Annotated in this window: 50 protein-coding genes and 1 pseudogene (2 of these 51 only partly in view); 17 read left to right on the plus strand and 34 right to left on the minus strand. The window is 35.0% G+C overall.

Features of this window, described 5'->3' with window-relative positions:
- The 3 genes in view from LMD38_RS22985 to LMD38_RS22995 are tightly spaced (at most 12 nt apart) and all read right to left on the minus strand, a layout consistent with a single transcriptional unit that may run on beyond the window.
- Nucleotides 1-286: the start of an ABC transporter ATP-binding protein gene (locus LMD38_RS22985; RefSeq protein ID WP_001167956.1), read on the minus strand. It extends 536 nt beyond the left edge of the window; the window shows 286 of its 822 coding nt (coding positions 1-286); it begins with the start codon at nucleotides 284-286; the stop codon falls past the left edge of the window.
- 12 nt (nucleotides 287-298) lie between these two features.
- The gene (locus LMD38_RS22990) at nucleotides 299-1,357 is read right to left on the minus strand and encodes a FecCD family ABC transporter permease (RefSeq protein WP_062821476.1); all 1,059 of its coding nucleotides are present in this window, start codon (nucleotides 1,355-1,357) and stop codon (nucleotides 299-301) included.
- Nucleotides 1,354-2,358, minus strand: coding sequence for a FecCD family ABC transporter permease (locus LMD38_RS22995; RefSeq protein ID WP_062821475.1), 1,005 nt, complete (start codon nucleotides 2,356-2,358; stop codon nucleotides 1,354-1,356). Before LMD38_RS22995 ends, LMD38_RS22990 begins: the two co-directional genes overlap by 4 nt.
- A gap of 162 nt (nucleotides 2,359-2,520) precedes the next feature.
- On the opposite strand from LMD38_RS22995, the gene LMD38_RS23000 reads away from it, so the two are divergent.
- Nucleotides 2,521-3,486, plus strand: a complete 966-nt coding sequence (locus tag LMD38_RS23000) for an ABC transporter substrate-binding protein (protein WP_062821474.1) — start codon at nucleotides 2,521-2,523, stop codon at nucleotides 3,484-3,486.
- 381 nt (nucleotides 3,487-3,867) lie between these two features.
- The gene (locus tag LMD38_RS23005) at nucleotides 3,868-5,217 is read left to right on the plus strand and encodes a peptide MFS transporter (RefSeq protein ID WP_000338308.1); all 1,350 of its coding nucleotides are present in this window, start codon (nucleotides 3,868-3,870) and stop codon (nucleotides 5,215-5,217) included.
- 43 nt (nucleotides 5,218-5,260) lie between these two features.
- On the opposite strand, the gene LMD38_RS23010 is transcribed toward LMD38_RS23005, so the two are convergent.
- Nucleotides 5,261-5,440 carry an acid-soluble spore protein H gene (locus tag LMD38_RS23010; RefSeq protein WP_000382683.1) on the minus strand — a complete coding sequence of 60 codons (180 nt, stop codon included), beginning with the start codon at nucleotides 5,438-5,440 and terminating at the stop codon, nucleotides 5,261-5,263.
- A 189-nt stretch (nucleotides 5,441-5,629) separates the two neighbouring features.
- Nucleotides 5,630-5,917: an ArsR/SmtB family transcription factor gene (locus LMD38_RS23015; protein WP_000081429.1), complete on the minus strand. Its 288-nt coding sequence runs from the start codon at nucleotides 5,915-5,917 to the stop codon at nucleotides 5,630-5,632.
- 811 nt (nucleotides 5,918-6,728) lie between these two features.
- Here LMD38_RS23015 and LMD38_RS23020 point away from each other — a divergent pair.
- Nucleotides 6,729-8,348: an L-lactate permease gene (locus tag LMD38_RS23020; RefSeq protein ID WP_016716437.1), complete on the plus strand. Its 1,620-nt coding sequence runs from the start codon at nucleotides 6,729-6,731 to the stop codon at nucleotides 8,346-8,348.
- A gap of 115 nt (nucleotides 8,349-8,463) precedes the next feature.
- Nucleotides 8,464-8,829, plus strand: a complete 366-nt coding sequence (locus LMD38_RS23025) for a DUF3139 domain-containing protein (RefSeq protein ID WP_001035535.1) — start codon at nucleotides 8,464-8,466, stop codon at nucleotides 8,827-8,829.
- Nucleotides 8,830-9,001: 172 nt separating this feature from the next.
- Here LMD38_RS23025 and aspA read toward each other — a convergent pair whose 3' ends face one another.
- The 3 genes from aspA to gloA2 all read right to left on the minus strand — a co-directional run bounded on the left by aspA (nucleotide 9,002) and on the right by gloA2 (nucleotide 12,390).
- Nucleotides 9,002-10,435: an aspartate ammonia-lyase gene (gene aspA / locus LMD38_RS23030; RefSeq protein ID WP_000562153.1), complete on the minus strand. Its 1,434-nt coding sequence runs from the start codon at nucleotides 10,433-10,435 to the stop codon at nucleotides 9,002-9,004.
- A gap of 162 nt (nucleotides 10,436-10,597) precedes the next feature.
- Nucleotides 10,598-11,896: a hemolysin family protein gene (locus LMD38_RS23035; protein ID WP_000353306.1), complete on the minus strand. Its 1,299-nt coding sequence runs from the start codon at nucleotides 11,894-11,896 to the stop codon at nucleotides 10,598-10,600.
- Between the two features lie 107 nt (nucleotides 11,897-12,003).
- Nucleotides 12,004-12,390 (minus strand): SMU1112c/YaeR family gloxylase I-like metalloprotein, encoded by a 387-nt coding sequence (gene gloA2, locus LMD38_RS23040; protein ID WP_014893322.1) that lies wholly within the window; start codon nucleotides 12,388-12,390, stop codon nucleotides 12,004-12,006.
- A 91-nt stretch (nucleotides 12,391-12,481) separates the two neighbouring features.
- Between gloA2 and LMD38_RS23045 the strand changes: the two genes are divergently transcribed.
- From LMD38_RS23045 to LMD38_RS23055, 3 genes are all read left to right on the plus strand, one after another.
- Nucleotides 12,482-13,660 carry a NupC/NupG family nucleoside CNT transporter gene (locus LMD38_RS23045; RefSeq protein WP_000668861.1) on the plus strand — a complete coding sequence of 393 codons (1,179 nt, stop codon included), beginning with the start codon at nucleotides 12,482-12,484 and terminating at the stop codon, nucleotides 13,658-13,660.
- A gap of 187 nt (nucleotides 13,661-13,847) precedes the next feature.
- A complete protein-coding gene (locus LMD38_RS23050) occupies nucleotides 13,848-14,864 on the plus strand; it encodes an LCP family protein (RefSeq protein WP_014893323.1) in 1,017 nt (338 codons plus the stop codon).
- A gap of 234 nt (nucleotides 14,865-15,098) precedes the next feature.
- The gene (locus tag LMD38_RS23055) at nucleotides 15,099-16,361 is read left to right on the plus strand and encodes a VanW family protein (RefSeq protein ID WP_016716435.1); all 1,263 of its coding nucleotides are present in this window, start codon (nucleotides 15,099-15,101) and stop codon (nucleotides 16,359-16,361) included.
- Between the two features lie 46 nt (nucleotides 16,362-16,407).
- Here the strand turns inward: LMD38_RS23055 and LMD38_RS23060 are convergent, their stop codons facing one another.
- Both LMD38_RS23060 and LMD38_RS23065 read right to left on the minus strand, forming a co-directional pair.
- The gene (locus LMD38_RS23060; RefSeq protein ID WP_062821473.1) at nucleotides 16,408-16,680 is read right to left on the minus strand and encodes a hypothetical protein; all 273 of its coding nucleotides are present in this window, start codon (nucleotides 16,678-16,680) and stop codon (nucleotides 16,408-16,410) included.
- 15 nt (nucleotides 16,681-16,695) lie between these two features.
- Nucleotides 16,696-17,214, minus strand: coding sequence for an RNase A-like domain-containing lipoprotein (locus LMD38_RS23065; protein WP_000822717.1), 519 nt, complete (start codon nucleotides 17,212-17,214; stop codon nucleotides 16,696-16,698).
- A 377-nt stretch (nucleotides 17,215-17,591) separates the two neighbouring features.
- On the opposite strand from LMD38_RS23065, the gene LMD38_RS23070 reads away from it, so the two are divergent.
- Nucleotides 17,592-18,140, plus strand: a complete 549-nt coding sequence (locus LMD38_RS23070) for a TVP38/TMEM64 family protein (RefSeq protein ID WP_000852208.1) — start codon at nucleotides 17,592-17,594, stop codon at nucleotides 18,138-18,140.
- 63 nt (nucleotides 18,141-18,203) lie between these two features.
- Here the strand turns inward: LMD38_RS23070 and LMD38_RS23075 are convergent, their stop codons facing one another.
- The 3 genes from LMD38_RS23075 to LMD38_RS23085 all read right to left on the minus strand — a co-directional run bounded on the left by LMD38_RS23075 (nucleotide 18,204) and on the right by LMD38_RS23085 (nucleotide 21,476).
- A complete protein-coding gene (locus LMD38_RS23075; protein ID WP_016716433.1) occupies nucleotides 18,204-19,904 on the minus strand; it encodes a M4 family metallopeptidase in 1,701 nt (566 codons plus the stop codon).
- A gap of 169 nt (nucleotides 19,905-20,073) precedes the next feature.
- Nucleotides 20,074-20,202, minus strand: a complete 129-nt coding sequence (locus LMD38_RS23080) for an NprX family peptide pheromone (protein WP_000709401.1) — start codon at nucleotides 20,200-20,202, stop codon at nucleotides 20,074-20,076.
- Nucleotides 20,199-21,476, minus strand: coding sequence for a tetratricopeptide repeat protein (locus tag LMD38_RS23085; protein ID WP_001187924.1), 1,278 nt, complete (start codon nucleotides 21,474-21,476; stop codon nucleotides 20,199-20,201). The genes LMD38_RS23080 and LMD38_RS23085 overlap by 4 nt, the downstream gene beginning before the upstream one ends.
- Nucleotides 21,477-21,676: 200 nt before the next feature.
- Between LMD38_RS23085 and LMD38_RS23090 the strand changes: the two genes are divergently transcribed.
- Nucleotides 21,677-23,140: a nicotinate phosphoribosyltransferase gene (locus tag LMD38_RS23090; protein WP_016716431.1), complete on the plus strand. Its 1,464-nt coding sequence runs from the start codon at nucleotides 21,677-21,679 to the stop codon at nucleotides 23,138-23,140.
- Between the two features lie 353 nt (nucleotides 23,141-23,493).
- Here LMD38_RS23090 and LMD38_RS23095 read toward each other — a convergent pair whose 3' ends face one another.
- The 7 genes from LMD38_RS23095 to fdhF form a co-directional block, all read right to left on the minus strand.
- Nucleotides 23,494-25,860, minus strand: coding sequence for a heavy metal translocating P-type ATPase (locus tag LMD38_RS23095; protein ID WP_062821323.1), 2,367 nt, complete (start codon nucleotides 25,858-25,860; stop codon nucleotides 23,494-23,496).
- A 23-nt stretch (nucleotides 25,861-25,883) separates the two neighbouring features.
- Nucleotides 25,884-26,261 carry an ArsR/SmtB family transcription factor gene (locus LMD38_RS23100; protein WP_000918377.1) on the minus strand — a complete coding sequence of 126 codons (378 nt, stop codon included), beginning with the start codon at nucleotides 26,259-26,261 and terminating at the stop codon, nucleotides 25,884-25,886.
- Nucleotides 26,262-26,526: 265 nt separating this feature from the next.
- Nucleotides 26,527-27,942, minus strand: a complete 1,416-nt coding sequence (locus LMD38_RS23105; protein WP_001284877.1) for an amino acid permease — start codon at nucleotides 27,940-27,942, stop codon at nucleotides 26,527-26,529.
- A gap of 103 nt (nucleotides 27,943-28,045) precedes the next feature.
- Nucleotides 28,046-29,179, minus strand: coding sequence for an alanine dehydrogenase (gene ald, locus LMD38_RS23110; protein ID WP_062821324.1), 1,134 nt, complete (start codon nucleotides 29,177-29,179; stop codon nucleotides 28,046-28,048).
- A gap of 521 nt (nucleotides 29,180-29,700) precedes the next feature.
- Nucleotides 29,701-31,572: a glycerophosphoryl diester phosphodiesterase membrane domain-containing protein gene (locus LMD38_RS23115; protein ID WP_001164744.1), complete on the minus strand. Its 1,872-nt coding sequence runs from the start codon at nucleotides 31,570-31,572 to the stop codon at nucleotides 29,701-29,703.
- 155 nt (nucleotides 31,573-31,727) lie between these two features.
- A complete protein-coding gene (locus tag LMD38_RS23120) occupies nucleotides 31,728-32,210 on the minus strand; it encodes a helical membrane plugin domain-containing protein (RefSeq protein ID WP_001040528.1) in 483 nt (160 codons plus the stop codon).
- Between the two features lie 12 nt (nucleotides 32,211-32,222).
- Nucleotides 32,223-35,159 carry a formate dehydrogenase subunit alpha gene (gene fdhF, locus LMD38_RS23125; RefSeq protein WP_228919987.1) on the minus strand — a complete coding sequence of 979 codons (2,937 nt, stop codon included), beginning with the start codon at nucleotides 35,157-35,159 and terminating at the stop codon, nucleotides 32,223-32,225.
- A 307-nt stretch (nucleotides 35,160-35,466) separates the two neighbouring features.
- Between fdhF and LMD38_RS23130 the strand changes: the two genes are divergently transcribed.
- The 3 genes from LMD38_RS23130 to LMD38_RS23140 all read left to right on the plus strand — a co-directional run bounded on the left by LMD38_RS23130 (nucleotide 35,467) and on the right by LMD38_RS23140 (nucleotide 38,289).
- Nucleotides 35,467-36,623 (plus strand): IS3 family transposase gene (locus tag LMD38_RS23130; protein ID WP_153019356.1). Its coding sequence is split into 2 segments (ribosomal slippage): nucleotides 35,467-35,719 and nucleotides 35,719-36,623, totalling 1,158 coding nucleotides; the frame shifts between segments, so codons are not numbered across the junction.
- A gap of 121 nt (nucleotides 36,624-36,744) precedes the next feature.
- Nucleotides 36,745-37,551, plus strand: a complete 807-nt coding sequence (fdhD, locus tag LMD38_RS23135; RefSeq protein ID WP_062821327.1) for a formate dehydrogenase accessory sulfurtransferase FdhD — start codon at nucleotides 36,745-36,747, stop codon at nucleotides 37,549-37,551.
- 231 nt (nucleotides 37,552-37,782) lie between these two features.
- Complete coding sequence (locus LMD38_RS23140; protein WP_000405875.1) at nucleotides 37,783-38,289, plus strand: GNAT family N-acetyltransferase; 507 nt, start codon at nucleotides 37,783-37,785, stop codon at nucleotides 38,287-38,289.
- A 476-nt stretch (nucleotides 38,290-38,765) separates the two neighbouring features.
- Here LMD38_RS23140 and LMD38_RS28670 read toward each other — a convergent pair whose 3' ends face one another.
- The gene (locus tag LMD38_RS28670) at nucleotides 38,766-38,888 is read right to left on the minus strand and encodes a hypothetical protein (RefSeq protein WP_001068392.1); all 123 of its coding nucleotides are present in this window, start codon (nucleotides 38,886-38,888) and stop codon (nucleotides 38,766-38,768) included.
- A 329-nt stretch (nucleotides 38,889-39,217) separates the two neighbouring features.
- Here LMD38_RS28670 and LMD38_RS23145 point away from each other — a divergent pair, with 329 nt between their 5' ends.
- From LMD38_RS23145 to LMD38_RS23155, 3 genes are all read left to right on the plus strand, one after another.
- Nucleotides 39,218-39,889: a response regulator transcription factor gene (locus tag LMD38_RS23145; RefSeq protein ID WP_000238954.1), complete on the plus strand. Its 672-nt coding sequence runs from the start codon at nucleotides 39,218-39,220 to the stop codon at nucleotides 39,887-39,889.
- Nucleotides 39,890-39,954: 65 nt separating this feature from the next.
- Nucleotides 39,955-41,418: a sensor histidine kinase gene (locus LMD38_RS23150; protein ID WP_228919988.1), complete on the plus strand. Its 1,464-nt coding sequence runs from the start codon at nucleotides 39,955-39,957 to the stop codon at nucleotides 41,416-41,418.
- Nucleotides 41,419-41,710: 292 nt separating this feature from the next.
- Entirely contained in the window at nucleotides 41,711-42,223 is a 513-nt protein-coding gene (locus LMD38_RS23155) for a GNAT family N-acetyltransferase (protein ID WP_000351212.1), read from the plus strand.
- A 33-nt stretch (nucleotides 42,224-42,256) separates the two neighbouring features.
- Here LMD38_RS23155 and pdxR read toward each other — a convergent pair whose 3' ends face one another.
- Nucleotides 42,257-43,657, minus strand: coding sequence for a MocR-like pyridoxine biosynthesis transcription factor PdxR (gene pdxR, locus LMD38_RS23160; RefSeq protein WP_062821659.1), 1,401 nt, complete (start codon nucleotides 43,655-43,657; stop codon nucleotides 42,257-42,259).
- A gap of 120 nt (nucleotides 43,658-43,777) precedes the next feature.
- Between pdxR and LMD38_RS23165 the strand changes: the two genes are divergently transcribed.
- On the plus strand, nucleotides 43,778-44,704 hold the full coding sequence (locus LMD38_RS23165; protein WP_061183662.1) for a DMT family transporter: 927 nt from the start codon (nucleotides 43,778-43,780) through the stop codon (nucleotides 44,702-44,704).
- Nucleotides 44,705-44,819: 115 nt separating this feature from the next.
- Complete coding sequence (locus tag LMD38_RS23170) at nucleotides 44,820-45,353, plus strand: DUF4871 domain-containing protein (RefSeq protein WP_228919989.1); 534 nt, start codon at nucleotides 44,820-44,822, stop codon at nucleotides 45,351-45,353.
- A 40-nt stretch (nucleotides 45,354-45,393) separates the two neighbouring features.
- Here LMD38_RS23170 and LMD38_RS23175 read toward each other — a convergent pair whose 3' ends face one another.
- The 12 genes and pseudogenes from LMD38_RS23175 to LMD38_RS23230 all read right to left on the minus strand — a co-directional run.
- Entirely contained in the window at nucleotides 45,394-46,119 is a 726-nt protein-coding gene (locus LMD38_RS23175) for a C39 family peptidase (protein WP_061183660.1), read from the minus strand.
- A gap of 142 nt (nucleotides 46,120-46,261) precedes the next feature.
- Nucleotides 46,262-47,400: pseudogene (locus LMD38_RS23180) on the minus strand (RNA-guided endonuclease InsQ/TnpB family protein).
- Nucleotides 47,401-48,047: 647 nt separating this feature from the next.
- A complete protein-coding gene (locus tag LMD38_RS23185; RefSeq protein ID WP_062821063.1) occupies nucleotides 48,048-48,869 on the minus strand; it encodes a hypothetical protein in 822 nt (273 codons plus the stop codon).
- Between the two features lie 205 nt (nucleotides 48,870-49,074).
- Complete coding sequence (locus LMD38_RS23190; RefSeq protein WP_062821064.1) at nucleotides 49,075-50,325, minus strand: sensor histidine kinase; 1,251 nt, start codon at nucleotides 50,323-50,325, stop codon at nucleotides 49,075-49,077.
- Entirely contained in the window at nucleotides 50,322-50,993 is a 672-nt protein-coding gene (locus tag LMD38_RS23195; RefSeq protein WP_001238610.1) for a response regulator transcription factor, read from the minus strand. The genes LMD38_RS23190 and LMD38_RS23195 overlap by 4 nt, the downstream gene beginning before the upstream one ends.
- Nucleotides 50,994-51,205: 212 nt before the next feature.
- Nucleotides 51,206-51,910: a metallophosphoesterase family protein gene (locus LMD38_RS23200; RefSeq protein WP_016716419.1), complete on the minus strand. Its 705-nt coding sequence runs from the start codon at nucleotides 51,908-51,910 to the stop codon at nucleotides 51,206-51,208.
- A gap of 400 nt (nucleotides 51,911-52,310) precedes the next feature.
- Nucleotides 52,311-53,687, minus strand: coding sequence for an ABC transporter substrate-binding protein (locus LMD38_RS23205; RefSeq protein WP_062821065.1), 1,377 nt, complete (start codon nucleotides 53,685-53,687; stop codon nucleotides 52,311-52,313).
- A gap of 21 nt (nucleotides 53,688-53,708) precedes the next feature.
- On the minus strand, nucleotides 53,709-54,530 hold the full coding sequence (locus tag LMD38_RS23210) for a carbohydrate ABC transporter permease (RefSeq protein ID WP_000635951.1): 822 nt from the start codon (nucleotides 54,528-54,530) through the stop codon (nucleotides 53,709-53,711).
- A complete protein-coding gene (locus LMD38_RS23215) occupies nucleotides 54,527-55,459 on the minus strand; it encodes a carbohydrate ABC transporter permease (RefSeq protein ID WP_000573570.1) in 933 nt (310 codons plus the stop codon). The genes LMD38_RS23210 and LMD38_RS23215 overlap by 4 nt, the downstream gene beginning before the upstream one ends.
- The gene (locus LMD38_RS23220) at nucleotides 55,459-56,556 is read right to left on the minus strand and encodes an ABC transporter ATP-binding protein (RefSeq protein WP_228919990.1); all 1,098 of its coding nucleotides are present in this window, start codon (nucleotides 56,554-56,556) and stop codon (nucleotides 55,459-55,461) included. Before LMD38_RS23220 ends, LMD38_RS23215 begins: the two co-directional genes overlap by 1 nt.
- On the minus strand, nucleotides 56,553-57,119 hold the full coding sequence (locus LMD38_RS23225; RefSeq protein WP_000472010.1) for a glycerol-3-phosphate responsive antiterminator: 567 nt from the start codon (nucleotides 57,117-57,119) through the stop codon (nucleotides 56,553-56,555). The genes LMD38_RS23220 and LMD38_RS23225 overlap by 4 nt, the downstream gene beginning before the upstream one ends.
- A 308-nt stretch (nucleotides 57,120-57,427) precedes the next feature.
- Nucleotides 57,428-57,671, minus strand: the 3' end of a protein-coding gene (locus tag LMD38_RS23230; protein WP_016716415.1) for a GNAT family N-acetyltransferase. Its footprint extends 437 nt past the window's final position; 244 of the gene's 681 nt are visible here — the last part of the coding sequence; the start codon falls outside the window, past its right edge — the gene reads right to left on this strand; its stop codon occupies nucleotides 57,428-57,430.

Raw genomic sequence — 57,671 nt, forward strand, 5'->3', positions numbered from 1 at the left:
ATACTGTAAGACCTTCTGGCGCTTGCGGTCCTTGCGGTAAAATTGCCATTTGACGGGCAATTTGCTTCGTTTGCATACTTTGAATCGCTTGATTATCTAACAAAATGTCACCAGTTGTTGGTTTTAATAATCTAGCTAGTGAACGTAATAAAGTTGATTTTCCGCAACCGTTAGAACCAATGAAGATTGTAATTTCGCCTTTTGGAATTTCTAAATTCAACTCATCAATAATAATTGTTTCACCATAAGACAACGTCAAACGTTTCGTCTCCAATGCTTTTTGCATATTCATCTCCCTTTATGAATTCCGACTTTTATAAAGTAAATAAATAAAATAAGGTGCACCAATTGCTGATGTAAATACCCCTGCTGGAATTTCAAGTGGGGTGAAAACTGTACGCCCAATTAAATCTGCAGCAAGTACTAAAATTGCACCAACAATCGCCGCAACTGGGAGTAATGCACCATATAAAGAACCAACTAGTCTTCGTGAAATATGAGGTGCCATTAAACCAACAAATCCAATTCCTCCAGCAAAGGCAACTGCTCCACCAATTAAAGCTGTACTAAGTAATAACATGAATACGCGTGACTTCGTTAAAGGAACACCAAGTCCTACCGCAATATCATCCCCTAGCTCTTGCGCATTTAAATGTCTAGCAGCTATAAATGATATTACCGTTAAAATGAGAACCCACGGCGCAAGTACCATGACATTTTGCCATGAAGAACCATAAACAGTACCCGTAATCCATACATTCGCTTGACTTGCTTGATAAATTGGCGCTAATAACATAAACAAAGTCGTTGCCGCTTTCGTTAATGCCCAAAACCCAACACCAATTAAAACAAGACTAATCGGCGATAACCCGTCATTTCTCCATGCAAATAAATATACAAAAAGCGCTACAATTGTTGCCCCAACAAAGGCTGCTAGCGGCATATAATGAATGCTTACAGTTAGCGCATTATTTTTATCACTAAATATAGCTAAAAACAATACAACTGCAACACTTGCACCACCTGTAATCCCGATAATATCCGGAGAAGCAAGTGGATTTCGGACGAGGCCTTGTAAAATACATCCTGCGATCGCAAGTGCGATCCCTACAAGAATAGCAATTAAAATACGCGGCATACGAAACTTATTTACAACCATATTTGCCATCGCATCGCCATTTCCAGTGATCGCTTGCCATACATCATAAGGAGCAATTTTCATGTCTCCCATACCTGCACTCGCAAAAAATAATCCTATTAAAACAACTAGTAAACTGAATAAGACGAGACAAGCTCGTTTATACATTAAAAACGAGAGCCCGCCTTTTCCTATACGAAACGGAATATACTTCTTCATTTGCTAAGCCCTCTCTTACGTGCAATATAAATAAAGAACGGCGCACCAATAAATGCTGTCATAACTCCTACCGGTACTTCTTGTGGCATAATGACATATCTTGCTGCGATATCAGCTAAGATTAATAGTATTGCACCTAACAAGCCGCTATACGGCACTCTCCATCTATGATCTACTCCAACAAGAAATCTGGAAAAGTGCGGGGTAATGATTCCAATAAATCCAATTGGACCAGCAACGGCAACTGAACCACCAGACAACAGGACAATAATAAGTAACACGAATGATTTCATTAAAATCGTTCGTTGCCCAAGTCCCTTTGCAACGTCTTCCCCCATCATCAATGTATTTACTTTCCCTGCCATCATAATAGATGCAATCCAGCCTATTAATAAATACGGGCATACAGATTGTAAAATTTCTAACTTTCTTCCTTGCACAGATCCGGCAAGCCAAAATAATACTTCTTCAAGCGCCTTTTCATTTAAAACAAGTAATCCTTGTGTTAATGATGAAAATAACGCACTAATTGCGACCCCTGCTAATGTTAACTTAAGAGGTGTTGTCCCCTCTTTTCCTAAAGAACTAGAAGCAAATACAAGTACAGCTGCAACTGCTGCCCCTAAAAAGGAAATCCACGTGAAAGCTGATAGTGATGTCACGGAAAAAATAACAATTGCTACAACGATGAAGAAAGCAGCACCTGAATTTAATCCAATAAAATCTGGAGAAGCAAGTGGATTCTTCGTTAAAGTTTGCATAAGACAACCTGCAATGGCTAAACTAGCACCAACACTTGCTGCAATTAATGCCCTTGGTAGACGCACATTTTGAATAATAATATGTTCATTAGAACCATTAAAATGGAAAAAAGCATCTAACGCTAATTTCCAACTCGTATTTGTATATCCAAAAATAATACTTCCCCAAATACAAGTAATGACTGCAATGATCCCAACAAATAATCCAATCCATTTTGCTTGATTTGTTTTTAATAACATGCAGCGTTTCCCCTTCAATGTATAATGATACGTTGTAAGTGTATTTCAACTTAATTCTCATTGTCAACGGAAATGAGAATTATTTTCATTGACAACGAGGCCATGAAGTATTATTATCATGCTTGCTATTGAAAAAAATTCTCACTATGTAGGGGGTACATAATGAATTTCATGCGAAAGAAATCGTTTACAGTATTTGTATTTTTACTAGCCTTTTCACTACTTTTAAGTGCTTGTGGAAAATCAAATACGAAAGAAGATACAAAAGAAGATACAAAAAAAGAAATGATTACAGTTGAACATGCAATGGGGAAAACAGAAGTTCCTGCTAATCCAAAACGTGTAGTTATTTTAACAAACGAAGGAACTGAAGCTTTACTTGAGCTAGGTGTGAAACCAGTTGGGGCTGTAAAATCTTGGACTGGTGATCCATGGTATCCACATATTAAAGATAAAATGAAAGATGTAAAAGTTGTTGGTGATGAAGGACAAGTGAACGTAGAAACAATCGCTTCTTTACAACCAGACTTAATTATCGGTAACAAAATGCGTCACGAAAAAGTGTACGAGCAACTAAAAGCAATTGCACCTACTGTGTTCTCTGAAACATTACGTGGTGAATGGAAAGATAACTTCAAGTTTTATGCGAAAGCATTAAATAAAGAAAAAGAAGGCCAAAAGGTTTTAGCTGATTACGAGAAAAGTATGAAAGATTTAAAAGCCAAACTAGGTGATAAAGTAAATCAAGAAATCTCTATGGTTCGCTTCATGCCTGGTGATGTTCGTATTTATCATGGTGATACATTCTCTGGTGTTATTTTAAAAGAACTTGGATTTAAACGTCCTGGTGATCAAAATAAAGATGACTTCGCAGAGCGTAACGTATCTAAAGAACGTATTTCTGCAATGGATGGCGATGTATTATTCTACTTCACATTCGATAAAGGAAACGAGAAAAAAGGCTCTGAATTAGAAAAAGAATATATCAATGATCCGCTATTTAAAAACTTAAATGCAGTAAAAAATGGTAAAGCATACAAAGTTGATGATGTGATTTGGAATACAGCTGGTGGTGTAATGGCTGCTAACCTACTATTAGATGATATCGAAAAACGCTTTGTTAAATAATCTTTCCTTAGCCAGCTCTGCTTCTATGGAGCTGGTTATTTTTCAATTCACTTAAATGTCACATTATTTCATTTTGTATTTTTATTCCCAATATGTTATATTATAAAAGTAAATAGAATGTATTTTCTTTATATCAGAATAAATATTTTAATCTAAATTTTCTGATTAATCACTATTTTATTTTCTTTTAGAATTCAATTATTACATTTGAAAACGCTTATCATCTCGTTTTCAGGGCAAAATACAGTAACGGTTGAAGTAAAATAGAACTTTTTTAGAAATTTTCTTTCTATTTCCATATAATTCTATTGACTTCTAAATATTTTGTAAATTAAAATGATTACATAAATATCCGTTATACAGGATTAGGGGGAAACAAAAATGGATGCAGCTTTAAAATTAGACAAAGCTGGAGAGCAACAATCACCAAAAAAACATCCACCAGGGTTATACTTGTTGTTCTTTACAGAAGCATGGGAAAGATTCAGTTATTACGGAATGCGTGGCTTATTAGTTCTTTATTTAACAACGAGCTTAGTAAGCGGCGGTTTAGGATTTGATAAAGCAGTTGCAGTTCAAATTTACGGTATTTTCACAATGTTAGTATACTTCACACCGATTATCGGTGGTTGGTTAACTGACCATTTCATTACGAAGCGCCATGCTATTACTATTGGTGGTATCATCATGGCAATTGGTAACTTTGTACTATTCTCAATGAACACAAAAACTGGACTATTTTTAGGATTAGGATTATTAGTTATTGGTAACGGATTCTTCAAACCAAATATTTCGACTTTATTAGGTCAATTATATAGCGAAAACGATTCTCGTCGTGATAGTGCCTTCACTATCTTCTACATGGGAATTAACTTAGGTGCTCTTATCGCTCCATTCATTTGCGGTTACTTCGCAGACTATAGATACGGTTTCTTAACAGCTTGTATCGGTATGATTATTGGACAGCTTGCCTTTAATTTCTTAGCACCTCGTTACTTAGGGTCTATCGGAACAACTGTTGTAGGGAAAAAATCTAAAGAAAAAAATGCAAAAGCAATCGAGAAAAAACCTTTAACAACACAAGAGAAAAAACGTACTGCTGCAATTTTAATTTTAACTTGTTTCGTAGTATTCTTCTGGGCAGGATTTGAGCAAGCAGGTAGTTCTTTAACACTTTACACAGATAAGTTTGTGGATCGTACAATTGGTGGATTTACAATTCCAACACCTTGGTTCCAATCTGTAAACCCACTATTCATTATCTTACTAGCATTACCTGTTTCTGCATTATGGATTAAACTTTCGAAAACAAAAAATGGTGATTTAAAAATCCCAACAAAAATGGCATTTGGTATGATTTTACTAGGGATTGGATATTTAGTTCTAACTTTAGCTGTATTAAAAACTGGTAGCGACGAAGGTAACATTACAATGAAAGCAAACTTACTATTCATCGTATTCACTTACATGTTCCATACAATTGGTGAATTATTCTTATCACCAATCGGATTATCTATGGTAAGTGCAATCGCTCCTGTTAAATTAGCATCATTATTAATGGGTGTATGGTTAGCTGGTACTGGCTTCGCAAACTTATTAGCAGGACAATTAGCTGCTTTCACTCAATCTTTAGGATATTTAGAAGTATTCGCAAGTATCGGTATTATCGTAATCGTACTCGGATTAGTACTTCTTATGTTCTCTAAGAAAATTGCACATATGATGGAATAAGAAATAAAAAGACGCTTCTAAACATTTAGAAGCGTCTTTTCTATTACTTCTCCTCTAAAGCCGTCACGTTCACGTGGACGCTTTCTCCAGGATTAGATACATCATACACTTGAGCAACCCCACTCTGCTCGTCACAGCTCTCAATCCATACTGGTACACCTTCATATGTAACGTCGATTCTACTTGAAGAAGATAAAATTTGTTTCACACGTTTTACATCCATTCTACTATCCCTCCTTTTACTTATTACACTCCTTTCTATCTTTTCTTTTCCTTTTAGAATATATTCCATATAGCAACATTTTAATGGTTAGCCTTTTTTCCTTACATATTAACATTCTTTCTCATATCACCTTCTAACAAATAAAAAAAGACGTAGATCCCATACGTCTTTTTCCATAATATTCAAATTTTAAGAAAATAATGTTTTTACTACTTCACTTACTTTATCATTATGAATTTGATAATACACTTCCAGTCCTCGTCGTTCAAAGCGTACTACTTTATTTTGTTTTAATTTCGTTAAATGTTGCGAAACTGTTGATTGCGGAATTTCTAACACTTCCTGTAATTGTGTTACGTTACATGTTCCACGTTGCATTAGTTCCATTACTAGGCGTAGACGCAACGGATGCGCTAACGCTCTTAACATTTGTACATCTTCTTCTGAAATACGACATTCGAATTGATTTTGGCTCATAAAGTTCCCCTCATTTTCGTTTTTATTTTCTTTTTATTTATTTATATATCTGTTCTTATATTTCCTGTTACGACATAACTTTATCAACCTATAAAGCTGAAAAATTTTTCCACCTTAACCAGCAAAGGACTCAGGAAAAATTCCTTGCTGATTTTGAATATTATACTATACGATATAACGAAAAAGCAAAATAACGGGCTGCAAATACTTTGCTTGCAAACGTTGTTTTATCAGGCTTTTTGTTATATTTTTACCTCATTGCAATGTGCAGTAATGATATTGTAAAATACCGTCTATAATTGATAACCTATCGTAACGTATTTGGGTTATATTTAACCTCTTTGTTACGCTAAAAGGAATTTTCAGTAAAAAGAGCTGCCGTAACATTAAATATTAACTTATTACTTTTTAATTCATATTCACTAGCTTGAACTATGATGGAATACTTCCTATTAAATACATTTCCTGTCCCACTCCTAACTTGATCAAATAGGGCAAGCGGTACATTCTGCAGCTCTATATTTAATACAAAGACGGTCTCTATTATAGAGCTGTAGGATCAATAATGTATAAACAACTATAAGAAAAGAATATGTAAATCATTTATCTCACCCACTCAAATAGATTTGAGTGGGCTTTTTGTCTACTTTATGAACAAAGCATTTCTTTTAACACTATTATGGAATAATTATACTTTTTTACGTTGACAATAGTGTTGAAGGAGAATATACTAAGCATGTAAGTTGATTGTGAATAGTTTCACAAATAATGTGAATTTCTTCACATAAAATAGATAGGAGTTGTCATTATTATGAGTACTTGGACACAAATTTATGACCCATTAAACAATATTTGGTTATCTGCTCTAATCGCAGCACTTCCAATTTTTTGCTTCATCATTTGTTTAATGGGACTGAAAATGAAAAGTTATATCGCTGGGCTTTACAGTGTGATTGTCGCTATTATTCTTGCTATATTCGTTTATAAAATGCCAGCAACAGTAGCTGTAGCATCTGCCGGATTCGGTATTTTATCCGGATTTTACCCAATTTGTACTATCGTTATCGCAGCAATTTTCCTTTACAAATTAACTGTTAAAACAGAGCAATTCAACATCATTCGTGATAGTATTTCAAGCATTACAAATGATCAACGTTTACAAGTATTATTAATCGCTTATTCTTTCGGTGCTTTCTTAGAAGGCGCAGCTGGTCTAGGGGTTCCAGTTGCTATTACAGCTGCACTACTTGTAGGTATGGGCTTTAATCCATTAAAAGCAGCAGGTATTTGTTTAGTAGCAAACATCGCTGGTGGTGCTATGGGTGCTATGGGTATCCCAGTTACAGTACCAGCACAATTAACTGAATTAGATGCATTAACTATCGGTCGTCAAACTGTTCTTATTCTACCATTCATTAGTATTGTATTACCTTTCTTACTTGTTTCAATGGTCGATGGAATTAAAGGTATTAAAGAGACTTGGCAAGGTATTCTTGTAAGTGGTATTTCTTTCGCAATTACTCAGTTCGTTGTAACTTACTTCTTAGGTGCAGAACTTACTAATATTTTCGCAGCCGTTGTAAGTATGATCTCTCTTGCATTATTCTTACGTGTTTGGCAGCCAAAATCTTCTGCTAAAGAAGAAAAACAAGAAGAAAAAGAATCTCATACATTCAATCAAATTTTATATGCTTGGTCTCCATTCGTATTCTTAACTGCATTTGTAACAATCTTTAATTTAAAACCAATTAAAGCTTTATTTGCTCCGGATGGCGCACTAGCAAACCTAGTATTTAACATTCAATTCCCTGGTCTTCATAACGCTGTTATGAAAACTACACCAATTACAAAAGCTGATACACCTTTCGCAGCGGTTTTCAAATTTGATGTATTCTCATCTACAACTACTGCAATCGTATTAGCAATTATCGTTTCACTTATCGTGTACCGCGTAAAAGGTAAAATGGTTAAAGAATTAATGGTTGAAACAATAAAAGAACTAAAAGCTCCAGTGTATACAATCTGTAGTGTTATCGCTTTAGCTTACGTGGAAAACTACTCTGGTATGTCATCTACACTTGGACTTGCATTCTCTTCTACTGGTAATGCATTCCCAATTCTTTCTCCAATCTTAGGATGGATTGGCGTATTCATTACAGGTTCAGTAGTATCAAGTGGTTCATTATTCGCACCGCTTCAAGCAGTAACTGCAGATCAATTAAACATCGTTCCTTCTACTCTTGTTGCATTAAACGTAGTAGGTGGTACAATGGCAAAAATGGTTTCACCACAATCTGTAGCAGTTGCTTGTGCAGCAGTTGGACTAGTTGGTAAAGAATCTGCCCTATTTAAAACAGCAATGAAATACAGTTTAATCTTCTTAGCTATCATTAGCTTACTTCAATTAAACGCTGTATTTAATATCTTTTAAAAATTAAAATAAGTGATAATAAAGAAGGAAAAAGTCCCGTTACAAATCGGGACTTTTCCTTTTTTCAATTTCTTAATAAATCATTTTAATGGTTAAATTTAGGAGGGAAGGAAGATTGAACAAAAAATTGATTATATTAATCTCAATTCTAATTCCTATCGTTTTAGTTACTGTATACATTTTATTTACTAAAGAACAAGCGAAAAAAAGTATTTATAACTATATATCCAAACAAGGAATTACAGAAAAGCAATTAAAATACGTCGATTTTAAAAAAGATTATAAGCGCGGCGGATACAACTTGTTTACGTACGTAAATGATGAAAAAGAAAACATTCACTATGTATATCATTATCAAGATGGGAAAGTAACTTTCTCCGCTTACCTTAATGACCCAGATTATATTAAAGAGAAAGCTTGGGGTGGAAATAGGTTAACTGCTGAAGAATTAAGCATGCTAAAACATCCTCCATTAAAGTAGTTCTTTAATCCATTCAAAAACGTCTTTTTATAAGAAGTTTTGTATTGTTATATTGCTGTTCGTCTTATATAACTCCCCCCTCTCAACATAAAGTAAATTTGAATAGTGATATAAAAACACCTCCTGAATTTGCATACTACGTATGTAAATTCAATGGAGGTGTTTTTTCACATTACATCTTCTTATTCTTTAGTAAAGAAGCACCAGCAATTTCGGGATGCGTCATTTCGAATGGATCTAAAATAATATCCAATTCTTCTTCTGTCAGTACACCATGTTCTAAACATAACTCCCGAACAGATTTTCCTGTTTCAATTGCTTCACGTGCAATACGTGACGCTGCTTCATAACCAATATGAGGGTTAACTGCTGTAATAATTCCAACACTTTTCTCAACATATTGCTTCAGCAGTTCTTCATTTGCTGTAATTCCTTTAATACAATATTCACGGAATACACGGAATCCGTTATTCATAATACTGATAGATTGAATTAAATTAAATACAAGCACAGGCTCCATTACGTTGAGCTCCAGTTGTCCTGCTTCTGACGCTAAGCAAATTGTATGATCATTACCAATTACTTGGAAAGCGACTTGATTAATTACTTCTGCCATAACAGGATTTACTTTACCTGGCATAATAGATGAACCTGGTTGACGCGCTGGTAATTGAATTTCCGCCAATCCAACACGTGGACCAGATGCCATAATACGAAGGTCGTTCGCAATTTTAGACATATTCATCATACATACTTTTAATGCTGCAGATACTTCTGTGTATGCATCTGTATTTTGTGTTGCATCAACTAAATGCTCTGCACCAACAAGTGGGAATCCGCTAAATGTTCGTAAGTGTTTAACCACTTGTTCAATATAGGTAGGGTTTGCATTTAATCCCGTACCAACAGCTGTCGCCCCCATATTCACTTCATATAAATGTTGGCGAGATTGTTTAATTCTTTTTATATCACGCGCAAGCACTCTGCTATACGCTTCAAATTCTTGTCCAAGACGAATCGGAACAGCATCTTGTAAATGCGTACGTCCCATTTTAATGACGTGATCGAACTCTTTTGCTTTTGCAAGGAAAGCAGCATGAAGTTCTTCCATTGTAATAAGAAGTTCTTCTAACATCATAAGAGTTGCAATATGAATTCCCGTTGGAAACGCATCATTCGTTGACTGAGCCATGTTTACATGCGTATTTGGGCTAATTTTTGCATACTCGCCTTTTTCATATCCCATACGTTCTAACGCTCGATTAGCGATTACTTCATTTGTATTCATATTAATAGAAGTTCCAGCACCGCCCTGAATTGGATCTACAATAAATTGATCATGAAATTTCCCATCAACAATTTCTTGTGCTGCCTCTGCAATTTCGTGTCCAATGTCTTTCGCTAAGTAACCAGTATCCATATTTGCAAGTGCCGCCGCTTTTTTCACAATTGCCATTGCCGTAATGAGTGACGGATGAATGCGATACCCTGTAATCGGGAAGTTTTCTACCGCACGTAATGTTTGTACACCGTAATAAGCTCTACTTGGTACTTCCTTTTCACCTAAAAAATCTTTTTCTATACGTATATCCTTCGTTGCTATCATTTTCATCACCTATACTTTTCATTCTAAATCCCTATTTAAAAAATTCGCCCTCTAAAAATACGAGTATCATTCAGAAGAATTTTTCAGTGTCCACCTTCACTATATAGCACCTTTTTTGAAAGCGCAAACATTTAATTTTCTATATATATCTTTTATAGAAAATCATTCTTCTCCCTTCTTTATTTCCACTCGTTTAATTTGATGCATATCTTTTTCTAGAACTTTAAAAGAAAAGCCGTGTTTTTCAATAATATCTCCTTCAGCAACGACTTGCTTTTGTACCATAATCCAGCCACCAATTGTATCTACATCATCAGCGATTAAGTGGATGCCAAATAAATCATTTACTTCACTAATAAGCACTTTCCCCTCTACAATTTTACACCCTTCACTTATATGCTCTATAGGCGGATGTTCATCTTCATCGTATTCATCTCGAATTTCTCCAACAATTTCTTCTAAAATATCTTCTAATGTAACAATCCCAGCTGTACCACCATATTCATCATACAACACAGCTAATGGAATGTGTTTTCTTTGCATTTGTAATAGTAAATCATGAATTGGAATATTTTCTAACACTTCAATGACCGGCCTTGTATATGGCATAATCGAGCACTCCTCGTCCCGATTACCATCCATATAACGAATAAATAAATCCTTTACATTAACCATTCCAATGATTTCATCTTTATCTTCACCAAATACAGGATACCTTGTATATTTTTCTTGTGCGATTATTTTAATATGTGTTTCAAATGGTTCGTCCTCATATAAACCTACAACTTCCGTACGAGGCACCATAATTTCCTTTGCTACTCTATTATCAAATTCAAAAATATTATTTACATATTTAAATTCCCTTTGATTAATCTCCCCGCTCTCATAACTCTCAGATAAGATTAATCGTAATTCTTCTTCCGAATGAGCAACTTCATGCTCAGAAGCTGGATGTAACCCAAATAGTCCTGTTACAAGCCTTGCAGAACCATTTAAAGCCCAAATAAACGGATACATTACTCTGTAAAAGTAAATAAGTGGCTTCGATAATAATAAGCTAACTTGCTCTGCTCTTTGTATGGCGAACGTCTTAGGAGCAAGTTCACCAATAACAACATGTAAAAACGTAATAACTGCAAAAGCAATAATAAATGAAACGGTACTTGCAATTGCAGAAGATAGGTGTAGTTTTAAAAACAACGGCTCAAGTAAATGTTTTATAGTCGGCTCGCCTAACCACCCAAGCCCTAAAGCGGTAATTGTAATACCTAACTGACATGCTGATAAATATTCATCTAAATTTGAAGTTACTTTTTTTGCTGCCAATGCTCCTCGTCGTTTCTCACTAACGAGTTGGTCAATACGACTGCTACGCACCTTAATAATTGCAAACTCAACAGCTACAAAAAAACCTGTTAATGCAATAAGAATGACTACCATCAGTAATTTTAAAATATCCACATATATCCTTTAGCTTTCTTAGCTAAAGTGACACCTCCTTTAAAAAAGAAGTTTCACTTTAGTTTCTTCATTTACTCAAAAGCAACCCTATATAAAATTCACCAATTTCAAACCTCATACAATTCTAAAGGTAGACCATCCGGATCTTGGAAAAAAACAAATTTTTTTCCGGTTATTTCATCAATACGTATCGACTCAGTCTCAATACCACATTCGTTTAAATGGTTTACAGCCTCTTCTATATTTGTAACAGCAAATGCTAAATGTCTAAGTCCAGACGCTTCTGGAAAACTTGGGCGCTCAGGCGGACTTGGGAATGAAAATAATTCAATTTGATACTCTCCCCCTACACATAAATCTAACTTATAAGAATCTCGTTCCTTTCTATATACCTCATTTACCTCTTTAAAACCTAATATCCTCTTATAAAAATCTTTTGACACATCATAATTTGAACAAATAATTGCAACGTGGTGTATTCTACATATATTCATACTCTCTCTATTCCTTTCTTTACCAAAGATGCATATTCTCCCTTGAAATGAAAAACATATATAGCAGAATATCTCTATTAGGGGGCTTACTATGAAATTTATTACTTTTTTCGTAGGACTTATCGTTGTTTTCTTCCTTGCTTATATTGCTAGTAACAATAAGAAACATATTAAATTGAAACCTATTTTCATCATGCTTATTATACAGTTAATTTTAACCTATTTATTATTAAATACAGAATTTGGCCTCATACTTATTCGGGTCATTTCTAGTCTGTTTACAAAGCTACTCGAGTATGCTGCTGATGGTATAAACTTCGTATTTGGCGGCCTTGCCAATAAAGGTGAAATGCCATTTTTCCTTACTGTCTTATTACCAATTGTCTTCATTTCCGTCTTAATTGGTATATTGCAACATTTCAAAATACTACCATTTTTCATTCGTTGGATTGGTTACTTCCTTAGCAAAATAAATGGTCTTGGGAAATTAGAGTCTTACAATGCTATCGCATCTGCCATTGTCGGCCAATCAGAAGTTTTTATTACGGTCAAAAAACAATTAGCTCAAATTCCAAAACACCGTCTTTATACACTTTGTGCATCTGCCATGTCAACTGTATCTATGTCTATCGTAGGTGCCTATATGACTATGATCGAACCTAAATATGTAGTAACCGCACTCGTTCTCAATTTATTTAGCGGCTTTATTATCGTACTTATCATTAACCCTTACGACGTGAGGGATGACGAAGATATTTTAGAAATAAAAGGCGAAAAGCAAAGCTTTTTTGAAATGCTTGGAGAGTACATTCTAGATGGCTTTCGAGTAGCTATCGTTGTCGGTGCTATGCTTATCGGATTCGTCGCATTAATTAGCTGCATTAATGATCTATTCCTCATTATATTCGGCATTACTTTCCAGCAATTAATCGGCTACGTCTTTGCACCAATTGCGTTTCTTATCGGTGTACCAAGTACTGAAATTGTCACAGCTGGTAGCATTATGGCAACGAAGCTTGTAACGAATGAATTTGTAGCCATGATGGATCTTAGTAAAATTTCTAATAGCCTTTCTCCTCGTACAGTTGGTATTATTTCTGTCTTCCTCGTCTCTTTTGCCAACTTTTCTTCTATCGGCATTATTTCAGGTGCGGTAAAAGGATTAAACGAAGAACAAGGAAACGTCGTTGCCAGATTTGGCCTTAAATTACTATACGGAGCAACTCTCGTTAGCATTTTATCTGCAATTATCGTAAGCATTATGTTGTAATTAGGTAAAATTTTATCATTTTCTTCTCCCTATCTTTTGTATACAATAACGAATAGATGTCTTTATAAATAATCAAGACATCTATTTTTTATACATGTACAATCGCTTTTATTTAGCGTACAATATTTTTTATGTGTTTGAATGCGCTTCTAGATGTATATACTTTGATAGTTTTAAAGGAGAAAAAATGATGAAATCCGATATGAACAAAGATACTCGAGCCAAAAAAGGACGCTCAAAGAAAAAACGCCTACTTTGGTTCCTGCTTATTCCATTACTGGTTGTAGCACTTGGAGCCGGAGGCTATTCCTTCCATATATACAGTAAAGCAAAGTCTGTGTTAAGTAATGCCTATTCTGAACTGGGCCGTGGGGATAAATCCAGCAAACGTGAAAAAGCCGTTAAACCTATGACTGATAACATTTCTGTACTCATTATGGGGGTTGATGAAAGTGAAATCAGGGACAAAAATTACGGAAAAGCAACTCGTACAGATGCACTATTACTTGCCACAATTAATAAAAACGATAAATCTGTTAAGCTTGTCAGTATTCCACGTGATTCACGTGTATACATTAAATCACGTGATAAATACGATAAAATTACACATGCGCACGTATTCGGTGGTGTAGATAGCACGATTGATACGGTAGAGAACTTTTTAGATGTTCCAGTTGACTACTATGTAAAATTCAACTTTAAATCCTTTATCAAAATTGTTGATTCCCTTGGTGGGATTACTGTAGATGTTCCAGTGGAGTTCACAGAACAAAATAGTAAAGATGAAGCAGATGCAGTTCACCTTAAAAAGGGACGTCAACATTTAAATGGAGAGGAAGCACTGGCACTAGCAAGAACTCGTCATATCGATAGTGATTATATGCGCGGTCAACGACAACAGCTTGTTTTAGAAGCTATCGCTCAAAAAGCACTATCACTTAATTCCATTAATAAGATCGGTGGTCTATTAGACGCTGTCGATAAAGACTTAAAAACAAATTTAACTTTTGATGATATGATGACAATTGCAAAAAATTCAATGGATTCCAATTTAAAAATGGACAAAATGCAAGTAGAAGGTACTGATAAATATATAGGTGGTATTTATTATTACGTTCCAAACGAAAAAAGCGTCAATACGATTTCGACAACACTACAAGAACATCTCGGTGTTACGAATAAAAATGAACATAAAAAATTATAATAAAAAGGCTGCTAGAACTTTCTAGACAGCCTTTTTATTATAATTTTCAACATATTTTTCGTACACATTGTGACAAAAAGAGACAATTATTACAACAGTGTAACATTTTTTATAAAAACATTACACACATAGTGAAAATAATAGTATACTAGTACGTACATAATGTTATTTTCATCATTTTTATACAAAAAATGTAATACATATATTTATACAAAAATTTCTGGGGGGAAATAAATGAAGCTAAGTAAAATACTGATCGGTTCTGCAATTGCTGGAGGCATATTACTTTGTGTTGGCGGTGTTGGCGGATATCAATATGTATCCAAACTAAATAATCAATTAGATACTACTGCATTACCCAATACTACATTTGAAGGTATTTCTCTCGATGGAAAAAATAAAAAAGATATTCAAGCTATTATTAATCAAAAAATCACTGAATTAGATCAAAAATCACTTACGTACATATTCCAAAACGATAAACAAACTTACACATGGAAAGATTTAGGGATAAATTATAAAGAAAAAGATATTATCGACAAAATCTTTAAAGAACAAGAAGGCAACGCAATAAATCGTTACAAAATGCGGAAACAAGCTGAGAACGGTGAATTAAAACGTGACTATAAATTAACACCTCAATTAAATACAACTGCTTATAAAAGCTTTATGAAGGATAAATATAATGAAACATTAAAAAATCCCGTTAATGCTGAATTGAGTATTGAAGGCACTACAGTAAATATTAGCCAGAGCCAAAATGGAGAAAAAATTGATAAAGAAAAGTTAACTGATTTAACGCAGCAAGCCATTACTTCTGGCACATCTGACGTTACATTACCCGTTACACTATTAAAGCCTGAACGTTCTACAGAAGATATACAGAAAATGGGGATTAAAGAAGTAATTGCTGAATATTCAACTCCAATGGCTGGTCGTAATGGGAATCAATCCTTTAACGTAAATAAGTCAGCTAATACTTTAAGTGGAGTGATTGTCGCACCTGATGAAACATTTAGTTTTAATGGCCGCGTTGGCGTAACGGATGCTGCTCATGGTTATAAATCCGCAGCTGTATATTCACAGGGGAAAGTTATACAAAGTGCAGGCGGAGGCGTTTGCCAAGTGAGTAGTACTTTATATAGCGCAGCTTTAAGAGCAGATTTAGGAATTGTTTCTCGAAGCAACCATTCTATGCCCGTAAATTATTTACCACTTGGGCAAGATGCAGCAGTAGCAGATTATGGTCCAGATTTAAAATTTAAAAACAATACAGGCAATCATATTTATATTCAAGCATTTTCAAATGGAGGTAGTATTACTACACGTATTTTCGGCACAAATACTGGTAAAAATGTTGAAGTTTCTTCTCAAGTAATTAGTAGAACTAATGATAAAATAACAGCAGTTACATATAAAAAAGTTACACAAAACGGTGAAGTAATATCTAATGGGCAAATTTCAAAAAGCGTATATAAAAGCGCTCCAAAACAATAAGACACTATTAAACGAACAAATTCCAAAAAGAAAAGGCGTGAATAAGTCACGCCTTTTTCTTTTGCAATAATACTAAAAAGGTTGTAAGATGGTCTTTCGTTTCTTCTAACGACCACATACGATTTCCTTGCTTCGCAGCTAATACGCACGCCTCTTCCCAAGCATCCTTTTTCTTCATATATAATAATTCATCGCGTAATTTCAAAACACTTTCTTCGTCCTCTTGCTCTATAAACTCTTCCATCACGCCTACTACTTCATCCTCATGGATACTTAACGTACAATACGCTTTGAAAAAATATTGTAATGTCGTATACATATTTACTCCCCCTTCTTATTTATCAGATGGATAAGAAGTAATGATCTTATATCCTAAATCTCCTGACTTATCTCTCGCTAAAACAGTAACAGTTTTGACTAACTTGTCTTTTACATTCATATTTTTCTTTATTACCGTTTTTCCAACCGGGAATGAATGTGTTGTATTTAATACGAGACGAGCCTCTTTAGAATTTTTTAACCAATCTTGAATTTCCTTATCATGCTGCTTCAAACTATCTTTTACAGCTTTCGTTGCCGTTTCCTTGTCATAGTATGTACTTGCTGCTGATACTTTATCTGTCTTCAAGCGATTCTTCAAATCTTCTTCTGATTTGCCTACATGTCTTTCAATCGTGTGACCATTTTTAGGTGGCCCTTCCATTTCATCTAAAATATTATCACTAATTTTTTCTACTGATGCCGATTGATTCCCTGTTTGTTTCTCTGTTTTTTGTTCTTTTCCTGCACATCCACTTAAGATCAGCATGAGTGCCAATAAACTACTCACGAAAAGACTACTTATTCGTTTCATCATATCACCTCTTTCATGATTATTATCGTAACTTCACTAAAAGTCAATTTCACACCGAAAAAACATACACATTTTTCAAATTCCTCATCTATTTTTCATAAAACCGCTATTTTTGACCTTTTATAAATATACCCCTATGTTTTTATAATTATTTCCCAAGTTTAAACACCTATAAAAACACCAAATAAACCCTTTAATTAAAGGGTTTATTTGGTGTTTTTTAATTTATTAAAATATACCCCTTATTATACATACCCAATACCTATATAAGGTATATGAATGGTGTTTTATCAACGTTTTCTACATTATGTAAATTTGCACTTGCCTATACAATGGAAATATGGTGTAATGCAAAAAAAGATAAAGGATTTTAAACAATGGCTGAAACAATTCAAAACTTCTTAACAGACTATTATTCAATCGCAATTCCACTTAGCATCTTAATCAACATAGTCATTAGTCTTTTAGGCGTTATCCCTAGTATTTTTTTGACCGCTATTAACATACAGCTCTTTGGTGTAACAAATGGAACTATTATTTCGATCGCTGGTGAGGCATTAGGGGCTATTATCTCGTTTTATATTTATCGTATAGGTCTTCAGAAATTCACTCACAGCAAAGTAAATAAGTATCCAAAGGTAGAACGCCTACTTTATGTAGAAGGTAGAGAGGCCTTTCTACTCGTCCTATCGTTCCGCCTCATTCCTTTCATTCCGTCTAGTATCGTGACTTTATTTGCAGCTCTAGGCAAAATGTCATTACTATCCTTCAGTATTGCCAGTACAATAGGTAAAATACCGGCATTGTTAATCGAGGTATATTCTGCATACCATGTCATGAATGGCACAAATGAAGCGAAGTGGATTGTAACAATCGCAGGTTGCATTGGGTTGTATTATTTGTGGAAAAAATGGAGAAAAAAATAAAGAAGGAGCCTATGCTCCTTCTTTATTTTTGAGGTATTTTATTAATAGCTATCCTCTAAAGCCTTAGTTGATACCAACAGCACTAAATGATTGTTTAACTGCTGCTACTTCTGCAGAATTCGCACCATATAAGTCAGCTGCAGCTTGTACTGCACCAGCACGAGCTTGGCTAAATGTAGTAGATTGCGTGAAATATTGTGTGTTTGCACGGTAGTAAATTGCACCTAATTTATCTTTTCCGATACCATTCACAGTTACACCGTAATGTGTACCGCCATTTGCTAATAAATAAGCTTGTTTATTAATAATGCCACTGTTTGTATGAACGCCACCGTTATCACTTGAACCTGTGTAACGCTTAGAATAATGGTCTGGATCACCGTATTTCGTTGGATCACTCATAGAGCGAAGCGCATCTCCAGGTTTGCCAGGCGTGTAAATATCTTCCCCAATCTCCCAATCTGGATTACGGTTATCATAGAATTCTACTAATGTACCAAAGATATCAGAAATTGCTTCATTTAACGCACCTGATTCATTTTGATAAATTAAATTAGAACTATTTTCCGTAACTGCATGTGTTAATTCGTGACCAATAACATCAATACCACCAGATAATGAAGTGAATGTTACACCATCACCATCTCCGTATACCATTTGCGATCCGTTCCAGAATGCATTATTATAATTACTTCCGTAATGAACTGTTGATTTTAACGGTGCTCCTGCATCATTAATAGAATTTCTATTAAATGTAGCTTTATAGTAATCATATGTTTTACCTGCATAGTAATGAGCATCTACTGCTGCTGCATCATACGCTGCATTGAAAACATTATCAGCATCCGCCCATAACGTTCCTGGTAATGTTGAGCGGTTTTTCGCATCATATGTGAAAATTGTTGCTCCGCGTGTATTATCTTGTAAATAGTAAGATGATCCAGATAATGTTGTATTAAGCGACTTCGTATCTCCTAATACCCCTTTACCAGTTCCTACTTTATTTGTTCCTGTTACAGGCTTTACAACTGCTTTTGCATCTTGCTTAGGAGCCTCTTGTTTAACTGGTGACTTATCATCATTTGTCACATGATCAATTGTATTAAACTTATTTAATACTTTACCGCTTTCTGCCTCAATGAAATAGTAGTAGTTTCCTGGACTTGGATCTAAGAAGTTTAAATTCACAACATATGCGTATGTTGTATCTTCACCGTTTTGATATACATATAAGTCCGCTTTTGGTTCTACCTCATATTTAGGTGTAATCCCTAAATCTTTTTGCGCAATTTCAATTGCTTTTGCGCTTTCAATCTTATTTTTATTTTTCAGCTTGTCTTTTTTGTCTAAATCAGCCGCAACTGTTCCAGACAATACTTTTAAAGAGCCATCTTTACTCACATGAGCTACTTGAGTAGAACCCCATACAGGTACTCCTTCGTATACTTGTTGCAAACGTACTACCGTTGAATCAGTTACAGCATCTTTCTTCACTTGTTTCACTTTGAAAGAATCTTGCGCACTCTTTTCCCCTAACTTATAATCACCTTTTGCCGCGTTTAAGTAATCAAACACAACAGATTCTGCTTTCTTACCAGTTGCTTCAGTTAGATCACCAGAAATAAACTCCGGTGACTGTACTGTCTCATTGTACTTCTTCGTAGAGAGTACATTTTTAGAATCTGCAAACGCAGAGCCTGTCCCCCCAAACGTAGTAACTGCCATTCCTGTCGCTAACACTAATGCTAAACTTTTCTTTTTCATGAACCTTCCCCCTAATAAATTATTTTTTGAAAAAGAGTAGTTTCATATTAGCATTATGTTTTCACTATTAATATACTAAAAATTCAAATAATTTTTTTCTCAAGTATTGTAGAATTTTGGGGAACAAATATTGAAAAACCCCTTTCCGGTTGGAAAGGGTTTTTTAATATTATACATTTACAGTTTGTGATACACTAGAATCTAATCCGTAAGTATCTGGTTTACTCGTATACTGTACTCCACCGACAATTGTAAGTACTACTGCAACTGCTAAAATTCCAGCTAATGCTTTTTTCATTTTTCATCCTCCTTATGACTTTCTAACATTTCAATAACTAGCTTATAGTAGTGATTACTTTGCTCAAAGTTTAGTGATTTAGAAAAATATTCCGCAAGCTCCATATATACTTTCTTCAGTTCTATTTTATTACCTGCTGATTTATAAAACGGAATAGCTTCTAATTCCAAAAATTGTTTATACTCTCGCGCCTCTTCAAAATACTTATTACGAAGCATGAGCAGTAAATATAATTTTGTATTAAATCTCTCTTCACGTTTGGCAGCAACAATACCTTTATCAATCCATTCTCTTGCTTCTTCAAACTGCTCTAATTTAATACAAGCTAATGCCATTTCATATAATGTGTCTATATAATTTAAATCTATTTGTTTTTGAAGTTGTAAACTCTCTAAATAATAATCTTTTGCTTGATTATATTTTTTCTTTTTATAGTGTATATTCCCAATATTACTTAAAGTAATAGCCTTTAGAACGTCTTTATCCGCAAAAGCCTCTGATTCCCGCAGTATGCTCTCATACATTGCTAGAGCTTCTTCATATTGCCCTTGTTCCGCATAACTTAATGCAATAAGAATTTGACAGTTTATCACATTCCGAAATTTATACTCATTTCTAAATGCTTCTAGTGCAATATTTGCAAAGTGTAACGTAAGATGTTGAATTTCCAAATGACTATAAGTAAGAGCAATATTATAATAAATTCCTGTCTCATGATATCCTAGATCTTTTGCCATAGCTTCTGTCTCTAATAAATAACTTAATCCCTGTTTCCACTTATATTGTAAACAGCATAATAATCCTTTACTATACGTATACAACAACTTCTGAAAAGGTGAGAATTTCTTATATGCCTTCTTAAGCCTCTCTAATTCTTCTGCGATTACTGGCAAATCTCTTTTCATCAGTAAATAACGTATATTAAGTAGTTTATAATAATTTATGATTTCAAAATCTAAAACATGTTGCATATCTTCTTGCAATTCATTATAGATACGTTCAACCTGTGCCTTCTCCAAACGAATTAGTGCATTCAGCCATTCATCCAGCTTCCCCTTCACATCTTCTTCTACATCTCTCAAATCCGTCACGGCAATTTCTAATCTTGCGCAGAGCAATTGTAGAATCTCTTCTGATGCTTCGATCTTTCCATTTTCGATTTTACTTAAGTATGAGACAGAACAAATGCCCTGACATAATTCTTCTTGTGTCATTTTTTGCTGTAGCCGCTTATAAAAGACTTGTTTGCCTATTTTTTCTAATGTTTGTTGCATTGTCCTCCTCCATTCTCATTTACCCCCATTACTTTAATAATACATAAAATCTTGAGAAATATAAATTGATAAATGTTAATTTTCTAAAAAATATGCAATATTTCATTTTTTTCCCTCTTGACTATACTTTCATATCCATTCTTTGCTACGAGCCGTGAAAAATTGGTATACTATAACCAAATTATGGAGGTGTTTTCGCGATGACTTATTATAAAGACGATAGCTATGCCTTACATACAGATTTATATCAAATTAATATGGCTTATACATATTGGAAAGATGGTATTCATAACCGCCGCTCGGTGTTTGATTTATACTTTCGAAAACTTCCATTCGAGAATGGTTATGCTGTTTTTGCTGGTCTTGAAAAAATTGTAGAGTACATAGAAAACTTCAGCTTTACCGAAAGCGATATCGCTTATTTAGCAGAATTACAATTTGAAGAAGAATTTCTTCAGTATTTACAAAATATGAAATTCACTGGGACGATTCGAAGTATGCAAGAAGGTGAAGTTGTATTTAATAACGAGCCTTTATTACGTGTCGATGCACCGCTCGGCGAAGCACAAATTATTGAAACCGCCCTGTTAAACATTGTGAATTACCAAACATTAATTGCAACGAAAGCAGCTCGTATGAAGCACGCTGCAAATAACGATGAACTTTTAGAATTCGGCACAAGACGTGCCCACGAGTTCGATGCAGCCCTTTGGGGTACACGTGCTGCCTTTATCGGTGGTTTCTCATCTACGAGTAACGTACGGGCTGGGAAACGCTTCGGAATACCTGTAGCCGGCACACATGCACACTCTTTCGTTCAAGCATACCGTGATGAATATGTTGCGTTTAAGAAATACGCTGAAACTCATAAAAAATGCGTCTTTCTCGTTGATACATATGACACATTAAAATCTGGTGTTCCAAATGCAATTCGCGTGGCGAAAGAGTTCGGGGATCGCATCGATTTTTACGGAATTCGCCTCGATAGTGGTGATATGGCTTATTTATCTAAAAAGGCAAGAAAACTACTAGATGAAGCTGGCTTTACACATACAAAAATTATTGCTTCTAGCGATTTAGATGAATACACAATTATGCACTTAAAATCTCAAGGAGCAAAAATTGATGTATGGGGCGTTGGAACAAAATTGATTACATCCTTTGAGCAACCCGCTTTAGGAGCTGTTTATAAACTCGTTGCGATTGAAGATACTGATGGAAAATTAAATGATACAATTAAAATTTCATCTAATCCTGAAAAAATTACTACTCCAGGACTGAAACGAATTTATCGCATTATCAATCGAGTGAACGATCATGCTGAAGGCGATTATATTGCATTAGATTGTGAAGAACCAGGAAAAGAAGAGCGCCTAAAAATGTTTCATCCTGTTCACACGTATATAAGTAAATTTGTAACCAACTTTGAAGCACGCGAACTGCATAAAGACATTTTCGTTAACGGTGAAAGAACATATGAACTACCAGGCATATTAGATATTCAAAAATATAATGAACAAAGTCTCGCACTATTTTGGGAAGAATATATGCGAACTTTAAATCCTGAAGAATACCCTGTCGATTTAAGTCAAGAATGCTGGGATCATAAAATGAATTACATTCAAACTGTTCGAGAACAAGTTGAAAAAAATATACAAAAATAAAACAGAGAAGCTGCTCCTTCTCTGTTTTTTCAATGCTATATATCTTTGTAAAAAATATATTAAAATAACAAGACAAATATTTTTTATTTGTAAATTTCAATATTACGTTATTTATTTTTAAAATAATATTTGTTATTATTTTATTGAGTCAATTTCAACAGAATAACCTAAAAAAGGAGGACGCAGGTTGCGTCCTCTTTTTTATCCCGCATTAACGGGCAGTAAGACCCCCCACCTCAAAATTCAGCGAAAGCAAAGGCGTTAGATGGGGGATCAACTGCCCGTAAAAGCCCGATTGGTTCAACTAATAATCAGTGGGGGATAAAGCCCCCCCCACTGATTAAAGTTTCACTTTATAAATCTTTCACTCGTAGTACACGCATTGCATTTAATACTGCCAGTAGTGTCACACCAACATCTGAGAAAACAGCTTCCCACATTGTTGCAATACCGAAAGCACCAAGTAATAAAACTAATCCTTTTACTCCTAATGCAAAGATAATATTTTGCCACACAATGCGTCGTGTACGTTTTGCAATGTTTACAGCTGTTGCAATTTTTGAAGGCTCATCAGTCATAATAACGATATCTGCTGCTTCAATTGCTGCATCTGATCCTAAACCACCCATTGCAATACCAACATCGGCTCTTGCTAATACCGGTGTATCATTAATACCATCACCAACGAAAGCAACTTTTTCTTTTCCATGCTTCGCTGCATCAATTTTTTCAATCTCTTCTACTTTTTGTTGCGGTAATAGTTCTGCGTGAACTTCATCTAAACCTAATTCTTTACCAACAGCTTCACCAACTGGTTTTGCATCACCAGTTAACATGACTGTCTTCTTAATGCCTAGTTCTTTTAACTTTTGAATTGCTTGTTTTGAATCTTCTTTTACCTCATCAGAGATAACAATATAACCTGCATATTTTCCATCTACAGCAACGTGAACTAATGTACCTACTGTTTCTGGTTGCTTAAATGTAATGTTCTCTTTTCTCATTAATTTAGCATTACCTGCAAAAATTTCTTTTCCTTGTACTTTTACGACTGTACCGTGACCAGAAATTTCGTTATAATCATCGATTATTTTTTCATCAACTGATTTTCCATATGCATTTCGAATCGATTGTGCAATTGGATGGTTAGAATACACTTCAGCAAATGCTGCATACTCTAATAATTCTTCATTTGTAATGCCTTCGCTTGGTTCCATTTTTGTAACTTTGAAGACACCTTTTGTTAATGTGCCTGTTTTATCAAAAACAATATATTTCACATCATTTAAAGCTTCTAAATAGTTACTTCCTTTTACTAACACACCACTTTTAGATGCGCCACCGATACCTCCAAAGAATCCAAGAGGAATAGATACAACTAACGCACATGGACAAGAGATTACTAAGAACACTAAAGCTCTATAAATCCAATCCGAGAATGTAGCTCCTTCTAAAATAAGTGGTGGAATAAACGCCATGATCGCTGCTGTAATTACTACAACTGGAGTGTAGTAACGCGCGAACTTCGTAATAAAGTTTTCTGTTGGCGCTTTTTTACTGCTTGCATTTTGAACTAAATCTAAAATTTTTGATACAGTTGATTCACCAAATTCTTTTGTAACTTCAATTGTTAATACACCATTTTGGTTCACAAAACCACTTAATACATCATTTCCAATTTCAACTTCACGTGGTACAGATTCACCAGTCAATGCTGAAGTATCTACCATTGATGTTCCTTCAACTACTTTTCCGTCTAACGGTACTTTCTCACCAGGTTTCACGATAATATAATCGCCGATTTGTACATCTTCTGGTGATACTTGTTTCGTTTCATTCCCAACCTTTACATTCGCGTAATCAGGACGAATATCCATTAATGAAGTAATTGATTTTCGAGAACGGTTTACCGCAATACTTTGGAATAATTCTCCTACTTGATAGAATAACATTACTGCAACCGCTTCTGGGTATTGTTGAATTACGAAAGCTCCTAGTGTTGCAATTGCCATTAAGAAGTTCTCATCAAACACTTGGCCACGAGTTATGTTTCTTACTGCTCTCCAAACGATATCCCCACCGATTAATACATACGCAAGGACGAATAACGGAATTGTGATCATTTGTGGTAAGCCAGCTAATGCAGCAATTGCTGTCAAAATTCCGCCGACCACTAATCGTCCTACCATCTTTTTCACATTTGCTTCACCATGATCGTGACTATGTCCATGGTCATGACCACCCTTTTCTTCACGAACAACTTTCACATCTGGTTCTAACTTTTGAACGACATTTGTTATATTAGCTACAGTCGCTTCTAGTTCCCTTTTATTCGCTACTTCAACTCGTAATTTCTTTGATACGAAATCAACAGTTGCTGCTGAAACCGTCGGCATTTCCTTAACTTTATTTTCAATCTTCATCGCACAATTTGCGCAATCTAAACCTTCTAATATAAACACTTCTTTTGCCATTTTTGTGTTTTTTTCTTCTTGCACTTTAATGTGCGGTTCTAATTTTGTAACGAGTTGTTTTGCTTCTGTAACAACTTCGCTTTCTTTATTTTGCGCTGTTTCTAAAACCATTGTTTTTGTCGCGAAATTTACAGAGCAAGAATTTACTCCTTCTATATTTCCAACACCTTTTTCAATTTTCATTGCACAGTTCGCACAATCTAAACCTTCTAACATCAGTTTCTTTTTCACTAATGCTTCAGCCATCGTTCTCCCTCCTCGCGTTCTATTTATTCTTCCTCGTTTACGTGTTCAAACGCTTGCTCGAAGATATGAATTACGTGTTGGTCAGCTAACGAATAATAAACGACCTTTCCTTCTTTACGATTCTTTACAAGTTTCGCTTGCTTTAACACACGAAGCTGATGTGAAATAGATGATTGTGTCATTCCTAATAAATACGCTAAATCACAAACACACATTTCAGCTTCAAATAACGCATGTAATATTCTCGTACGTGTACGATCGCCTAATACTTTAAATAATTCTGCTACTTTACTTAAACTTTCATCCGTTGGAATTGTTTGTTTTACTTGATCAACAACTTCTTCATGAATTATCGTTTGAGAACATGTCTCTTGTGGTGTTTCTACTTTATTTCCAGCCATTATAGCTCACCTCTTTACCTGAACATATGAACAATCATTCATATATATTATACCTTTATTATATGAGCGTCTATTCATATGTGTCAATGAAATCTCATACATTTTTTTGAACATTTCGTTCACATTTAAAAAAGATCTACACATATTTTCCGCATCCATTACATTCTCATACAAAAAGAATATACACTTTGCACAAAAGAAAAAACCTTGCGCGTTCCCTAGACGCACAAGGCTTACTATACTTATATCCCTTTTAACCAAGCTTTTAATTAGCTTGTTCTAAATTATCCTGCGAACTTCCATCGTCTTTTAAATGACTATGTTTTTTCGAATAAACAAAGTATACAACTACTCCAATTGCTAACCAAATACCGAAGTAGATCCATGTTGTTAATGGTAGGTTAAACATTAAGAATAGACAACATGCGATTGAAATAAGCGGTAGCGTTGGTACAAGTGGTACCATAAAGCCACGTTTTAAGTTCGGATGTGTTTTACGAAGAATAATAACTGACACACCTACCATCGCAAATGTTAACAATGCTCCAATATTCGCTAAATTCGACAATTCTTTTAAATCGATAAATCCAGCAATTAAAGCACTACCAATACCTGTTAACCAAGTTGAAAATACTGGTGCTTCTGTCTTTTTATTAATTTTCGCAAATGATTTTGGTAATAAACCATCACGGCTCATCGCGAAGAATACACGTGTCGTTGCATAAATGTAAGCAAAGATTACAGCCATAATACCAATTACAGCTCCAACTGCGATTACACCTGCTACTTTATCTTGTCCTACAACTTCTAACACATATGCCATAGCTTCTGGTACATCTAATTCTTTATAAGAAACCATACCTGTCATAACGAGACATACTACAACATAAATAATTGTACAAATAACTAACGAAGCAATAATACCAATCGGTAAATCACGTTGTGGATTTTTTACTTCTTCAGCAGAAGTTGCTAATGCATCAAATCCTAAGAAAGCAAAGAATACTGCTGCTCCGCCGGCAAAGATTCCGCTAATACCGTATGGTGCAAATGGTGTCCAGTTTTCTGGTTGTACGTAGAACGCACCAACTGCAATGAATAAAATAACAATACCAATTTTAATTAATACCATTATGTTATTCACACGCTTACTTTCTTTCGTACCTCTTGATAGTAACCAAGTTAAAACTAATGTAATGACTACTGCTGGTAAATTCACGATCCCACCTTGTGATGGAATCTTTAACAACTCTGTTGGAATTTCTAATCCGAATCCACTCACTAAGTTATTAAAATAACCTGTCCATCCACCTGCTACTGCAGCAGTTGTTACGACATATACAGATAGTAATGTCCATCCCATTAGATGGGCAATAAACTCACCAATTGTCGCATATGAATATGTGTACACACTACCTGAAACCGGAAGTGTAGATGCAACTTCTGCATAACATAATGCTGCAAATCCACAAACAATTGCTGCAATCATGAATGAAAAGATAACTGCTGGACCAGCATCTCTTGCTGCTACTAATCCTGTTAATACTAGTACTCCTGTACCAATTATCGCACCAATCCCTAGCATTGTTAGGTCAAATGCCCCTAGCGTTTTCGTTAAAGTTTTACTTTTACTTTCCCCTAACAATTGCGTAACGGATTTCTTTTTAAATAGGTTGGCCACGATGTATGCCCCCTTTTGCCAAGAAGAGCTAAGAGATATTCACTCTTAGCTCTTATCATGTTGGTTTATATATTGTTCGATTTTGTTTTGTATAATGCTTCTATTAGCAAGATACTGTTTCTGCTTCTAATAATTCTTTAGCACCTTTGTACTCTACACCGTGAGCTTCTGCAACTGCTTCGAATGTTACATAGCCATCTAATGTGTTAATACCTTTTAGTAATGCAGAGTTGCCTAAGCAAGCTTCTTTGTAGCCTTTGTTAGCAATTTGTACTGCGTATGGCACTGTTACGTTTGTTAATGCAAGAGTTGATGTACGTGGAACCGCACCTGGCATGTTTGCAACTGCATAATGAACAACGCCGTGTTTTTCGTAAGTTGGGTTATCATGAGTTGTAATACGGTCAGTTGTTTCGAAAATACCACCTTGGTCAATCGCGATATCTACAACAACAGAACCTGGTTCCATTGATTTAATCATTTCTTCTGTTACAAGTTTTGGCGCTTTTGCACCTGGGATTAATACTGCACCAATTACAAGATCAGACTCTTTTACAGCTTCTGCAATATTGTACGGATTAGACATTAAAGTTTTTACTTGGTTTCCGAAAATGTCATCTAATTGACGAAGACGTTCTGCACTTAAGTCGATGATTGTTACATCCGCACCTAGTCCAACTGCAATTTTAGCAGCATTTGTACCAGCTTGTCCACCACCGATGATTGTTACTTTACCACGTTTAACCCCTGGAACACCTGCAAGTAAGATACCTTTACCGCCTTTGTTCTTCTCAAGGAATTGTGCACCAATTTGTGCAGCCATACGACCAGCTACTTCACTCATAGGTGCAAGTAATGGTAGAGAACGGTTTTCTAATTGTACTGTTTCATATGCAATAGAAACAACTTTCTTTTCGATTAATGCTTTTGTTAATTCTGGTTCTGGAGCTAAGTGTAAGTATGTGAATAAAATTAAACCTTCGCTGAAGTGTTTGTATTCGCTTTCAATTGGTTCCTTAACTTTCATAACCATTTCCATGTTCCAAGCTTCTTCAGCTGTATCAACAATTTTTGCTCCTGCTTCAATATACTGAGCATCTGTGAAACCAGATCCTAAACCTGCACCCTTTTGAATGAATACTTCGTGATTGTTACGAATTAAATGCACAACACCTGCTGGTGTCATTGCCACACGGTTTTCGTTGTTTTTAATTTCTGCTGGTACCCCAATACGCATAATGAAATGCCCCCTTATAATTAACAGAAAAAAGAAAGTCTTTTTTCTTTTTGTAATAATTAATAACTTATGTCCTTATTCTAGCATAACTTAAAAGTTATGAAAACGCTAACATACTATATTTTTAAAGTTTATATATTTAGAATAGTGTAAATATATGGAACATTGATTCTATTATCCTCTTTGTTCCATCTCATTATCTATCACGCTATTTTTATTATACTCCTTCAAAATAAGTAGTAATCATTTATTATTTGACAATAATGTAACGATGTAAGAAATCTCAATGATGCCGTATACATATACAGTTATTAATTTACACAATACTTTAGATATATATTCTTTTTATAAAGTGCAACTTTAATCAGTGGGGGTTTTGTTCATCCCCACTGATTATCAGCCCTCATCAATCGGGCTTTTACGAGCAGTTGATCCCCCACCTAACTTCTTTGCTTCCCCTAAATTTTGAGGTGGGGGTCTTACCACCCGTTAATGCGGGATAAAAAAACAGCTGCTAGCATTTAGCTAGCAGCCGGATAACTTATAAATAACTTGGAAAATAAATCATCTGTTGTTTCCGTAATTTTATCAAACAGATCACTTTCTTCCTCTTCTTGCTCTTTTAACATCTTAATTGTTTCACGTGCATCTTCAGGATAATCGGTAATGATACCATCTACGTTCAATTTATAATATCCCTTTAAACTTTCCATATCATTTACTGTCCATACGTAAATTGGTTTGTTTAACTTCCTTGCTTCTTTTACTAATTTCTTATTTAACATGTATTCTTCTGCTACATAAAAATCAGCTTTCACATTCTTTAAGTTGGCTCTACTTGCATACAGTATATATCCGACTTTTATATCTGAATTTGCACGCTTAAACTCTTTTATAAGTGGGTAATGTAACGTTTGAATAACACATTGCTTCTCAAATTCATTATCTTTAATCGTTTTTAATACTTTGTTTACAAAGTCTTTTTCGCCACCATGAAGCTTCACTTCAATATTGAGTTTGATTTTCCCCTTTGCCAACTTAATGATTTCATCCAGCGTACTGATTTGTCCTGAAAAACCATCTTGACTAAGGGTAAGCTGCCTTAACTCGTCCATCGTTAAATCCGAAACATGAACATTAGCATTGGCAAGACGTTTCAACTTCAAATCATGTATAACTGCTAGTTCACCGTCTTTCGTTTGTAGTACATCAATTTCAGCGTAGTCTGCTTTCGCATCAATAGCTCCCTGCACAGCTTCTTTCGTATTTTCTACACCTTTTGAAATATAACCGCGATGAGCCATAATAATCGGTTCTTTATATGTGTTTGTAATAAAGGTCACAATGAAAGCAACAACCATTCCCGCCGTAATAATTCCTACAATATATACACCAATAAATTTCCAACGATGTTTTTGGAAGAAACATTTATCTGCCTTCGTCTTTGAATAATCTAATCCTTCTTCTAATAAAACATCTTCGACTGGAACCTTTTGTAAATACAATCTTGTTAACGCCATAATATAGAACGGCGTCATAATAAAGCTAAATAGATACAATGTACTTGTTAGGAAAACTGAAATAGTTGACTCTGCTAGTAGTGCAAATGTCCCTTCTGGGTTTGTAAATTCATATACTCCCCACAGACAAAGTAAATAAATTCCTACACATAAAAGAAAAACAATTCCTACAGATATGAAAAAACCTACTAAAAAGAACAACACTTTAAAGAAGCTTTCTTTTACTAAGGTTGCACTTTTTCGTGCTGCCGTACGGAACGGCTTCTCCTCTAAAACAATAATAGGTAAAACAAAAATCCAACGAAGGTTCAAATAGGCAACTACAGCAAAGAAAGTATAATATCCAACTTGCCCCATTGTTGTCTTAAATAGTTCACCTGTAATAAAATTAGGAATTTGAATTTCAGGAATCAATGCAGATTTATATCCCATACTTAATAGTGGTAATAGTACAACTGCATACAAAACAAAGCCAGGTAAGCAATATGTAAACAGAGAAGGTAAATACGTTACTGTTTTATATAAAATCGGACGTAATCTCACCTTTTGCCTTTTATGAGCGAAGTACGAAATGATAATAAGTACTGCAAACTCTGTAAAGATCAGGAACAATGCCAATATAGATAAAATTACGATCGCCAAAATCCCGTATGGAGTTTTCAAAAATGCTAATAACTCATCATTTGTTGCGTTTGCATACCCACCAAAGTACAACAATTTATTGAAAATAATACCGAAAAGTGGGATAAACACAATCGCTGCTAACAATTTATAAGCAAGTTGGAATGTTAACACATTCCAAAAAGCAAATCTAACAGTTTGAAAGGAATGTCTCATTACTCCTGGTATAGATAGTCTTTTACGGTGTTGCATATATTCCTCCACATTCTAAAACGATATTTGAGATGGATTCCACATTTCCATTTCTAACCCATCCCTTTAATAATAATATATTCCGCTTAACATGAACACTCTTATACATACAATGAAAAAAGTGATGGCTACTTCCCATCACTTTTTCACTTACTCTATTTTTTCTCTAACCCTTGCCCAAATGCTTTCAAAAAACTAAAACCGAATGTAATGGCTCTATTGATATCTGGATCTTTTAACACTTTAAAGAAATCCATCACTTTTGTTTTTTTACCACTTTTTAATTCATCTGTTGCAAATTGCAATCCAGTGACTAAGCTCGAGGTAATTTGCTTCGTTACTTCTGGGTCAACTGAGGATAGTGCTTCTCCGGCCCCCATCATATTATTGAGTGCATTTTTAACTGGTTCACGATTTAATTGCTCCACAGCGATTTTTGAAACATCTTCCTTCGCAGCAAGTAAACTAATCGCCGCATCTAATATTCCAGCCTTCTGCAACTGCGCTAACAGTTGCATCGTTTCTTCTACTGCTTCACGATTATTAGATAGCTCATTTAGAAGTTCATCTGCTACTTGCTGTTTCTGTTCTTCCTCTGTTACAACTTTCTTTTTAATTAAAGTAATTTCTTTCGCCACTATCTTCGCCCCCTAGTCCACGAGTGATACGTATTGTTTTCTTTGCCATTTTTGCTCGATTTCAACACCATTTTGCGGATTACGCTTTTTATCTCGCGGGTTTGAAGATGGTAACGGACGATTTCCTTTTTCACGTAATACACGCATTTTCACCATCGTTTGTTTGTACGCCGGTGTACACGTATAAAGGTCTGTTGCCGTCCCAGTTAAAATATTGATCGCTTCTTCATTTATCGTTGCATGCATCGGTAAGTATAGCTCTTTCCCCGTTACACGATCAGTAATAAGCGCTTGTACTTTAATTTTGCCAAATGGTGATGCTAATTCTACAAGACCACCATCTTTCACATTGCGTTCTATAGCAAGTTCAGGTGAAATTTCAACAAACACTTCAGATACTTTAGATAAAATACCAGCCGACTTATTCGTCATATTCCCTTCATGGAAATGTTCTAGCATACGTCCATTATTTAAAAGTAAATCATACTCATCTGGCGCTACAACTGGTGGTACCCATTCATCTAATGATAAACGAGCTAGTTTATCTGGGAAGTTAAATCCGTCTACATATAATAGCGGTGTATCACTACCATCATGGCTACCCCAACATAAACTATTCCATCCTTCTAGACGATCGTACGTTGCTTGAGAGTATAACGGTGCAAGCGATGCAATTTCGTCCATAATTTCACTTGGACTTTCGTAATTCCAATCCCCGCCGAGTGCACGAGCAACTTTTTGTAAAATCCACCAATCTGGTTTTGAATCGCCCAGTGGTTTTAATACTTCATATAATCTTTGAATACGTCGCTCTGTATTCGTAAACGTTCCTTCTTTTTCTAAGCTTGGTGCCGCTGGTAAAATAACATCAGCAAAACGAGCTGTTTTTGATAAGAACATATCTTGAACAACAAGGAAGTCTAAATTCGCTAAAATATGTTGCACATGGTTCGCATTGGAATCGACTAAAGCCATTTCTTCACCCATGACATACATACCACGTAGTTTTCCTTCTTCTGCCGCAAGTAACATTGCAATATTATTTAATCCTGGTGCCTTCGGAATCGTTGTGCCGTATGCTTTTTCAAACTTAGCACGAAGCGTATCATCCGATACTGCTTGATAACCTGGAAGCCAGTTTGGTAATGTCGCCATATCACAAGCACCTTGTACATTATTATGACCTCGTAATGGATATGCGCCTGCACCAGGACGACGATAGTTCCCCGTAACAAGCAGTAAATTTGAAATGGCAGCAGATGTTGTACTTCCTCCTGTATTTTGCGTTACCCCCATTCCCCAAAGTATACAAGTTCCATCTGCTTCATATACCATACGAGCCATTTCTTTCAGGTTTTCTTTCGAAATCCCCGCAATTTCTTCTGTATAATCAAGCGTATACTTTTCTAGCATTGTGCTATATTCATCAAAGTTCTTCACATTTTCAGCTATGAACTTTTTATCATGCCAATCTTGATCAATAATATATTTCGTAATACCAGCAAGCCATACGTAATCCGTACCTTGGCGCGGATGAATAAATAAATCCGCACGCTCTGCCATTTCATGTTTACGAAGGTCTGCTACAATCAGTTTTTGCTCGTGTAATTTATGAGCACGTTTTACACGCGTCGCAAGTACAGGGTGTCCTTCTGTTGGATTCGCACCAACGATAATGACAAGTCCTGCTTCAGCTATATCTTTCACTGTTCCTGCATCGCCGCCCATACCGACAGTTTTAAATAAACCATCTGTTGCTGGAGATTGACAATAACGAGAACAATTGTCTACATTATTCGTTCCATATATTTGTCGAGCTAGTTTTTGCATAAGGTAATTTTCTTCATTCGTTACTTTCGATGAAGAAATGAATCCAAATGCATCGCTGCCGTATTCAGATTTAATATGCTGCATGTTAGAAGCAACAACTTCTAACGCTTCTTCCCATGAAGCTTCAACAAACATATCTCCTTGGCGAATTAATGGCTTCGTAATTCGATCTTCACTGTTTACAAAGTCCCATCCAAATTTACCTTTTACACATGTGGAAATCCCATTAACCGGTGCATCTGAAACAGGTTGCACTTTTAATATATGGCGATCTTTCGTCCATACTTCGAATGAACAACCAACACCACAAAATGTACAAACTGTTTTTGTTTTATTCACTTTCGTCTTACGCATCGCAGCCTCTACTTCTGAAACCGCTAAAATACTACTATATCCAGGCTCTACATCCTTTACAAAATCAATCATCGGATCTAACACATCTGGTTTTAATCCTGTCATAAATCCAGCTTCACCTAACATGGATTTCTCCATCAACGCATTACATGGACATACTGTTACACACTGCCCGCAACTTACACAAGATGAATCATTTATACTTACACCATTATCCCATATAACACGCGGACGATCTAAGCTCCAGTCTATCGATATAGTTTCATTAACTTGTAAGTTTTGACATACTTCTACACACTGTCCACAAGCAATACATTGATTTGGATCATACCGATAAAACGGATGTGACATATCCACTTCACAAGCACTTACTTTCGGCTCATACGGATATTTCTGTTCTTCAATTCCCATCATATGTACGGTGTTATGGACTTTACAATTACCATTATTGTTATCACACACGGTACAATACAATAAATGATTCTCTAATATTCGATCCATCGCCTCAGTCTGCGCCTCTTTGGCACGCTGGGACTGTCTTTCGATATGCATACCGTTCTCTAATTTCGTTGAACAAGCACGCATTAACTTTCCATTTACTTCTACAATACACGTATCACAAGTTTGAATTGGATCTACTTCTGGTACATGACAAATTTGAGGATGTTCCAAATTACTCTCGTTAAATAATTGTAGTATCGTCTTTTCACCCGATGTGGAAAATTCTTTACCATCCACGGTTACACGGACTGTCTGTTCTGCCATAGTTTCCCCTCTCCTTACAACCAACTGTACAACACAATTATGAATCCGTTTTCAAAATCGCATTACTGTACATATTTTTGAAACGCTCTGCCCAAATGCTTTCTTATGAAGTCGATTCTAGATGTTATAAGGTATAACTACGAAAGCTTGAAAATATCACTATTCTACAGTTCTATTATATCGTACATATACAATAATAACCAAAATAATCTGTGATCTTTGAAGTGAACCCGAATAGTGGTACATGAAAAAAACACCTCCTGAATTCGCATACTAAGTATGCAAATTCAATGGAGGTGTTTTTCGTTTGAAGACAAGAGTTCATTACCCAGAAGAAACAAAGTGGAAAGTGATTGAAATGAAGAAAGACGGCTATTCAAATCGTACAATTATGGAGAAACTCGGAATTAAAAATGTTTCCCAAATTAAGACATGGATGAAATGGTATCGTACAGATCAAACGTATCGTTTTCAACAACCTGTAGGAAAACAATATTCTTATGGAAAAGGACCAAAAGAGCTCAGTGAATTAGAACAGCTACGTTTAGAAAATAAACATCTAAAAACAAAATTACTTGTATGGGGAAAGTATCTGGAAATCGAAAGGGGCTGAAACCAGAAACTGTAGTTACTTTATGGGAAAATGTAAAAACAAAAATAACGGTAAAAGAATTGTGTAACGTATTAGAATTACCCCGTTCCACATTTTATCGTTGGTTACAACGAACGGAAGATTTGAAAGATGGTATAGAAGAGAAAATAAAGGACGTTTGTCTTAGGCATAAATTCCGGTATGGATATCGAAGAGTGACCGCTACTCTTCGTAAAATGGGACTGTGTGTCAATCATAAAAAAGTATTACGAATCATGAGACAAAATCACATTCTTTCAAAAGTACGTCGAAAGAAAAAGAAATATATCAATGGTGCGGAGCCAATGGTAGCCCCTCATCGATTGGAGCGCCAATTCGATGCATCCAGACCAAATGAAAAATGGTTTACGGATGTGACGTATCTCTTATTTGGAGAGCGTACTTTGTATTTATCAACGATTATGGATGCCTTTAATCGTGAAATTATTAGTTGTGTCATCAGCGAATCACAAACACTGACATTAGCGATGAAGACATTAAAACAAGCAATGAGAGGGCGAAAAGTAAAAGATGTCCTTCTTCACTCAGATCAAGGAAGTATTTATACAGCAAAAGAATTTCAAGCGTATGCCAAAGAAAACGGCATTATCACCAGCATGTCCCGGAGAGGAAATTGCCATGATAATGCCGTCATGGAAAGCTTCTTTGGTCATTTAAAAAGTGAAGCTTTCTATTCACAAAAGATAACAAAAGTATCCAACGCAACTGTGCGAAAGATTGTGCTAGAATACATTCATTACTACAATTGTGTGCGAATTCAAGAAAAATTAAACCACCTATCCCCTAAAAAATTTAGGGAACAAGTGGTTTAGGTGTTTTGATTGGTGTCCCGTTTTCGGGGGTCACTTCACTTCTTCCTAATAGGTGTTTTTATTTTTTCCATTGTTTTATGATAAATATGGGAGAGAAATACATAAAAAAGGGGAATTTAATATGGAGCCTACGCAAGAAACGTATACAATTGTACGTTATCAATCTGGTACATTTTCAAAACAACTGGATGAGATTGTTACAGAATCTCCTATTACGATTAAATTGAATGGTAAAGAATATGTAACAGTCGTATGCACACCAACCTATATTGAAGACATGGTCATTGGTTTTTTAATTTCTGAGGGGATTATTTCTTCTTATAAAGATGTTGAAGAACTATGGGTGCAAAAAGATAACGGAATTGTCCATGTAACATCATCAAAAATAAATCCGCTCTATCAAAATTTATATAATAAACGATACATCACTTCCTGCTGCGGAAAAGGTAGACAAGGTTTTATTTTCGTTAACGACGCAGCGAAAGCAAAAGATTTACATGATATACATGTAAAAATTACTCCTGAAGAATGCTTTTACTTAATGAATACTTTACAACAATCTTCCACTACCTTTCGTCAAACCGGCGGTGTTCACAATACCGCACTATGTGATCGAAACAATATCCTCCTATCAAGAATGGATATTGGAAGACATAATGCATTAGATAAAATATATGGACATTGTTTACGCAACGATATATCTGTTAAAGGAAAAATCATTGCATTTAGCGGGCGCATTTCATCCGAGATTTTACTCAAAGTTTCAAAAATCGGATGTGAAATTGTTCTATCTAAATCCGCACCAACAAAATTAGCATTGCAACTCGCTCACGATTTAGGCATTACCGTCGTAGGATTTATTAGAAATGAATCTTGTAATATTTACACACATCCACATCGAATTGATGGTTATCGATCGAATAACTAAAATAACTCCTCAATCGAGGAGTTATTTTAGTTATGAAAATGTAATATATTAAACACTTGAATAGTTAATAAAGTTAATATATAATTTCATTACATAATTAAAAACAAAATATTGTAGCATATATCTTTTCATTCTTTTACAAATTAAAAGAGACTGCTAACAAAACGCATACACATTCTTATATATGTAATGGATTTATTTGATTTAAAATCGACCAAGGAGGTTACAACGATGGAAATTCGCTTATTAACGACAGAGGACGCAGAAATATATTTAAAAGTTTGTATGGAAGGTTTAACGAAGAACCCGGAAGCTTTTAGCTCTTCTTATGAAGATGTTCTGAAACATGAGGATCCTGTAGCTGCTATGGCAAAACGATTAAGCAATCCGGATAAGTATACTCTAGGGGTCTTCAAAGATAACGATTTAATCGGCATTGCTACTTTAGAAACAAAGCCTTTCATTAAACAAGAACATAAAGCAAAAATCGGTTCCGTTTTTGTTTCCCCTAAAGCACGTGGCCTTGGAGCAGGACGGGCTCTCATTAAAGCAATTATTGAGAATGCCGATAAATTACATGTAGAACAACTTATGCTCGATGTTGTAGTTGGTAACGATGCAGCAAAAAAATTATATGAATCATTAGGTTTCCAAACTTACGGCGTACAAGAGCGTTCATTAAAACATAACGGTCAATATTGGGACGAGGAACATATGGTTCTATTCTTAAATGATTAATACTTCAATATAGTTTTTAAAAGCATCTTCTTATTAAGAAAGGTGCTTTTTTCATTACAACAATGTAATCTTCATGTCACCTTTATCGATCGTACCAAACCTTTCCATTCATTATACTAAAAGTGTAAAGTGAAACTTTACTCAGTGGGGAACTACATCCCACGCTGATCGCATGTACTTGATATGTAGAGGAGAATGTGACATGAAACAAAACAAACGAGCTATGGTTTTAATATTTACTACAGCAATTGTAACTTCTGGATTAGCAATTTTACCTTGGTTTATTATATAAAGTGAAACTTTAATCAGCCCTCACCAATCGGACTTTTATGGGAAGCCCGCCCCCCACCTAACTTCTTTGCTTTCGCTGCATTTTGAAGTGGGGGTCTTACTGCCCATTAAAGTCGGATAAAAATACTCCCCCTAACAACGAAAAAAGCTTATTGCTTCTTAAGAAGCAATAAGCTTTTTTTATATTATAAAATCCCCAAAATTTTATTTACACAACTTATAATAATAACCATAGATACGGCAACGCACATGACAACCGTATTACGATCTTGCTTTTCTTTTTTTGAAATTTCTTCTTTTGGATTCATGTGTATGATCTCCTTTTAAAAAAAGTGTGAGATAGGAAATTTTTCTTATCCGATGCGAGGTGAATACGAAAACCCTCTCTATCTCACATACACAATAGAATGGAATTGTCATTTTATAAATAAAATGACATGACGTTATGTCGCAACATAGGGTATTTTGTGTCGCTACGTTTTCTATTATAAAAAATAGTTGTGCAAAACTAGTGCATTTTTTATGTCAATTACTCTGAGCGAGAAATCACTCTTCCACTCAATCACATAAAAAGAGTTTTTTATCATTTTCATGTAAACTATACAAGTAGAATGAACAGTTTGGGGTGCACAAGATTATGGTAAAAATTTTATTAGTAGACGATGAAGAACGTATGTTACGATTATTAGATCTGTTCTTAAGTCCTCGTGGCTATTTTTGTATGAAAGCTACCTCTGGCCTTGAAGCACTAAAGTTAATAGAACAAAAAGACTTCGATATTGTTTTGTTAGATGTAATGATGCCGAATATGGATGGATGGGATACTTGTTATCAAATCCGTCAAATTTCCAACGTTCCAATCATTATGCTAACAGCTCGTAATCAAAATTACGATATGGTAAAAGGCCTTACGATCGGCGCAGATGACTATATTACAAAACCATTTGATGAGCATGTATTAGTTGCACGAATTGAGGCTATATTACGCCGGACAAAGAAAGATGGATTTGTTAGCTTCAATGGTATTGAGTGGGATAAAACGAAACATACTGTCACAGTGTATGATGAAAAAATCTCACTGACTCCTATCGAATTTTCGTTACTTGGACTATTTTTACAAAATACAAACCGTGCTTATAGCCGAGATGATTTAATCGAAAAAATTTGGGGTTATGAAACAGACATTGAATATAGAACAATCGATTCACATATTCGCAATATCCGTGATAAATTACGTAAAAAAGGATTTCCAGTTGAAAATTACTTAGAAACTGTTTATAAGGTCGGATATAAATGGAAAAGTGAATAATTACTTCGGTCAGTGGAAAATACCATACCACTGACCCTTTATATGAAATAAGGTATGGTGAGAAAATGAGTAAACTTTCACTTAAAATTGGGACATACTTTTTAATATTAGCTTTATGTATTGAAACAATTGCTTTCGTATCTTTTTACAAAAGCATTTCAACAATGCGGATTGAGGAAGAAACACTTGCTCTTTTAGAAAAAGGTAATCGCTATAGTAACAAAATTACACAACGCGCAAAGTGGAGTGCATTTGCTAAAGAAAAGAAACACGGCGAACGCGCTGAATACAATAAAAATCCTAAGCGCCCTATATACCCAGAGTTCGATATCGCTGATGAAGCTGAACACTTAGTTGAATCAGAATCAATTGCTAACTCTGATATAGCTATCATTATAACGGACAATAATGGAAAAATCATTTCCACTTCAGAACCTGTAACAAAGGCGATGCAAAAACAACTTACTTGTAAAACACAACATATTCCAGAAAACGGATTAGTTGTCGAAAAAAACTGGAAAAAATCAAAATTCATCACAAGGGTAAGCCCACTTAATACAGCAGAGTTTCAAGGAAAGTTATATATGTTATTAAAAACATCTTTTTTAGAAAATATGTTGCTTAAACTCATGAACCAATTTCTTATCATTAGTGTTTTGACTGTTATTTTAACGACTATTTCTGTCTTTGTTTTTTCTCGTGTTATTACAGAACCGCTTATAAAAATGAAGAGGGCAACAGAAAAAATGTCAAAATTAAATAAGCCAATTCAATTAGGTATTAAACGGAATGATGAACTTGGAAGCTTAGCAAAAACGATTGAAGATTTGTCCAGTGAACTAACTTATATGAAAAAAGAACGCAATGAATTTCTTGCTAGTGTCGCCCATGAACTATTAACTCCATTGACCTATATGAAAGGTTATGCGAAAGTAGCAAAGAGAGACACTTTAACGAAAGAAGAGCGAGAAGAATACTTACAAATCATTGAGGATGAAACAGATAGTGTAACTGATCTCGTTCAAGATTTATTTATGCTTGTACAATTAGAACAACACCAATTTGTTATAAAAAAACAAAAAGTGACCCTTCAACCATTTTTAGAACGAATGGTTGAAAAAACAAAAACAACATTAACTAACAAACAAATGCAACTCCATGTATATTGCAAAGACGATTTAGAAGTTTGCATAGACGAAAGACGTATGGAACAAGTTATGTTAAATTTATTACACAATGCTTATCAACATTCGCTAGAAAACACCACTATTACAATACGCGTACTCACAGAAACAAATTCTTTTACAATAAGTGTACAAGATGAAGGTGAAGGTATTCCTGAGGAAGATATTCCGCATATTTTCGATCGTTTTTATCGTGTTGATAAATCTAGAACGAGAGCTACTGGAGGAAAAGGTATCGGGCTAGCTGTTGCGAAAGAAATTGTGGAATTGCATAACGGTTCCATTCTAGTAACAAGCAAATTAGGCGTAGGAACAACCTTTATAATTGAGCTACCTTTTGAATAATATGTGTGTGAAAACACCAGTAGTAGTAAACACTACTGGTGTTATTTTGTTCATAAAATCAGCTCATTTAGGCTAAGCTTTTGAAATTATTCTTATTTCAATATAAAATAAAGTGAAACTTTAATCCATGGAAGGGTTCACCCCATGGATTATTAGTTGAACCAATCGGGCATTTACGGGCAGTTATCTCCAATCTAACTTCCGCGCATTCGCTGGATTTTAAAGTTGGAGTCTACTGCCCACAAATAGCGGGGTAAAGATACATTTGTCAAAGATTTGGAGGGTGATATAATTGGATATCCATGTATTAACAAAAGACGAAGCGGAAATTTACTTAGAACTTCGTGTAGAAGGATTAAAGCAAAACCCTGAAGCTTTTAGCTCTTCTTATGAAGATATTATTAATAAAGAGTGTGCGATTGAATATAAAGCACAAAAATTAGCACAAGATGAAAACTATACGCTAGGTGCATTCAAAGATGGAAAATTAATCGGGGTTGCAACACTGGAAACGAAACCATATGTAAAACAAGAACATAAAGCTAAAATCGGTTCTGTATATGTATCTCCAAAAGCACGCGGACTTGGAGCAGGAAAAGCACTTATTAAAGAATGTCTTGAACTTGCTAAATCTTTAGAAGTAGAACAAGTTATGCTTGATGTTGTTGTTGGCAACGATGGAGCAAAAAAACTTTATGAATCATTAGGATTTAAAACATTCGGTGTGCAAGAACGTTCATTAAAATATAACGGACAATATTGGGACGAAGAGCATATGGTCTTATTCTTAGACGAAAATAAATAATAAAAAAACATCCTCTCGTATGAGGATGTTTTTTTACTTTTTTCTAAACCACGCTATATTTAATAATTGAATCGCTTTTGCAATTTCTTCTTCTGATAAGATCGCAAACCCAAGTAAAACGACATTTTCAGGTGCAGTACCGTCTTTATAGTACGTAGAAACAGGATATACTTTAATACTATGTTTCGCAGCTTCTTGAATTAATTCTTCTTCTCGCATTCCATTATGCACTTGTAATAAAATGTGCAATCCTGAATCTTCTCCTATCACTTCAACACGATTAGAGAAATACTTTTCTATTTCAAAGACAAGTCGATCCCTCTTTTTTCGGTAGACGACACGCATTTTATGAATATGTTTTTCCCAATAGCCTTCATTTAAAAACTTTCTAATCACTTCTTGGTCCATTCTTGAAACACTTTGTGTATAAAATAAATATTGCTGTTGATACTTTTTAATTAATTTCTTCGGCAACACCATATAGCTCATCCGTAGCGATGGCAATAATGCTTTAGATAGCGTCCCCATATAAATAACTTTCCCCTCTGTATCTAACCCTTGCAGCGCCGGTATAGGCTTTCCAGAATAGCGAAATTCACTATCATAATCATCTTCAATAATATACCTGTCTTTCGCTTTCTTCGCCCATTGTAAAAGCTGCGTCCTTCTCGTAATAGGCATAATCATTCCATACGGAAACTGATGGGAAGGTGTAACAAATACAACATTCGCATTGCTATTTTCTAAATCTGCCATACAAATGCCGTCCCTATCTAAAGACAACATTTGAACCTTCTCTTCTCCCTGTTCAAAAACGACCATTTTCCTATGATACCCTGGGTTTTCCACTGCATAATTGCTTCCCTTTAACAATTGAAACAATAGTTTCACTAATATTTGTGTTCCCGCACCTAATACAATTTGACTAGCTGAACAACGTACACCTCTAGATTCATACAAATAATTCGTAATCTCTTCTCTTAAGCTCGCTTCCCCTTGAGGGTGTCCTAGAAAGAGAAGTTCGTTATTATACGGCTGCCATACTTCATTTACAATTTTCCGATACATATTGAATGGAAAAGCATTTGTATCAATGCCTGTTTGTGTAAAGTCAAATTTATAACTCTTCTCCTGAAACAGTACTTCTTCTATTCTCTCTTCGCTATCCTCTACATGAACCATTTGCTCAATCTTGCATACAAAATAACCTTTTCTCGATATCGACTCAATATAACCTTCTGCAAGTAATTGTTCGTACGCTGCCTCTACTGTATTTTTACTTACTTGTAAATGTATCGCTAACTTTCGCTTAGCCGGTAATTTCGTAAAAGGGACAATCGTTCCATCTTTAATCTCTTTTTTTATATACTCATACAATTGCACGTACAATGCTCTTTTACTATTCACATTTAAATTAGGCGTTAATTCTAACATGATATCTGACCCCTTAACAAAACTGAAATCTGATACTTTTTACAGTACCAGAAGTTATATATAATTCCTTTTATCATGTCACACATAAAAAATCAAATACTGGAGAGGAGAAACATGATAATGAACAATGGTAGACGTATCGGACTCATTATGATTATTACAGGAGCTACATTATGGGGATTATCTGGTCCAATGATTCAGTGGCTATTTCAGCATACTAATGTATCCTCAATTGATTTTTTAACAATTCGATTGTTGCTTGCGGGAATATTTATTTTATCTTTTTTACTGATAAAGAAACAAAACATTTTTCAAATTTGGAAACACCCTAGACATTCTATACAACTTATTATTTTCTCTATTCTCGGCATGCTCGGTGCACAATACGCCTTTATCGAAACAGTTCATATTAGTAACGCGGTCACAGCGACATTATTTCAATTTCTAGGTCCTGTTTTTATTACCATTTATGTCGCATTTGAACAACGAAAATTCCCTGCTTCTATGCAACTACTCGCAATTGTAACTGCGCTAACAGGGACATACTTTATTATTACAAACGGTTCAATTGAAAATATTGTTTTATCGAAAGAAGCCATTATTTTTGGTCTATTAACAGCAATTGGATTTGCATTTTATACCCTCCATCCAGCTTCCCTTATTAAAGAATGCGGAACAACCCTAGTAATTGGATGGGGGATGTTAATTGGCGGCATTGCCCTGCTTATTTGTAATCGCTCGTTTGGATGGCATGAGCTTTCGCAAACTTTTACAACAAAAACTTTTTCAATGCTTATTCTTATCATCATAAGTGGAACTCTTTCTTTTCTTCTTTATATCGGTAGTCTGAAATATTTAGCAGCAACAGAAACAAGCATTTTATCTAGTATTGAACCACTTGTAGCTGCCATCGTTTCAATCGCTTGGCTGAATGAATCTTTTGGAGCGTATCAATTATTAGGTGGCGTATGTATCGTTCTTTCTGTTATTTTCTTAACGATGCCGCAAAAAGAGAATGAGCCAGCCTTTACATCTGAACAAATATAAAAAATGTCAAAAGAGGTCGTACAAAACTTACGACCTCTTTTTATACTTTAAAGGAATTGTCCCGCTTTCTAGCAAATACAATTACACTAATAATAAAAATTAGGGGTGTGACACCATGAAAAAAATCGGAACTATGCTACTTTTCTCCTTTCTCATCGCTGGATGCACACAAGGGCAACTTGATTCAGAAGCAACAAAAAAAGAAGCTATCGCAACGTCATCCACTCAAGTTAATGCACCTTCCTTCTTTCACCTTAGCGTTTTAAAAGATGTAAATTGGGAAGAAACATCCTCCTTCATACAAGAAAAAATACCTTTAAAAGGTATCGAAGACAAAATTGCAATGGCCGATAGCCCTATTATCGCAAATGAAAAAAATGAAATGATGTGGTACTTTTTAGATCCCAAAATGCCCACTGGAAAACTATCTATTATTGCACTAAAGCAAGGATCAGTAACTCCAACACCCGTACTCTTTCAACAAGAAACTTCCAAGCCAACTTGGACTACTTCAAATACAATTGATTCCACTACAAACGAACTCCCTCTCACTATGTCACTACCTTCATCTGGATTATGGTTATTAAATATATATGTGAATGAAAAATATTATGATCAGTTTGTAATCAATGCGACAGAAAACAAATAAAATGAAGGAGGCTAAAGTAGCCTCCTTCATTTTATTTATCTTATACATAACTAATCGCCTGACTCCCCATTTGTACCCATGCCTTTTCAAAACTTTCTCTCGGTACCTTTACATCTAAACTATCACTTAGAGGATCTCGAATGTATACAAATTCCTTATCATATCCAACAAGTACTACACAATGTTCATTATACGTAATAGAAACATCTCCACTATTTGTTTCCCATGTAGTAAATTCATCTTCATCTAATGGCGCAAATGTTGCATTTGTAATCATGACTACCGGTTGTCCTGATGTTACACTCTTATAAAGTTCTTCTATACTCTTCCCTGTTAAGTCCACAGCTTTATTAGGTAAATACTTTTTCGCTAATTGAAAAAGTGGTCCATGATATACACCATATCCTGATTCAGAAAAGGTATAAATATTTCCTACAAATCCTTCATTCGGATTCCCACGTACACCATCTTTCATAAAATCAACTTTCTTTATTTCGTTTGCTAATTTCATCTTATCCACTGTAATACCTGCGTATTGTAACATCATCGCTAAGCTCGTCACTTCACAACCTCTATCTAACTCTGGTAACTGCTGAATGAAAGGTACATTTGATAAGATGACCTTTTCATCATTATTACTCATTCCGCTTTGTATATTGAAGAATGTTAACTTCTCCACATACTTTGTAATTCCATTTGTGTATACGTTCCATACTGCTATACCGAGTAAGGCCATACATAAATACCACTTCCATCTCCGTATCACTCTCACACCGATACGATAAACTTAACTAAATCTATACAATTCAATCAAATTTACACAAGTTAGTGCTTCATCGTGTTCTCGCAACCCCAAAGGGACGAGGGGTATAACACTCCACACGAGGCAGTATCGTTACCTCCTATTATCAAGCATTTAATTTTACCCATCTTGATAAATTTATCGCAGCATTTACATCCCGATCGTGATGGCTATTGCATGAAGCACAACACCACTCACGTATTTTTAAACTCCACTGTCCTTCTGGTTGAACTGAATGGTCGTATTTTACTCCGCAACATGAACAAATCTTGCTTGAGGCGAACCATTTATCAGCTTTTACATACGCAATGCCATACTTCTCGCACTTGTATGATAAACATTGAAAGAAGAAGTGTAATTTTTGAGAGGAAAGTGCCTTCGATAGTTTTTTGTTTTTTAACAGGTTTGAGATAGGTAAGTCTTCCACAACAATCCTCATTGGTTTGGTTTTCACCAATTTAGCTGTTGCTTGATGGATATGGTTATTTCGGATATTCGTAATTTTCCTAGATAACCGCAGGTGTTCAGCTTTCGCTTTTTCATATCCGGCAGATTGAATTTTTACACCTTTTTTAAATCTCCTAGACATATCTCTTTGTGCTGACTTTTTCCTTTTCAAAAGCTTTTTAACCTTGGCATCTTTGTTTATATTTCGTTCTTTCATACCATTAGAAGCTACAAAAAGTTCTTTTAAACCAACATCCACACCAATCGATTCATTCGTTAGTTCTTGTGATTCAAAGTCTTCTTGGAATCCTACACTAATCCACCAGTGACGACCATCAAAGGTAACTCTTGGATTGGATGGTTTTTTATTTCTTGGTAGTTGTTGGCTTGTTTTCACTTCTCCAATAGACTGAATATGAACTACTCTCTTTCCTATAATCAGTCTTTCATAATTGGCATAAAATCCTTGAATCAAATCTTTTTTGGATTTATAAGAAGTGTGATCCCATTTTTGTACTTTTTGAACGAATTTTTTCTCGCCGTATCAAAATCTTTTGAAGCCTGTTTAGGAACTTGTGCATTGATTTCTTTTAACCACTCATACCTCTTTCGCTTCTTGATCTTTGTAAATCGTTTCTGTAAAGCTAACTGTGAAACAGATTTTCCAAATAGCTTATAGTATCTATCACTCATTCTTTTACAATAGTTATAAGCGAATCTTGCAGCACCAGCATGGTTTCTCAGCACTTGTTCTTGTTCAGGCGTTGGAATCAGTCTAACTTTCTTCGCCAATATCATCAGAATGTAACTCCTTTAATGAAAGATTTGTTCTTCTGAATCGTAGCGTGTTCCACCAGCATTCTCCTGAGACTACTCGGATGCAAACCTGTTAATTCTGATACTTGACTAACTCGTAAAAATTTCATTATTATTCTTACCTCATTGAAACCACCATAGCACATACGTTCTGTATATTCAATGAGGTTTGATAGATTTAATTAAATGTATCTCGTTCAACTAAGGGCGCAATTCCTTAGCCAGTTCTCTTATGAACTTCTCATGTTTTCACATGAGCGCAGACTATATGTTTATCTCTTTAGAGATAGAGGATTTTTCCACCACCATAGGCTTGTGATGTACTCTCGTCAGTTATACGAGATAGTCGTTGAACGTTCATCTTATCACTTTTGACTTAGATGATTCGAGGCGGAAGACCCATTGTTCTAGTGTTTAGGATTTAACCTTGCACCATCTGATTGATTTTTTCTGCTTTCGCGACATTCACGCTCACTATTTCTAGCCACGTTGTAGTTCAATCAGCTTTAGGGATTGCCCGCAGTTAACCCTCACTACTAGCCAATCACTTGACTAGCAGGGCTTACTGATATATTTAATTAACTTTCGTTATAATTGGTTAAATAAATCGTAACAGTTAGTTACCCTTCTTAGTTCGTTAAATACGAATAAAACGCGTCCGCATCCGTGCGAATTACCGGTACAAAATTTAGTTCTTTTCCTTTTTCAGGCTGATCTTTTTTTATTTTTTCTGCTAGTTCTTGAGTGTTCATATTCGTTTTATCCATATTAAGTTCATCTGCCATTTGTAACACCTTTTGTTCATTAATTTCACTTAATACTTGATATATATCTTTCCCATACAAATCAATATGATATTTTTTTGCCTCTTCTTGCACTTTTTGTTCGTACACTTCTTGTGCTAACTCTTCTATCTCTTTTCCTTTTTGTGAAATACCTAACTTCCCTGCTTCCTCTCTTACTTTCGTTCCATAGATTTCTTCCGCAATTTCCTCTATTTCTTTTCCATTTGTTGAAATACCTAATTTATCCGCTTCATCGCTAATTTTAATCGTATTAATTTGAGTAATCAAATTTACAATTGATGTATTTTCTATTGATATGCCTAGCTTTAACGCTTCTTGCTTCACTTTTGTTTCATAGATTTCTTCTGAAAGAGTTCCAACATCTTTTCCTTCAATCGAAATTCCTAACTGTTCTGCTTCTCTTCCTACTTCCGTCTCATGGATTTCTTTTTCTAGCGTAATTTGTTCTTTCCCTGCCGTTTCAATCCCTAAATTCTCCGCCTTTTCTTCTGTATGCACAGCATGTATCTTTCCATTGTTTAATTGTTCTTTGCTGCGCTGCTTGTAATCTGTCTTTCCTTTTGATGTTTCAGAAGGAGAGGCACCCCCTAATATACTTAAACTCATTACTCCAATAGTGAATACCATCATCATTTTCTTTTTCAAAATTAATTCCTCCCTCTTACACTTTCTTTTCCATCATTCCCATAAAATTTTAATACTATATTATGATCGATGTAATCTACTCAAATACCTTTTTATAATCGCTTCTTTATAGGGCGAACTTTCCGTATATAATACATGTTAAAAATAGTTTCTTAACTTTCCCTTAAAAAAAGACGACCTTGTAAAAACAAGATCGTCTTCTCACTTATATTCTTTGGTTTTTCGGAAGAATCACTTCAAAACAAGTACCCTCTCCCCATCTGCTCTCTACTAATATTTTCCCATAATGCTTTTCTACAATCCAGTTCGCGATTGAAAGGCCTAATCCCGCTCCTTCTGACGCACTTCTCGCTTTATCCCCTTGATAAAAACGATTAAATAGTTTTGGGATATCCTCATCTTTCACTCCTATCCCATCATCTTTCACTCGTATACGAATTGAACTGTTCATTTGCGTACAATCGATTTGAATATGACCACCTTCATTCGTATACTTCATCGCATTATCTAACAATATGACCATCATTTGATGAATCCGCTCTCTATCACCCATAAAAGATACGCCACGTTCTACTTTTAATATCATTTCTTTTTCTTGATAAGAAGCAATCTCCTTATATGGAGCTACTATTTCTTCTAACAATTTATCGAGTTCAAATGTTTTCTTATCCATCTCAATTTGATTAGAATCAGAACGTGCTAGCAATAATAAATTACTAACGAGTTTTGATAACCGCCTACATTCTTTTGAAATTGTAGAAATATCCATCACTTTTTCTTCTATCGTAGCGGATGGTGACTGGAATAAAACATCTGTTTTTGATTGAATAACTGCAAGGGGTGTCCTTAGTTCATGTGATGCATCAGAAACGAATTGCTGCTGTTTTTCCCATGAATTTTGAATGGGTACAAGTGCCCTGCCAGCTAAGAAAAAGCCAATTCCTATTGCACATAAACTTCCTACGCTACAACCTATCACAAGAATTAAAAATAAAGTATGTAACATTTCTTTTTCAGCTGTTATATCCCTTGCAATTTGAACTATTTTTGCATCTTTCTGAAATGCAAATATTCTAAAATATTGTCCTTGTACTTCTATATCTTGCAAAGTTCCTAATTTCTTTGGAGAAAACTTTTCCAAATTATCTTCAAAGATAAAACGACGTTTGCCGTTTTCAATATCTATCTCCACCGTGTTTCCCATCCAAGTTAACTCCATTATCCTTGGATCCCCAATTGGAGGATATCCCCTAATTTTTTTAGGTAGTTTTTTATCATCTGCATTCTTTCTATGTTGAACGGCTTTTTCTATCGATTCATTTACTCCACTATAAATACGCTTATATGTGTAAGAATAAATGATACTACCTAATACGCCTATCAAAATGATAAATACTAATGAATTCAATATAGTCAATCGAATACGCGTCTTCTGAAACATACTTCCCTTGTTCATTGTTCTTTTAATATATATCCAATACCTCTAACGGTTTGAATATCTTTCTGATAACCGAATGGCTCTAATTTTTTACGTAAATGATGTACATACACTTCTACAATTGCCACTGTCGTATCTGAATCAAATCCCCAAACACGATCAAAAATTTGTTCACGCATTAAAATCTTTCCGCTATTTTGAACGAGGTACTCTAGAAGCTCATATTGTTTTAATGTTAACTTCATACTTTGTCCATCTACTTGAACATCTTTATCTTTTCCAAACAGTTCAATCCCTTTATATCGAATAGTCTGCTTCGTTGTTAAACTACCACTTCGCCTTAATAAAGCACGAATTCTTGCTTTTAATTCTGGGGCCTGAAACGGCTTAACGATATAGTCATCCCCGCCAAAATCCAACCCTTTCACGCGATCTTCTAAAGAATCTCTCGCTGTCAAAAATAAGACAGGTGTTTCAATCTTTTCATCACGTATTTTTTGAATTACTTCAAAACCGTCCATTTCTGGCATCATCACATCAAGTAAAATAGCGTCATATATATTTTGTAATGCTAGAAATAATCCATCTTCTCCATTCAATGCTGTATCTACTTCAAATTCATCGCATAATATTTGGACAATGGACTCTAATAAAGAAGCATTATCTTCTACTACGAGTAAGCGCATATTCTCACCTTCCACCATATCGTTCGATTCTATTTATAATCACATTCCTGCTTTTCCTAACAAAAGAATATAATCATATTTTGTAACTTCATTTTTAATTCGTTCTTTCTACACTTTTTCTTGATACAGAATTTTAAAGATTAATTATAAAGACTCTTCCTTAAATTTACCTTAATAAAAAATTGAAAGAAATAAGATTTCCCTTATCTCTTTCAATTTTTCACTACATATACCCTTTTGCTCGGCAATTCTAAACAATTTAGCTGGCCGCCATATACAGCACCGCCATCAATTCCTATAATACGATTGCTCCCAAAATATACGCCACAATTCTCACTACCGTGAAGCGTTTTTGTTTCCGTATGACCAAATACAACAACCTTTTCACCACTATACCCACTATGAAACTCATTACGAATCCACATTAACGTATATGGTTCACATTCAGAAACTCGTTTCAATGGCTCAACACCAGCATGTACAAATATATACTTTTCTGTTTCAATGTAATGATCTAATTCCTGAATAAACTTTACATGTTCATCTAATACACGAGATTGTAAAATCTTTTTTTGGAAATTCCCCTCATTAACCACAATATCTTCTTCTACAAATCCATAGCTGTATAACGTCTTGTCTCCACCATTCCTTTTTACCCAATGGTTCCATGAACGTTCCTCATCAGTCGTTAACGCCTTAATCATCATATCTTCATGATTGCCCTTTAGAACGAAGGCTCCATCTTCTTTTAACTCTTTTACTTTTTCAATTACTGCACGCGCATTTGGACCACGATCCACATAATCTCCCAGTAAAATTAATTGATCCTGTTTTGCATCGTATTGAGCTTCTTCCAGTAACTGTTCGAACTTTTCTATTTCTCCATGAATATCACTAATAACAAGAATTCTTTTCATATTATCACCCCTCTTTCTAATTATAGTTCAAAACGACAGAAACTTCAGAATTGTAGATTAAAACCGTATTTATTACAGATACAACGATTATCCTTACAACAATGTAAGTCTCTTGTCATCCAATTCGATGGTTGCGATTGCTATATTTCCTTATACTAAAAGTAAGAAATGAAACAAAAAACAAGGAGAGATGAGATATGAAAAAAGTGATGGAAGTTATGGTAGCAGTAGCAGAGGTTTTCGTAAATGGCAAACAAGTTGCAATGGAGTTAAACAAATAATGAAAAGGACAAGATTCATTCTAGACCCTTTACTCATATAAAAGAGATAAGACTTCTTCATTTTTTTGATCCCTTATCTCCTAAAAAAAGCCGTATCCTTTTTCGGATACGGCTTTCTCTTATTTTTGACTCGTACGAGCTGAAATGCTAATTGCTCTATCTGTAGCTTTTGCAGCTTCATCTAACGCTTCTTTACTATTCTTTCCGTCATACATTGCTTCTAATGCTTTTACAACTGCATCTCGTGATTCTGGGAATACACTAATTAAAGCACCTTGTGTTGCTGGAGATTGTTTCGTCGCTTGCAATTGATCTACTGTTACTTTTAACTGTGGATATTTTTCATATTGCTCTTTTACTAATGGTTCATTATATGCATCTGGATTAATAGAGAAGTAGCCTGTTGCAGTATGCCATTTTGCTTGTACGTCTGGCTTCGTTAAATATTTCATAAAGTCCCAAGCACCTTGTTGTGTTTCTTCTGAAACCATATTCGTCATCCATAATGATGCTCCACCAATAACAACACCATGTTGTTTTGAATCTTCTGGGTATGGAATATATGAAACGCCTACATTAAACTTAGATGCATCAATTAAATCACGAACACCTGCTGAAGAATCTAAATACATAGCAACTTGTCCAGACTGGAACGCCGCACGAATATCATCCCAACTTGCTCCATACTTTCCTAGTGCACCAGCTTTATTTAACTCATCTAGCATCCCAAATACTTTCTGTCCTTCTTTACCGTTAAATACAGCTTTCTTTGCAGCATCTTTACGACCATTTTCATTATCTACATATAAAGCGCCTTGTGTCGCTAACAATTCTTCAAAGAACCAACCATAATTCAGCATTGAAAATCCATATTGTTTTACATTTCCGCCTTCTTTAATCGTTAACTTTTTCGCTGCTTCTTGTAATTCCGCATATGTTTTTGGAGCTTTCTCTGGATCTAAGCCCGCCTTTGCGAAAGCATCTTTATTATAAATTAATACTGGTGTAGATGAATTAAATGGCATAGAATACATTTTTCCATCAACTGAATAATAATTTGTAATTGCTTTTTCCAACTTTGAAGTATCGTACTTATCTTTTTTTATCCAACTATCAATTGGCGTAATCTTTTTACTATCAATCATATATTTTGTTGTAATTTCACTCGACTGAACAAGGGCTGGCGCTTCTTTCGTAGCAGACATCGTTCTAAATTTCGTTAAAGACTCTTCATATGTCCCTTGGAACTCCGCCTTTATCTCGTATTTATTTTGCGACTTATTATAGTCTGCAACAAGCCCATCTAGCACGCCTTGTGTTTTTCCACCCATCGCATGCCAAAAACGAATTACAGTTTTATCACCGTTTTTTTCAACTGGTGCTACTTTTGCCTGCGCTTCCGGTTTTCCTTCTGTTTTACTATTTGAACAAGCTGCACTAGATAATGCCATTGTTGCTATCATTAATAGAGCAGCACCTTTTTTAACTAGACTCATTTTAATCTCACCTTCTCTTAGTTATTTAATTGCACCTTTTGTTAATCCTTGTTGTAATTGCTTTTGCCCTAAAAATAGTAGAATCAATGTCGGAATTACGATAACCGTAACACCGGCCATTACGCTTCCCCAATCAGTTGCAACTTCTTGAGACTGAAGCTGCTTCACACCAATTTGGACTGTTCTTACCTTTTCATCAGTGGTCACTAAAAGTGGCCATAAGTACATATTCCATGTTGTTAAAAAACTATATACTCCAAGCGTAATAAAACTCGTTTTACAATACGGAATTACAACGCTAAATAAAAACTTTACATTTCCAATCCCTTCAATAAAAGCAGCTTCTTTCAGTTCATTCGGAAGCGTCATAAAGTGTTGACGTAGTAAGAAAATACCGAAAGCTGTTGCAAAAAACGGCACTGTCATTCCAGCGAAGCTATTGATCCAACCAAAGTTTTGAATCGTTAAAAAGTTAGGTACCATCGTCGCTTCCCACGGAATAAGCATCGTTGAAATAAACAGGAAGAAAATAAGATTTCTTCCTTTAAACTGAAGAAAGACAAAAGCATACGCTGCTAAGCTTGATACGATAAGTTGTCCAATCATAACAACTGTCGATACAACTAAACTGTTATATAAGTATGTAAAAAGCGGTACTTTTTGAAAAATATTAATAAAATTATCAAAAGTAAATTGAGTCGGAAATAACCTTCTCATTTGAATATCGTCTGGTGTCATAAAGCTTATTAAAAATGCATAGAGTACAGGAAAAAACACCATTACTGCACTAATAATGAGCAGCATGTATAATAGGAAATTTTGTTTCCACTGTTTAACGATCATTTATAATGCACCTTTCTCTCAGCAAACTTGAATTGAAGTAATGTAGCAATGAAAATGAAAATAAATAATACCATCGCTTGTGCACTTGCTGTTCCAAATTGATGATTCACAAATGCCTCTTTATAAATCGAATATACAATTAAATTCGTTGCATCATTTGGTCCACCATGCGTTAAAATATCAATTTGTCCGAAGCTTTGGAACGCACTAATTAACGTTACTGTCACGATAAAGAATAAAGTTGGTGATAGCATCGGTAATGTAACACGACGAAGCTTATATAAATAGCTAGCACCATCTATAGATGCACTTTCATATAAAGACGTATCAATGTTTTGTAAACCACCTAATATAACTAAAAATGCAAATCCTGTATTCACCCAAACCGTTGTAACTGATACAGAGAACAATGCCCAATCTGGACTCGTTAACCATGCGATTGCAGGTAGATTCATAGAGGCTAATATATTATTAAATAATCCGACACTTGGATGAAATAAAAATAGCCAAATCACCGCACTAGCAGCTACTGATATTCCCATAGTGGAAGAAAATAACACACGGAATACCCCAATACCTCTTACTTTTCCATTTGCAATCAATGCAAGAAATAAAGCGAGTATAATACTCGTAGGCACTGTATATACAACAAATAATAAAGTTGACTTTATGCTTTTGTAGAAAGCAGGATCAGAAAATAAGTATTGATAATTTTCTAAGCCAACGAAAAGATTAGCTTCTCCGTGTATATCTGTTAAATAAAAGCTATAGTAAATCGTCCTAAATAATGGATAAAAAAGAAAAATCGAGAACAATAAAATAGATGGCGCTAAAAATAATAATCCTATTCTTAACTCTTTCGTTCTACTCCATAAATTCTTCTTTTTTACCACCTTTGCTTGGGCTGGTAACTTGCCTACTTCAATCATTATTTCGCCACCACTTTCAACTCTTCTTCAGCTACCACTTTTAATCGTTCATTCGTATTTTGATGAAAGAAGCATAACTTATCTTGTGAGAATAATAATTTTACTTTGTCACCTTTGTTCAGGAGTAGCTGTCCAATGACTTTTGCACTCCAAGTTGTTCCATTTATTGCGAAGTTTAATATAGATTCGTTGCCTAATACTTCTACAGATTGTAGCGTAACTTCTTGTCCTTCCTCAGACAGGGCAATATGCTCAGGACGCATGCCTATGCGAATTATTCCTTCTGGTAATTGCTTTAACTGTCCAATAGATAACGGAATTTGCAATTGCCCTATATGTAATACACCTTTTTCTTTGTCTACTTCTCCATCATTTATATTCATCGAAGGAGACCCTATAAAACTTGCAACAAATTCATTTGCTGGTTCGTTATAGATGTCAAGCGGTGTTCCAACTTGCTGTATACTTCCTTTATTTAAAACCATGATACGGTCCCCCATAGTCATCGCCTCTATTTGATCATGAGTAACGTAAATCATTGTAATTCCTAAACGCTGCTGAATTTCTCTAATTTCAATTCTCATTTGCGCACGTAATTTCGCGTCTAAATTCGAAAGTGGTTCATCCATTAAACAAATCGGTGCTTGGCTCACGATTGCTCTAGCAAGCGCAACACGCTGTCTTTGTCCACCTGATAATTGACCTGGTTTCATTTTCACATACTCTTTCAGCCCTACCATTTCAATAGCTTCCATTAATCTCTTTTGCCGCTCTTCTTTTTGTACTTTCCTTACCTTAAGTCCAAATAAAATATTTTCTTCTACAGATAAGTGTGGGTATAGTGCATAATTTTGAAATACCATTGATAGATTACGATCTTTCGGCTCTAAATCATTAGCAACACGTTCATTAATAATTAAATCCCCCGAAGAAATTTCTTCTAGGCCAGCGATTATTCGTAATAATGTGCTTTTCCCACATCCTGAAGGCCCAACTAAAACAAAAAACTCGCCCTTCTTAATGTGAACCGATACACCCTTAACCGCTGTCTCTTCTGCATTTTTATATACCTTTGAAACATTTTTCAATTCAATCACAAGATTGCACTCCTTTTTTCTTCTTGTATCCATACTTCATAGTGACTCGTCGAAATCGCACTCGCTCCTGCACGAATGGCAACTTCTGCATCTTCTCGCGTTTGAATCAATCCGCCTGCAATGATAGGAAATTCTATTTCCTCTGCTAACTGCTTAATAATGGAAGGCATAATACCAGGCATAATCTCTACTGCATTCGGTTTAGTCGTTTTACAATTTTCAATTGATTTTGTAAGAGATAAAGTATCGACAATAAAAATACGTTGGATCGTTTTTAATCCAATTTTATTGGCATTTCGAATTGTCGATCCTTTTGTTGAAATAATGCCTTGTGCTCCGATAACGTCTTGAATATACAAAAGTGCTTCCTCTGTATTCGTATTTAAACCTTGTATAAAATCACAATGAAGAAAGACATCATGTCCATGTTTCTGTAATTCATATACACGCTCTGGTAATTCCAGCATTGAACCCGTCATAAGAAAAACTGTTTTCGGTAATTTTTTGTATGTGTTGTATCCTTTCCAATCCTTTATCATCGCAATATAAGGTTCTTTAAACATACATTCCACCTAACTTTTCTGTTTTTATCCAAACTAAAAACACCTACTTACATAGAACACCTTTCTCCTTATTTGAACTCTAGGGAATAGAGCACACCTAAGAAAGTGGCACGTTATATGTAAGCGGGTGTTCTCAAATGTTCTCTACCCTAGTTATTTTATTACCTTTACTATATTACGCATTTATTAAGTCAGTTTTGATAGATTGTTAATTAGCCGTTAACCGAATGTTAATATTCACCATATCCCCTTAACATTAATCTAGATATAAAAATAAACCCCCAACAGTAAACCACTATCTTTAAAATTTAAGTAATATGCAAATCCATTCCATAGTTAATCAGTTTTAGTTTTCTTGCAACTGCTTGTGAAGCAAAGTTATCCCAAGAAGTACTATAAAGTGGAATGCGGTTTTCTTCTTGTATTGATATCGCCCAGGCTGTAACAACATCAGTACCATATCCATTCCCTTGAAACTCCGCTAAAGTTTCCACACTCGCCTCAGCAGCTACAGGTGTACTCCTAGCACTGCAACATATAGAAACTACCTTT

Source organism: Bacillus pacificus (assembly GCF_020861345.1).
Classification (GTDB): Bacteria; Bacillota; Bacilli; order Bacillales; family Bacillaceae_G; genus Bacillus_A; species Bacillus_A pacificus.

Bases quoted from the DNA above. Each gene is read 5' to 3' on its own strand.
- LMD38_RS22990 (WP_062821476.1), bottom strand. From the start codon at position 1,357: ATGAAGAAGTATATTCCGTTTCGTATAGGAAAAGGCGGGCTCTCGTTT.
- LMD38_RS22995 (WP_062821475.1), bottom strand. From the start codon at position 2,358: ATGTTATTAAAAACAAATCAAGCAAAATGGATTGGATTATTTGTTGGG.
- LMD38_RS23000 (WP_062821474.1), top strand. From the start codon at position 2,521: ATGAATTTCATGCGAAAGAAATCGTTTACAGTATTTGTATTTTTACTA.
- LMD38_RS23005 (WP_000338308.1), top strand. From the start codon at position 3,868: ATGGATGCAGCTTTAAAATTAGACAAAGCTGGAGAGCAACAATCACCA.
- LMD38_RS23010 (WP_000382683.1), bottom strand. From the start codon at position 5,440: ATGGATGTAAAACGTGTGAAACAAATTTTATCTTCTTCAAGTAGAATC.
- LMD38_RS23015 (WP_000081429.1), bottom strand. From the start codon at position 5,917: ATGAGCCAAAATCAATTCGAATGTCGTATTTCAGAAGAAGATGTACAA.
- LMD38_RS23020 (WP_016716437.1), top strand. From the start codon at position 6,729: ATGAGTACTTGGACACAAATTTATGACCCATTAAACAATATTTGGTTA.
- aspA (WP_000562153.1), bottom strand. From the start codon at position 10,435: ATGATAGCAACGAAGGATATACGTATAGAAAAAGATTTTTTAGGTGAA.
- gloA2 (WP_014893322.1), bottom strand. From the start codon at position 12,390: ATGAATATATGTAGAATACACCACGTTGCAATTATTTGTTCAAATTAT.
- LMD38_RS23045 (WP_000668861.1), top strand. From the start codon at position 12,482: ATGAAATTTATTACTTTTTTCGTAGGACTTATCGTTGTTTTCTTCCTT.
- LMD38_RS23050 (WP_014893323.1), top strand. From the start codon at position 13,848: ATGATGAAATCCGATATGAACAAAGATACTCGAGCCAAAAAAGGACGC.
- LMD38_RS23055 (WP_016716435.1), top strand. From the start codon at position 15,099: ATGAAGCTAAGTAAAATACTGATCGGTTCTGCAATTGCTGGAGGCATA.
- LMD38_RS23060 (WP_062821473.1), bottom strand. From the start codon at position 16,680: ATGTATACGACATTACAATATTTTTTCAAAGCGTATTGTACGTTAAGT.
- LMD38_RS23065 (WP_000822717.1), bottom strand. From the start codon at position 17,214: ATGAAACGAATAAGTAGTCTTTTCGTGAGTAGTTTATTGGCACTCATG.
- LMD38_RS23070 (WP_000852208.1), top strand. From the start codon at position 17,592: ATGGCTGAAACAATTCAAAACTTCTTAACAGACTATTATTCAATCGCA.
- LMD38_RS23075 (WP_016716433.1), bottom strand. From the start codon at position 19,904: ATGAAAAAGAAAAGTTTAGCATTAGTGTTAGCGACAGGAATGGCAGTT.
- LMD38_RS23080 (WP_000709401.1), bottom strand. From the start codon at position 20,202: ATGAAAAAAGCATTAGCTGGAATTTTAGCAGTTGCAGTAGTACTTACA.
- LMD38_RS23085 (WP_001187924.1), bottom strand. From the start codon at position 21,476: ATGCAACAAACATTAGAAAAAATAGGCAAACAAGTCTTTTATAAGCGG.
- LMD38_RS23090 (WP_016716431.1), top strand. From the start codon at position 21,677: ATGACTTATTATAAAGACGATAGCTATGCCTTACATACAGATTTATAT.
- LMD38_RS23095 (WP_062821323.1), bottom strand. From the start codon at position 25,860: ATGGCTGAAGCATTAGTGAAAAAGAAACTGATGTTAGAAGGTTTAGAT.
- LMD38_RS23100 (WP_000918377.1), bottom strand. From the start codon at position 26,261: ATGGCTGGAAATAAAGTAGAAACACCACAAGAGACATGTTCTCAAACG.
- ald (WP_062821324.1), bottom strand. From the start codon at position 29,179: ATGCGTATTGGGGTACCAGCAGAAATTAAAAACAACGAAAACCGTGTG.
- LMD38_RS23115 (WP_001164744.1), bottom strand. From the start codon at position 31,572: ATGCAACACCGTAAAAGACTATCTATACCAGGAGTAATGAGACATTCC.
- fdhF (WP_228919987.1), bottom strand. From the start codon at position 35,159: ATGGCAGAACAGACAGTCCGTGTAACCGTGGATGGTAAAGAATTTTCC.
- fdhD (WP_062821327.1), top strand. From the start codon at position 36,745: ATGGAGCCTACGCAAGAAACGTATACAATTGTACGTTATCAATCTGGT.
- LMD38_RS23140 (WP_000405875.1), top strand. From the start codon at position 37,783: ATGGAAATTCGCTTATTAACGACAGAGGACGCAGAAATATATTTAAAA.
- LMD38_RS28670 (WP_001068392.1), bottom strand. From the start codon at position 38,888: ATGAATCCAAAAGAAGAAATTTCAAAAAAAGAAAAGCAAGATCGTAAT.
- LMD38_RS23145 (WP_000238954.1), top strand. From the start codon at position 39,218: ATGGTAAAAATTTTATTAGTAGACGATGAAGAACGTATGTTACGATTA.
- LMD38_RS23150 (WP_228919988.1), top strand. From the start codon at position 39,955: ATGAGTAAACTTTCACTTAAAATTGGGACATACTTTTTAATATTAGCT.
- pdxR (WP_062821659.1), bottom strand. From the start codon at position 43,657: ATGTTAGAATTAACGCCTAATTTAAATGTGAATAGTAAAAGAGCATTG.
- LMD38_RS23165 (WP_061183662.1), top strand. From the start codon at position 43,778: ATGAACAATGGTAGACGTATCGGACTCATTATGATTATTACAGGAGCT.
- LMD38_RS23170 (WP_228919989.1), top strand. From the start codon at position 44,820: ATGAAAAAAATCGGAACTATGCTACTTTTCTCCTTTCTCATCGCTGGA.
- LMD38_RS23190 (WP_062821064.1), bottom strand. From the start codon at position 50,325: ATGAACAAGGGAAGTATGTTTCAGAAGACGCGTATTCGATTGACTATA.
- LMD38_RS23195 (WP_001238610.1), bottom strand. From the start codon at position 50,993: ATGCGCTTACTCGTAGTAGAAGATAATGCTTCTTTATTAGAGTCCATT.
- LMD38_RS23200 (WP_016716419.1), bottom strand. From the start codon at position 51,910: ATGAAAAGAATTCTTGTTATTAGTGATATTCATGGAGAAATAGAAAAG.
- LMD38_RS23205 (WP_062821065.1), bottom strand. From the start codon at position 53,687: ATGAGTCTAGTTAAAAAAGGTGCTGCTCTATTAATGATAGCAACAATG.
- LMD38_RS23210 (WP_000635951.1), bottom strand. From the start codon at position 54,530: ATGATCGTTAAACAGTGGAAACAAAATTTCCTATTATACATGCTGCTC.
- LMD38_RS23215 (WP_000573570.1), bottom strand. From the start codon at position 55,459: ATGATTGAAGTAGGCAAGTTACCAGCCCAAGCAAAGGTGGTAAAAAAG.
- LMD38_RS23225 (WP_000472010.1), bottom strand. From the start codon at position 57,119: ATGTTTAAAGAACCTTATATTGCGATGATAAAGGATTGGAAAGGATAC.